Source organism: Gardnerella massiliensis (genome assembly GCF_003408845.1).
Lineage (GTDB): Bacteria > Actinomycetota > Actinomycetes > Actinomycetales > Bifidobacteriaceae > Bifidobacterium > Bifidobacterium vaginale_H.
Map to the genome: position 1 here is coordinate 1 of NZ_LRTV01000001.1, position 57,671 is coordinate 57,671.

Sequence of the window (57,671 nt, forward strand, 5' to 3'; positions counted from 1 at the left end):
GTGAATCAGGCTGCTGAGGATTTGAAGAATGCTCAGAAGGATTTGCATGATTCTGCTACTGTTGATAAGTCTCACTTGCAGTCGGAGGTTAGCGACGATGTTGCTTTCCGTGCTCGTGGATCGTATCTTGTTGCAGATGCTCCTCATAAGGATGCGTATAATGCGGCGCTTTCTGAGGCTCGTCGTGTGCTTGCTGATCCTAATGCAACTCAGGCTCAGGTGAATGCTGCTTTGTCTAAGCTTCGTGAGGCTAAGCGTAATATTCTTCAAGCTAATGGTTTGAGTGGTGACGAGTATGCTGGCGACGGCAACACTGGAACTGGTAACACTGGCGCTGGTAATACTGGTACGGTTCCTGGTTCTAGCGTTGTGCCTGGTACGGTTCCTGGCACGGTTCCTGGTTCTGGTGACTCTGGTTTCGGTTCTACTGGTACGAGTAACGCTGGTACGAGTAATACTGGCACGACTAACTCTGGTGTTGCTGGTAGTGGTCATGAGGGTGATTCTTCGCTTGGGTTTGGTGTGAATGATAATGCGCCTACTACTGTAGATAAGGGTGAGTTGAACCTTCAGATTCAGGGTGCTGAGTCTGATTCGCAGTCTGCAAACGCTGGTAATGCTGGTGTAAATTCCGGTAACGCTGGTGCTAACAACGCTGCGAACGCTGGTAATGCTGGTGCAAACGCTGGTAACGCTGGTGCTAACAACGCTGCAAACGCTGGTAACGCTGGTGCTAACAACGCTGCTGCTAACAATAACGCTGCTGTGACTGCTGCAGTTGAGAATAATCCTGCTGTAAAGCAGGCAGATGCTCAGGTTGCTGCGGCTCAGGCTGCTCTTGACTCTGCTTTGGCTGAGGCTAAGAAGGTTGCTGCTGATCATAATGCAACTCAGGCTCAGGTTGATGCTGCTAAGCGTAAGCTTGCGGATGCCCGTAAGAATCTTGCGGATGCTCAAGCTCATGCGGCTCAGGTTCGTGCTTCTGTGCGCGCTCAGGTGCTGAAGAGTGGTAAAGTTGCTCAGCTTAGTAATACTGGTAGCGCAGTGTCTGCGTTGAGTATGTTTGCTGCAACAATAGCTGCTGCTGGTGCTGCACTCTTCTTAGGTAAGCGTCGTGGCACTTCTCGTCACAACAACGAGTAAAATACTTGCAGCTGATCTGGTTATTGAGGATTAGCTAGATTTAGAGCTACTTAATGTTTGCTTAACCGCACTCAGTGAGTTTGTTCGGTACCTACTTTAATTAAAGTAATTAAAAGCGTGCCTCACTTTGCATCTTTCTTTACTCCGCAAAGTGAGGCATTTTATCATTTTAGTTTGCAATTACATGGAAAATAATCTTTGTTGATCATATCTCAATAGTTATATTGTTTACAATGGTGCCTATCGAAGCATTTAATCATTAAGTTTTTGAGTTGCTAAATCATTAAATTATTGAAACATTGACATCCAACGATTTGTATATATATGCATGTATGTGTATAATCTGTAAAAAATAAAAACAAAATCTTGCGAGTATGAATACAAATAAAAGGGTATAAAATATACTGCACAAACCACAATACAGGAGACTCTCATGCACAAGATTATTCAAAAGTGGAATAGCATTGACCTTATTTTGCGTATTGTTATAGGTCTTTTTCTCGGTGCTGCACTTGGCATTTTTGTGCCAGCCCACGTTTATGTGCTAGACCTTATTGGAAAGCTGTTTGTGAGCGCACTTAAATCCGTTGCGCCTATTTTGGTATTTTGCTTGGTGATTGGCGCGCTTGCAAAAGCGAAAAGTGTTGGCAATATGAAGCTCGTAATCGTGTTGTACGCATTTTCTACATTTACCGCAAGTTTGGTAGCAGTGTGTGCGGCTATGATTTTCCCTGTTGATTTCACATTTGCGCATGTTGAAGCAGCATCTTCGCCGTCGCCTCAAGGAATTGGTGAAGTTCTTAATTCCCTTGTACTAAATATAGTGGTTAATCCTGTAGATGCTCTTGCTAAGGGAAACTTTATTGGTATTCTCTTCTGGGCAATTGCATTCGGTGTGGCTCTTCGCTTGGCTGAACCTTCTACAAAAGCATTCTTTGATAACGTTTCGTCTGCTATTGGAAAAATCGTTCACTGGATTATTAACGCAGCGCCTTTCGGTATTATGGGCCTCGTTTATACAACGGTCGCAAGTAATGGTCTTCGTATTTTTAGCGAGTATGGTTCTGTTATTGCTTTGTTAGTGTGCACTATGGCTGTTGTTGCTTTGGTTATTAATCCAATTTTGGTTTTCGTTCTTACTGGCAAGAATCCATATCCTCTTATTTTTAGGACTTTGCGCGATTCGGGCGTTACGGCGTTCTTTATGCGTTCTTCCGCTGCGAACATTCCTGTAAACATGAATTTGTGCGAAAAACTTGGTTTTAACAAAGATAATTACTCAGTTTCTATATCGCTTGGCTCCACTATTAATATGAGCGGTGCTGCTATAACGATTTCTATTATGGCTTTGTGTGCAGCGCATACGCTCGGTATTTACGTTGATATTCCAACGGCTGTGATTCTTTCCGTGCTTTCTGCAGTTTCTGCTGCAGGTGCATCTGGTGTAGCAGGTGGTTCGCTTTTGCTTATACCTCTTGCGTGCTCGTCGTTTGGTATTTCAAACGATATCGCTATGCAAGTAGTTGCTATTGGTCTTATTATTGGCGTGATTCAGGATTCTTGCGAAACTGCACTTAACTCTTCCACGGATGTTCTCTTTACTGCGGTTGGCGAATATCGCATGTGGCAGCGTGCAGGTATTGCATTCAAAATGGGCAAGGATCACGAAACTGTGCAGCTTAAGAAGTAGCTTTTTCAGCTGTTGTTAAGTATTCTTGTTAGTGCGCGTTCTGACGTTCTTACGTTTACGAGCGCGCACTTTTGTTATATTCGGAGGTGTTGTCGTAAATGAATTTAACAGATGTGCAAATACGAGAGTATAAAAAATATAATGGCGAAGATATTTTAAGGTTGTATGATTCCGTTGGTTGGTCTTCGTACACAGATGATTTAGTTGCTTTGGAAAATGGTTTTAACAATTCGCTCAAGGTTTTAGCTGCGTATAAAGATGACGAACTAGTTGGCATTGTTAGGGCTGTTGGTGACGGGTATACGGTTGTTCTTATTCAGGATATTCTTGTTTTTCCTGAGTATCAACGTCAGGGGATAGGCTCTGCTTTGTTAAAGTCGATTGTGGATTGTTATCCTAATGTTCGTCAAATTCAATTGACTACGGATTGTACTGAAAAAACTATTGCTTTTTATAAATCTGCTGGTTTTATTGAGTTATCAGAAATCGAGTGCTGCGGTTTTATAAAAGACAGAGCATGATACAAGCGCATATATACGTATACGCTTTAATAACTATTAAGTGAGAATTTGCAGCGATTGTAGTTTTGACCGGTGAAGAAAATTGCCGTCAATGGCAATAATTTTCACTTCTATCGTATAACTGCAATAAAATCAAGCTGAAGAAGTTTATGAATAGCATACATCATTATGTGTGAATACATTGTCTCCACAAAGTTATAGCTTGTTGCTAAGCAAATCCAATAATATTGTGCTATGAAAATTATAGAAATTATTCATATATAGGGAGATTACACATGTTTCGATTAAAGAAAAGTATATTCTTTGCACTTTCAATTGCTTCAGCGGTTGCGATGCTTGCATCAGGCGTATCTACTGCAGAAGCAGTAAACGTATACGCTGATTCTACTAAGGAAACAGTAAACACAGACTGGCAGATTAAGGATGCTTCAATTGCTGCTAATGTTTTGCGGCACATTCGTCAAACCCGTTCGAAGCTATATGACGATCGCAGCGTATATTTTGAAGGAATGCCATTGCAGGATTATGTTACTAAAAAAGGATTGACCAAAGAGCAGTACGTTAATAACATTCAGTACGATCGTGCAAATGAGGAGGATGCGTACCGCAGAGCTAAAGAAACCCGTCAGCATGGAAAAATAGCGCATCTTGGTCCAGATGGTGTTAGCGAGCCAAATTACGTCGGTCGCAAAGCGTGGGGTGAGAATCTAGCTTGGGGATCTGATGCCGCTGGTTCAATGGAAGCTTGGACTTATAAGGAACTTTCCGCTTTGAAGAATAGTAAAGGACATTTCAACCTTAATTCTGGTCACTTATATCAGGTCCTTAATCCTGATAATATTTCCTTTGGCTACGGTCAAGTAGATGGTGGACCATACGGTGAAGTATCTGCTTTAACTCTTTCGCACTATCACGGTGACTCTGATTATCCTGGTGGCAAGATTGGCGCCGCTGAGTCTGGTGCTGATGAGTCTGATTCTGATGATTCCTTGCCTGAACTGGATTATTCAGGACTTTCTGATGCTGATGCATCGGATTCTGCTGATTATCTAAATTATGATGATGATTCTTCCTCTGACTTAGATTTTTCGGATTTTGCTGATATAGATTTTGCTGATTTTTCAGATATAGATTTTTCAGATTTTGCTGACTTCTCATCTGACTTGAACGCCGGTGATTCTACTGATTCCACTGATGGTTCCAAGGATTCCAAAGATACCAAAGATACTACTGATTCCAAGGGTTCTACTGGCGATTATTTAGATAACCTGCTAGCTTTGTGAATCTTTCTGTGGGAGATAATTACAAGCTAATCGCGAATCCAAAAGTGTAGCAAGCTTGAGTAAGTAAAAATCTACCCAAACGGAAGATGTGATTTACTAATTGTGCTCTGTGCTGAAGGTAATGATTCAGTGCAGAGCACAATTGTTTTTTATTATTAAGTTCCTTTTACTTGATTGTGTAGGATTGCGCATACTTCTGCATAAGTGCCATTATGCCTTCGGGAAGTGGTAGGTTGTGTTTGCAGGAATGCTGCGGTTTATCCATGCATTCGCTGCGATTATACTTCCGCTGCCGATTGTGGTTTCGCCGCCAAGAATCGTAGCATTTGCGTAAATTACTACGTTGTCGCCAATATTCGGGTGTCGCTTTCCGCCTTTTATAGGATTTCCGTCCTCATCTAGTGCAAAGCTTTTAGCGCCGAGCGTTACTCCTTGGTAAAGCTTAACATGCTCGCCGATTACGGTTGTTTCGCCAATTACAATGCCAGTTCCGTGATCGATGCAAAAATATGCGCCAATTTTTGCGCCTGGGTGAATGTCAATTCCAGTTTTTCTGTGTGCGTATTCGCTCATAAGTCTAGGAACTAGCGGTACGTTAAGTTCGTAGAGAGCGTGCGCTGTTCGGTGAATAAGCATTGCATAAAACCCGGGATATGCGAGCGTGACTTCTACTTTGCTCGTGCAAGCAGGATCACCTTCGTATATTGCTTGAATATCTGTTAAAAGTAGCTTTTTAATTGCAGGAAGCGTATTTATAAATTGATTGCAAGTTTCTCGAATTTTAGCTGCGTCGTTTGTGTAGCATTGAAGTTCGTGGAATATAATGCGTTCTATAGTGTCTAACGCGTTTGAAGTAACAGTATTCAAACTAGCGTTAGTATTCAAACTAGCGTTGAGTTGTGTATTATTGTTGCTTTCATTGCGCACATGCAACTCAGGTAAAAGTAACACCTGAGTCGCATGTATGAGCGTAATAATATTGCGGTAATTAGGTATGAATGTAGCTTGTCTTATATCTGAATCGTAAATTGAGTTGAGTTGATTTATAAGATCAAGGCGATCATTCATACATTTCTCCTATTATTCTCTTGCTTGTTTTATTTGAGTGTTAGAAAGTGCGCTTGTAAATCTACTAAAAACGCACTTTCAAAACATCATTTATTATTATCATTATTGCATAGCATTATTCCGCAAACAAAGGCGTTGACAAGTATCGATCTCCTGAATCTGGCAGTATTGCAACGATGGTTTTGCCAGCGTTTTCTTCTCTTTTTGCTTCCTGGATTGCTGCCCAAACTGCAGCTCCAGAAGAAATACCTACGAGCACACCTTCCTTTTTGCTTATAAGTTTGCCATTTTCGATTGCGTCTTCATTCGTTACGTGAACAATACGATCATAAATATTCTGGTTGAGGACGTCCGGTACGAATCCTGCGCCAATTCCTTGGATCTTGTGCGCTCCTGGCTTGCCACCTGCGAGCACAGGGGAGTCGGCTGGTTCTACTGCAATTACTTCAAGCTGCGGATTTTGTTCCTTTAAATATGTGCCAGTACCGGTGATTGTGCCGCCAGTTCCAACGCCAGCAATGAGCATATCCACATTTCCGTCAGTATCCTGCCAAATTTCTGGGCCGGTTGTGTTGTAGTGCGCGTGCACGTTTGCTTGGTTGGTAAACTGTCCCGGAGTCCACGCGTTTGGCGTGTTTTCAACGATTTCCTTAGCTTTGGCAATTGCGCCTTTCATTCCCTCTGCGGCAGGTGTGAGCACGAGTTCGGCGCCGTAGGCTTTCATAAGTTTTCGGCGTTCAATTGACATGCTTTCTGGCATGACGATAATGCTCTTGTATCCTTTTGTTTGCGCAATCATTGCAAGACCAATGCCAGTGTTTCCGGAAGTTGGTTCAACGATTACAGAGCCTTGCTTGAGTGTGCCTGCGGCTTCTGCTTCTTCAATCATCTGCTTTGCGATGCGGTCTTTTACAGATCCTGCTGGGTTAAAATATTCGAGTTTTACAAGGATTTTTGCTGCTAGATTGTACTCTTTTTCAATGTGTGTAAGCTCCAGAAGTGGAGTGTGGCCTACGAGTTCTTGCACGGACTTGTAGATGTTAGACATAATGTTTCCCCTTACTTATTTGTTTGTTTTGTTTAATTTGTTTTTGTTTAATTTGTTTTGTTTTTAATTTTTAAAAAATAATTTTATTAATAAAGCGACGGCTGTTTTATTAGTTGTTTCTAAAAATGCCATTATTCGTTTTAATATTTAATCCGTATCAAATTCTTTTTTAACGTGTTATATTCGAATTTTGGCATAAAAAAAGAAACAGCGCGCTGTTTCTTGAATCGTAATTTGCTGTGTTCTAACGTGAATGCTTTTAACACAGGCTAGATGTTATGCATACTTAGTGCTTGCAAACATCATTTCGATTAAGAAATGCGCAACAGCATACGTTACAACAACAATTTGTCATCATATTTGTATGATACATGTGCACTCCTTTACTCGTCGAAATGGTGATAAGTGAAGACTATAGCGAATGGATTTGTGTTTGTCAAACCTAGTCTGTGTTTGCTAGCCCTTGATATGTAATCCTTTTCTGTGATATGTATCCCTTTTTCTGGACACTGGTGCAGTATGCGTTCTGCGCGAAGGTCTGATTTTGCTTGTTTTTTGACACTGGTGCAGTATGCGTTCTGCGCGAGTGTTTCTGTTTGGCGTAAGTAGCCATTAAGTGCAAAATTGCAGAGATTGGCTGATTTGTGATTTTTGTGCGATAATGTGTGTGTTGGTACATAGGATTGAATGGCTTGTAGAATTAGTTGATTGTGTGACGGAGCTGATTGTATGACAGAATATGATTTGCCGATTTTAGAGTATGATTCCGATAAAAGCGCAGTTTTAATGCCAAATCACGATAATATTTCTGTTCAGCTTCCGTCTAAAGCGGTTTTTGCTTTCTTAGGAGATGAAATCGATCAGTATGCTTTAAGTAGAAAAGCTACGATTGTAGCAAATTTTGAATCTGCAACTAAAAAATATCCAATATATGTTTTGGAAGAAAAAGTAAAGAAAAAAGTAGGGGATAAGCTAGACGAGAATGCAGACGAAAAGTTAGACGAAAGTTCAGATGAAAAAGTAGAAGAAGAAACGCAAGAAATCTGCTTAGTGCAGGCTCCAGTTGGCGCTCCTGCTGCTGTTCAGATCTTAGATTGGCTGATTTCTTACGGTGTTAGAGAAGTTGTTAGTGCTGGCTCTTGCGGATCGCTAGTTGATTATGCGGAAAATGTTTTCCTGGTTCCGTATAAAGCTTTGAGGGATGAGGGGACTTCTTATCATTATTTGCCTCCAAGTCGTTATGTTGACGTTTCAGAGCGCTCGAGACGTGCTATTTTACAAACTTTGCAAGCGCACAATTTGCCTCATCATGAAGTTAAGACGTGGACTACGGATGGGTTTTTCCGTGAAACTAAGGGGAAAGTTGCTAGTCGTAAGCAAGAGGGATGCGCGGTTGTGGAGATGGAGTGTTCTGCTTTAGCGGCTTGTGCACAAATGCGTGGGATTGTTTGGGGTGAGATTCTTTACACTGCAGATACTTTGCACGATGTTGAAAATTACGATGAGCGCAATTGGGGTGGGGATTCTAAAGCGTATGCTCTTAAGCTTTGTATTGAAGCAGTGTTGCGCATTTGACACGTTTACACTGATATTACATTTTTGATTGCTGCTAAAGGCAAGGATTATCAGTGCGGCGAGAATGGTAATCATCTTTCTGGCGGCGAAAAACAGCGTATTGCTATTGCGCGAAGCTTGCTAAAAAAGTCCGAGATTCTGTTGGTTGATGAGGCAACGAGCGCGCTAGATAATGAGACGAGCGCGAACGTAACGCAATCTATCTTGGATTTGCAAGGAATCCTTCGACTAGTGGTAACTCACCGCTTGGATGCTAATTCACTTAAGCAATATGATGAGATTCTTGTGATGAAAAGCGGCGAGCTTATTGAGCGTGGAAACTTTGAGGAACTTATGGATCAGAAGGCTTACTTCTACTCGCTTTACACTGTGTCTATGTGAGGCTGTGGAGCTGGTTTTCTCTCAATGCGCTGTGCAACTTAGCGCAATAGATCCTGAGCCAGTGTCAGTAGCCAATCGCCCGCGAATTTGCAGCGATTGGCTACTTTTCAGCAATACGATTTGCTTTCGTGCTATATTTTAATGAATTATGCTGTTACTTGCAGTGCTTTCTTTTTTTTTAAAATTTTGCAGAATAAATTTTAGTCAAAATCTGTTTTTATTTAATGATTTTGTGTAGTTTAGATTGTATAGAGTTAGAGAAAAGGTAAAGATGGAACAGTTTAATCAGTATGGCTCGAATGACCAGAGTAACTATGACTCGAGTAATCAGAATCAGTCAACCACAAAGAGCATTAATGTAAATTCGAATGGCTACAACGTTGTGTATAACGATTCGCAAAATATGTCAAAAATGCCGAGTGATTTATAAGAGGGAGATGACATGAATGTAAAATATGGCAGCGTATTTACAAATCCGGAAGTTTTAAACAAACTTGCGCAAATAGAACAATCTCCCCAAATACAAGGAAAATTAAACGAGTTAAAAGAAGGTATAAAAAATAATTCTTTTGATTTCGCGCGCTTAATCCCATTGATACCAGTAGTAATGGTTTTTGGTGCTTTATATAACTACTTTCCAAATATTGATTACTCACGTTACAAATATTATTTGCTAATAGTAGTTGTTTTTGTTGTTTGCTTTGCAGGTAAGTTTTTTGTAAATAATAAGGTTGATGTAGGTACGTTATATTCTGATAATGTTTTAACGCCGATTTTTAATGTGATTCTGCCAGGAACGGTAATAAAAAATTCCGAAGGAATTGACAGCAGCATTTTTGATAATCTTCTGCCAATATCTAGTATTTATTATTCAAGTCGCCACATAATTTTTCGCGATGAATTCAAAACTGAATTTTCAAACATGCAAGCAATGCACACTTCTAGAAGTGAAAGTGGAAAAACTGTCAAAAAAACGGATTTTATTGGGCAAGTCTTATTAATAAACTCAAAAACCAATATAAATGGTCACATTAGAATCGTTCCTGTTACTGGAAAGAACTTTATGGGACAAAAATTAAATGGATACTATGGTAGAAAAACAAAAGAGGAGAGCGAAGTCCAAACAGAATCCATTGAATTTAACAACTCGTATTCAATCTTTTCTACAGACGATTTTTATACAAAACTGGTATTAGATCCAAGTTTTATAGAAGCATTGAATAATTTGCAAAAAAGAATGAGAGTTTGCTTATACCTAGATAGTGATCGTATTGTTGCGGCTTTTGACTCTGGTCGGTATATATTAGGCGCTCCAGGAAAATCTGGAATAGAAAACCTATCTTTAACAAGAGAATATGCAAGATTTAGAGATGTTTTGGCTGAGTATTACGAAATAATTAACGTAATTAGAGAGAAATTACAAAAGTAGAAAAAGACTAGAACTAAAGGTGACATTATGGGAGACATTATGAGTGATATTATGGGAGACCTTATTGACAGGGACACTATGTTAATAGTTGTTGCAATAGTGGTTGTAGCGCTTGTTGCTTGGTTTATAGGCACGTTAAATAGGCTAAGAAAATATAGGGTGATTATAGAAGAGTCGCAGAAAAACGTTGATATTGCGCTCGCTAAAAGATACGATACGATTTGCCAAATGCTTAAAGTTGCGCAGTCGTTTGCAAAATATGAAAAAACGACATTAGTGGATTTGGTGAGTTTAAGAGAAGGATTGGGTTCTGCGGATTCTAGTTCGGTAATCAAAAATCAGAATCATGCAATAGGGAAGATTTATGCTTTGGCGGAATCTTACCCGGAATTAAAATCTTCTGAACAATTTTTAAACTTGCAAGAAGAAATAAACGACGAAAACGAGCAATTGGCTGCGGCAAAAAGAATCGTAAATAGTAATATCAGTACTCTTAATCAGGAAGTTGTTACATTCCCAGTGTCGCTTATTGCAAGCTTAAGCGGGATAAAGCAGATGGATTTTCTTAGTGAGGATGATTTAAACGATAAGAAGAATATTGATAGCATACTGAGCTAGTGAAAATGTTTATCTAGTGAAAATGTTTAGCTAGACGGTATATCTAATGTAGCCAATCGCCCGCGAATTTGCAGCGATTGGCTACTTTGCGGTTTGGTTGATTTGGGCAGGTGAAGAAAATTGCCGTAAATGGCAAAAATCTTCACCGGTGTTTATTGGATGCGTATCTCGATAGTAGGTATATACCAAAATAACAGGCTAGTATTCCAACAACTTTAATTACAATATGTCAACCCAGTTTTGTCTAGCATGAAGTATTCTATGTACCATAACCGTTTTATTCTCTTCGCAAATTTTATAGAAGATTACATATTTTTTAACGAAACATCTTCTGAAGTTTTTGCTACTCAGGTAATCATCGTTCACCAATCGGTATCGATAAGGCATTGTAGATAGGCTTGAAACAGTGGCTTCTACGTTATCGAGGAATTCGGATGCTGTAATTGGGGAGTCTAGATTGTGCGCAATGTAATGGACTATGTCTTGTAAATCTTTGTGGTAACTTTGCGAAACAAGAATTGAGTATTTTGGGTTACTTTGCGCTATTGTTTAGTTCTTCTCTTAAGTTTCGCAGTGATTCTTCAAAAGATAATGTGCGATTGTTGTTAAAATCAGACTCGCTTTGAGAGAGTGAACTATACAGCCCGTATTTGCCTATGAGCTTGTTGAATAAGTCGATGCTCATTACGGCTAAGTCTCCGCGACCGTTTTTTGTAATGAAAACTGGCTCTTTTGTTTCGTGGCAGAATGTTGATATCTCGTTGTAGTTATTGCGTAAATCTGTGCTTGACTTAATAGTTGGCATCGTGCGAGTCCTTTGAGATGATTGTTATTATTTTTTTTGAATTAGCTTATCTGGTTTTGCTTTATGTACATAAATAAAATATTAAATTAGTATAATGCAATCTAAAGATATTATATTATTATTTCTTTAGATTATTGACTTTGATTGTTTGATTTCCATAATTCTAGTAGCCAATCGTTGCAGATTTGCAGTGATTGGCTACTTTGTGGTTTGGCTACTTGTGATTGATTGTTGTTTAAAATAAACGCCAGTGAGTTTATTTCAACTCGACTGGCGTTTATTAATTATTTGCGCTATCCGCTAGTTACATTTGTTACCCACCGTTTTTTCAGAAATAATCTGCTAAATAAACTGTGATATTACAATGCCAGCAACCATAAGCGGAATGTTGAAAATAAGGAATGTCGGAACGCAAGTATCCCAAATATGACTGTGCTGTCCGTCCGCATTTAAGCCAGCAGTAGGCCCGAGTGTGGTGTCGGAAGCAGGGGAGCCTGCGTCGCCAAGAGCTGCAGCAGAAGACATAAGAAGAATCGTTGCAGGAGTGCTAAAACCAATACTCTGGCATAGAGGCACGAACAAAACCGCAAGAATAGGAACCGTACCAAACGAAGTACCAATGCCCATAGTTACCAGCAAGCCAATAATCGTAATCACAAACGCAGCAATAATTTTGTTCTGCCCCATGGCTGCAACGCCAAAGTGTACAAGCTCCTCAACGCCACCTGTCGCTTGAATAACGTTAGCGTAGCCGCCTGCAATAAGCATTACGAAAGCAATAAGACCCATGAGCTTCACGCCACCGGTAAGCTGCTTGTCGATGTCGTTCCATTTTATTGCGCCAAAAATAATCATCGTTGCAAGACCTGCAAGAGAAGAAAGCGAAAGATCCTTACTTATTACCTGCACTATTACAACAATAATAATTGCAAGAATAGTTACGTAATGTGCTTTAGTAAGAGGGCCAACAACAGCGTCCGCGGCACGAGTATCAGCTTCGGTGGTTTCGTATTTGCGAGGTTTGCGATAGAGCACAAATACGGCAAATAGCAAAGCTGCTAGCATTGCAGCGCCCAAGTACCAGTTCACAGCGCTTACGTCCGATACGGTAACTTTCATGCCGTTTTTAGAAAGATTAGTAGCGATAACAGTCTGGAAAATAAGACCGAAGCCAAATGGGATGGCAATATATGGCACTTCAAGGCCGAAAGCAGTACAGCAGGCGGCCGCTCGACGGTCCAACTTGAGCTTATTCATAATCGACAGAATAGGCGGAATAAGAATAGGAATATAAGCAATGTGAACCGGCACAATATTTTGCGACATGCACGCAATTACTGTTAACACTGCAAGCAGAATAAATTTATTGGTACCAATAATCTTGCTTATTTTTTTAGAAATAATCTGGGCTAAGCCAGTAGCGGTAATAGCCTCAGCAAAAGTACCAAGCAAAATGTATGCGAGTGCAGTTTGTGCGTTTGTGGAGAAACCGTCGCAAAGCAACGCCATAATAGTGTGATTTCCGTCTCCAAAAAGAGGAAGATGGCCTGCAATACCGCCCGCAACGCAGGCTACAATCATAGCAAGCAGAACATTAAGTTTTGCGAGACTGAGCGCACATAACACTACGACTGACACGATAACTGGGTTGAATACGATGTGTAGTATTTGCAAACCTAGCATGCTTCTTCACCTCTTTTTAGCTAATTGAGAATCGAATTGTAACTTTTGAACTCAGTATAATCTGATTAAAAGTTGTCAATTACAGCAAATATAACACGAAAAAGCAGATAATATCCATCTCAACGAATAAACAGTCTAAATATGTAGTTTCGTTGCCCGTATCTGTTTTTGCTGTACATACGACAAATGTGACATTTTGTCTGTTTTGGCTTGTTTTTACTGATAAAACATAAACAAATGAACAAAAAGTTCAAAAATAAGTTCATATTTGTTCGTCTTAGTGGGTATACTAGGTATCGTGAGAAAAAGAAATTAAAGACTATGTTAGCCTCATTGATCTGCTCTGTTTAAGTCAAGTGACTCGGCATGTAGATTGCTGCAAAATATAGCGATAGAGCTGTAAAAGTAAAAATTGGGCATAATCAAGAGTCAAAAACAAAAACAAACAACCAAAACTAAAAATTTAATAACTCATAAACAGTAAGGAGGAATGCCTGACGCACGAAATAAACGCGAAAAGCGTAAGTAAATAACGCTACGTTTGCTTTATTTAATCGTAGGCGTCATACAAATAAATTATGCAAGAGGAACAGACACTTATAGAAGCGAAAGAATTAGGGTTACAAAAATTAAGAAAATCACCATTTGGGGACGTGTCGCTTAGCGTTAAACCGCACCAAATCGTCGCAATATCAGGCGAACATGGCTCGGGAAAATCAGCCTTACTGCTCGCATTATCTGGTTATATGAAATTCACGAGCGGAACACTTACTATAGTCGACGCTAGTCTTCCACATGATCTTCGTAAATCAAGGCAGTATGTTGGTTTGGGATTATTTAACGGAATTAACGAATTCTACAAAACGCAAACCATAGAAGAAGTTTTGATGAGCGAGCTAAAACTCGCATCATCTTCGCCACTATTTCGAGAACAGTATAAAAATGATGTAAAAAATCGCGAAGCATTGCGCCAATATGCGTACAATCTTCTTGCGCAATGGAAAGTATCATCGCCGCGCGAAACAGCTATAGGAGATTTAACACCATGCGAGCGCATGCGTTTGGCAATTGCTCTGGCCTTACTAAAGCGACCATGGCTGCTGTTTGTTGACGGAATCGAAGCGGAACTTACTAGTGAACAAAGTGATAGCTTGTTTGCGGATATTCGTGAATATGTTAATAAACACTACTGCTCATGCTTAGTTGGAGTTTTACAAAGCGAACTAGGAAAACGAGCAGATCAAGTAGTGCACATGGTTCCAAATCATCGGTATGACGCTGATAAAAACCAACTTAGTGAGCATAAAGAAAATGGGGATGGTAACAATGCGCGTTAACACTATTGCTCTTGCATTTCGTGAGCTTAATAACGCTATGAAAGGAAAAGCGCGAAAGCTTGTTATTGGAACCGTAGCTTTGATACCGCTCCTATACGGCTCGCTGTATTTATGGGCGTTTACAAATCCGTACAAAACGCTAAACACTGTGCCAGTGGCTGTGGTTGTTGAAGACAATGGCGCTATGATTAACGGCAAAATGCGCAACATTGGAAACGAAATCAAAACTCGTTTAAAGAATCAAAAAGACGGTAGTGAAGGTTTCCAATGGAATTTTGTAAATAGTGCTGAAGCGAATAAGGGTCTTAAAAATGGCAACTATTTTATGGTAGCAACCATTCCAGCTTCCTTCAGTAAGTGCATTGCTTCGGCGCAATACGAAACTCCTACCAAAGCAAAACTGCATGTAAAGTACAATCAAGCAAGCAATATGCTCGCCTCTCAGATCGGGAAAACTGCCTTCCGCACAATGCGAAGTGAAATCAGTGAAGCAATTGCGGAAGAATACTGGGAACACATGTTTGCGAAAGTAAATGCTGCGTCGGATTCGCTTGGTGCAGCTGCAAACGGTGCTGGAGCATTGCATGAAGGTTCAAAGTCTTTGCAAGGCGGAATCGATAAGCTAGCAAACGGATCTAATCAACTTTCGCAGTCACTACGAAAATTGCAAGGTGGATTAGGCGAGTTGCAACAAGGTGCGAATACGCTTACACAAGCCAATGTTCGCAGTAAAGAAGGAGCGAAATACTTAGCGCAAAAAACGCAAGATTTAGCAAATGGAGCTCAGCAATTAAGCGAAGGAACGCAAAGGCTATCGGCGGCAACAAACGAATTCTATGAAGGAGCTCAAAAGCTTGCAGCTTCCAGCAACGAATTAGAAGAACATGTGAAAGCTGGTAATGCGGAAACTAAAACGCAAATTGCCGGTCTTCTTATGCAAGCACAAAACCCAGCAGTAACAAAGGAAGATGTGCTCGCTAATTTGCAAAGCTTGGCAGAAGGATTAGGAGAAAATTCTAATCTTTTGGAAACAAATCTTTCCGCTCTAAGCGCTGGAGCAGACAAGCTTTCTGCAGGAAGTTTGCAAATAAAAGGCGGTGCTGAAGCAATATCCCAAGGTGTTGAAAACATTAATACTGGTTCAAGTAAGCTGTCTGCTGGAGCAAGCAATCTCGCTAACGGACTTGTACAGGTAAGTAATGGTAGTGAAAATCTTAATAACGGAATTACCAGAGCAGCTCAAGGTTCGGCGAAAATAGTAAACGGATCTGATCAGCTTAATTCTGGTGCTAAGAAGCTATCTGATAACACTCCAAAGCTTGTTGAAGGCGCTAAGAAATTGCATGACGGGCTTAAGGATGCTCAAAAGTCTGGAAAAATCGACAATATTGTGCAAAAAAGTAAGATGATGAGTGCGCCGGTTGCTCTGCAAGAGCACGAGTATTCGCACGTTGAAAACTACGGAACAGGTTTCGCACCTTACTTTATTTCCATCGGCCTTTGGGTTGGCGCTCTTATGGCAACGTTTGTTTTGAGAGTTATGGATAGGCGAGCGTTGCTTAACGGCATGAATCCGCTTAAAAGTACGCTTATAAGTCTTACGCCTTTTGTAATCATGGGTGTAGTGCAATCCGTTATTTTGCTAGGCGTAGTTCACGTCGTCCTAGGGTTGCAAATCGACAATATACCTGCGTTCTACGCGTTGGGAATTATTGCAGGAATATCATTCATGGCAATAATGCAGATGATTATGACAGCTTTCCACATACCTGGCAGAATCGTTGCCATTATTCTGCTCATGTTGCAAATAACTAGCTCCGCGGGAACGTTCCCTGTAGAAATGACGCCAACATTCTTCAGAACTGTACACCCGTATCTGCCAATGACATACTCAATTATGGCGTTGCGCCAAGCTATGGCAGGTAAGAATAATGGAGAAATAGTTTCAGGCATTGGAATGCTTGTGCTTTTCGGCGTGATTGCGATTGCGATAACGAGCATAATAGCGTACAAGAAGCGTACTGTTACTATGTTTGATTTGCATCCAGTAATTACATTGGAGGCATGAGAATACGACAATGAGTAGGGAGTAATTACTGTGATTGCTGAAGTTACTGAAGCTACTGAGGTTACTGAGACTACCATAATATAAAAATTGCAACCGAGTGCTGCTCGAATTTGTACCCAAGTTAAGTATGACTACTTATGATATTGTTCATACTAGCGTAGTTGTTCAGCTAGGTGTACGAGCAGTGCTCGGTTGTGCATAACTATACGACTATATGTGAACCGTAACTTATGGCGTAACTGGTATGGCTAACGCAACTATGCGCAATTATATTAAGCTACCTAAGGGCTTATATGAATTACAGAGGGAAAGGACGTGTCAATGGCTGCACGATTTACCGACGAATTAAAAAATGAGAATATCGAAACATGGGATGCTGCTATTCATCATCGTTTTGTTAACGAGTTAGTTGAGGGCACTATTCCTGATGCTGTATTAGCTGGATATTTAATTCAAGACTACCGATTTTTAGATAGTTTCTTGGCTCTGCTTGGTGCTGCAGTTACGACAGCAGACACACTTGATTCTCGTCTCGTGTTTTCGAAATATATTGGTGAGGTAGCGGGAGATGAGAATACGTATTTCGTGGATGCGTTTGACGAATTTAATACTCCTGAATCTTTCCGCAATAAAATTCCAGACACTGAAGCAACTAGCGAATTTAAAAAAATGTTTTTAGACGCGGCTCACAGTGGACATTATGCTGCCGTGCTAGCCGTGTTAAACGTTACGGAATGGATATATCTTACGTGGGCATCAAACGCTGAAGGTAAGCGTCCTGAACGCAAGGTTCATTACCAGTGGATCGACCTGCATGATTATGAAGGATTCCACAAGTTTGTAGGGTTCTTGCGTGATGAGTTGGATCGTATTGGTCCTAAGGATGCTGATATTGCTCGAGAATATTTTGCTCGTGCAGTAAAGCTGGAGCGCATGTTCTTCGATAATTCGTATGAGACTCCTGCGGAAATCTAACGGATTGTAATATAGCGAAGTAAGCAAGCTGTGAGAATAAAAATAGACCCTACAAGATTTGTAGGGTCTATTTTTGAGAAGATGAGAAACTTTCTTAAATAAGAGAAAACTTCACTATTAATTATATGTTAGAACGTAGACATATAGATTTCTTCAACAGCGTCTTCGCTTATTGGCATATAAGAATGTTTCAAAAGACGTTGCTGCTCCTCAACTACGGACGCAGCCCAGCTTTGAATCATATCCTCGCTCATGCCATATTCGTGAAGCCTATGCTTAGGAAGAATCGTGTTAATAACTTCGTCAAGCTTGTTTAGTACGTCTGATTTCTGGCATTCTAGAATATTTGCCATGAAGTCAAAAAGCTTAGAAAGCTTAGTGTTTTCAGCGCTACCATTATTTTCAGCATCGTGCTTAGCATAGTATCGCAAAACGCTTGTAAGAAGCGCAGCATTCGTCTCGCCGTGAGCCACATGGAAAGTGCCACCAAGTGGATAAGCCATTGCGTGTACGCAACCGCAACCAGCGTTACCAAACGCAATACCAGCGTAAAGACTTGCCGAAACCAAGTCGCTCACAACCTGACTTTTCGCACTGCTACCTTCCTTCACAACTCGCATATAACTTTGCAAAATAAGCCCACAAGCTTTGTAACTAAACATTTTTGTAAGCTCAGTTGCAATAGGAGAAAGTGCGGACTCGATTGAGTGCGTAAGAGCGTCAATAGAGCTGGTTGCAAAAACGTAATCCGGCAGGCTCTTCAGCAATTCTGGAATAAGAACAGCATCCGTAGCGTAGCAAGCATCGTTTGCCAAACCCTTCTTAGTGTTGCGCTTAGTGAGCGAGAACACGGCGACGTTTGTAACCTCAGAGCCAGTGCCGCAAGTAGTTGGAACAAGAATAAGATCCGCGCCTTTTTCTGCAGGAATCTTACCGTCAACCAAATCCTCAAGCGGACTTGTTTGCTTCAACGCGCAAACCTTAGAAATATCCAAAACTGTGCCGCCGCCAATGCCAATCACGCGCTTTGGAGTAGTGTGAATGTCGCTAACAATCGCGTCAACCATTGCGTCGCTCGGCTCGCCTTTGCCGTATTTCTCTTGGAAAATCACGTCGCAATCAAGATTCAAATCGCCAAAATAAGGCTCCCAAATGTACTGGTTAGTAATAACCAAATCGCCCTTGCCAAGCTTAAATTCTTGCGCAAAGTCGCGTGCGTGCTCGAACTTATGAATAGTTGGTTTAATAGAAAGCTGCTTCATCCTAGACTCCTTTGTTTTAATCTGCATGTCTTACGCTAATATGCGCGTTGTGTGCGCGCTTTTGTGCGCGGATGATTAAAAAACCAAGCAACTGCTCCATTATAGAACAGATTGCTTGGTTTAATAAATGCGATCTAGCTTAGACGATTTCAGCAATTAACTAATCAGCAGGTACTGATCAGCTGATATGAATCAGCTGAAATTAATCACCCCTTCAACAAAGCTGTGTAAGCAGCCATCGTAATGTAATTGTATGGCTGGTTGAAATGAGGCATGAAGAAGATGTCACACAAAGCAAGCTCCTTAATCGTAACCTTCTTCTGAATAGCCAGCGAGAACAGGTGAATTGCGGCAGACATATCGTAGTTAGAAGCCAACTGGCAACCAACAATAACCTTCGTATCTTTCTTGTAAACAATACGAATCTTCACCTTTGGATTCTCAACTTCCATAAACGCAGGCTTTTGAGTATCCTCAAAATCAACGTAATCAACGTCCATGCCCTCTTTTTGAGCGGCAGACAAGCTCAAGCCGGTGCAAACAAGCTTGTAGTCGTAAATCATCATTGCGCTAGAACCCTGCACGCCCTCAGTTTCTACAGGAGTTCCGCAAACGTTGTGACCTGCAATCAAGCCGCTTCGAACGGCGTTAGTGGCGAGTGCAATGTAGTTTACACGGTCTCGAGCGTTGTCGTAGATTGTAGCGCAGTCGCCGATTGCGTACACGTCTGGGTCGGAAGTTTGCTGCTTCTTGTCAACGAGGAAAGCGCCGTTAGCATACTGCTTTAAATGATCCTTGCCAAGCGCAACGTTTGGGTGGAAGCCAATAGCGCAAATCACCATGTCTGCATCGTAAGTGCCTTTGCTGGTCTTAACAGCCTTAACTTCAGTGTCTCCAACAATCTCCTCAACAGCTTGACCAAGCTCAAACTTAATGCCCTTATCTTCCATAATTTGCTTCAAATTGTTAGAAAACTCTGGGTCGAAGTAGCCGTTAAGAATATGATCTTCCATGTCAATAAGAGTTACGTTCTTGCCAAGACGCTCGAAGGCTTCAGCAAGTTCGACGCCAATGTAGCCTCCACCAAGAACCACGACGTTACGGAAATTGCGCTCTTGCAGTTTAGCAATAACAGTTTGCGCATTCTGGAAAAGCTTTACCATTTGCACGTTTTCCAAGTCAATGCCCTTAATGCGAGGCTTGTTTGGAAGGCTGCCGGTAGCGAGAACCAGCTTGTCGTAAGAATCGTGAATAACGGTGCCGTCTTTAAGCTCTACTGTTACTTCTTTCTTTGCGTAATCAATGTCTAAAACTTTACTTTCAAGATTTACTTTAGCGCCTTTTTTAACGAAATCTTCTGGCTTTTGGTAGAACAGTCCGTCGCTGCTTTGAATCTGCTTACCAATCCACAAAGCCATACCGCAGCCAAGGAAAGAAATATTACTATTCTGATCGTAGATAGTAAGTTCGTTGCCTGGGTAACTCAAAATGGTGTTAGCGCAGGCAGTGCCGGCATGGTTGGCGCCAATCTGAATGATCTTCGTCATCGGTAATCTCTTTTCGTCGTTGAATCTAGTTTAATTTTGTTTATTTCTGTTGAAATTATGGTATGTGCTGTGTTAACTACTTTGTTTAATTTACGCCGCAGCGTGGTGCACATCTAGCGCACAATCTTATTACATGAATGTAAGTCTTACCAATACTGTGTTGAGGTGTGTTGCTTCTGATTGTTGCGCAAGTTGCTATTGTCTAATCTTTGATGTTATTTGATGTTATTTGATGTTATCTACTGTTATTTACTGTTATTTACTGTTCTTTTATTTACTGTGAAAAATGAATTATGTAGTAGAATCGTGAGGGTTGGATACTGGCATATTCTGATACGTACAGTTTTGTGATGAGTTTTGATAAATGCGAGCTACATGAAGGGGTATTGTGATGCGTATTTTGATTACTGGTTTTACGCCGTTTAATAATGAGTCTATAAATCCGTCGTGGGAAATTGCACAATCAGTGCATGCGCCTGAGGGCGTGGAACTTGTTCGTTTGCAGATTCCTACGGAATTTAACAAAGGTGCGAAAAAAGTTATTGAGAAAATAGAGGAAGTTCAGCCTCATGCCGTGCTTTCATTAGGACAATTTGGTGGTTCTGCTTGTTTTAACGTTGAGTATGTTGGCATTAATTGTAGGGCTGCGCGCATACCAGATAATAGCGGGTATAAGCCTTGGTATGAGCCTGTTGTGCAAGATGGTGACGTGGCGTATAAAGCGACTTTGCCAGTTGTGAACATAGTTGAGGCTTTGAATAAGGCAAAATTGCCGGCGTCTGTGTCTTTTTCTGCTGGCGCGTACGTGTGCAATGATGTGCTTTACAGTGTTTGTCATTATTGCCAGACTAAAAAATTGCCGTTTAAGAGCGGTTTCATTCACGTTCCGTATTTGCCTGAGCAAGTTCTTGATAAGCCGAGTATGAGTTCTATGAGTTTAGCTGATATGCTTCGCGGTATTGAAGTTGCGCTGCAAGTAATTGCTAGAGATTGTTAATAACTACAAGTAATGACTAATGAATAGTGTGAAATTTTGGGGAATAGCCCGAAATTTTATTTTCTACGCTCGCTCAAGCACGCGCTCAATAGCGTTATTTTGCGAAAGAAGATATACGCAATACTGGTTCATGCTTATGCCTTCGGCTTGAGATTGCTCAGCCAATTGCCTATGTAATTCCTTTGGAAGACGCAGTTTGAACTGACCAGAATAGTCATTCAGTTCATGGTAAGACGGCTCTTTTATGTTGATTTTGCTTTCAAGAGCTGTTTCAAGCCAAGCCTTTTTAGCATCCTGCGCGCTTGCTGCTGCTTCCTGTTCGGAGTCTCCAGAACTTATGCACCCTGGCAAATCGGGGTAGTAGGACACAAATCCGCCTTCATCTGGATCCTTTACAATCTCCAGCTTATAGGGTAGTGACATGTAGTAGCTGAGTGTTTTATTTGTTAGTGTTTTTACCATATCCAATTTCCTACTTTCCTACTTTTACTGTTTTTCTTCTTCGTCTGCTGCTTCTACTACAGCTTTCACCATTTCTACGTATATCTTTTTTATTGGTTCATGTTTTGGAATTGTTATCGGGTTTGCGTGTTCTTTGCGAAAAGTATAATGGCTACTTCCGCTTCGTGGATTGCACATTTCATATCCGTAGGATTCCAATACTTTTCTCAATTCATCAAATCGCATATCTTTGGATAGGCTAAGTATTCGCTTAAGTAATTTGTCCCATTGTGACATTTAACTCCCCAGTAAAATAGCGTATTTGATGCGTTTATAAAAGTATAAGTGGTGTTACATGTGGTGTCAATGGTTGATTGTACTACAATTTGGCAAATTGTATAAAATGATCAAAACCACCACTTATGTTGAAGGTGTGGTATAAAAGTCTTATGTTTTCTAAACGCGCTGTTACCATTTTTGCGGCTGCTGTCGTAACTGCTTTAGCGCTAGGTACGTTGAGTGCTTGCGAACCGCAGGGTAAAGCTGTGGGAGCTACTGGTCGCGCTGGGGACATAATTCACGATGGTGTGGATATTAACGACATTCATGTGCTTGTAGTTGGTTCTCGTTCTGCAGCGCTTGACACAGAGCTTATGGAACAATGTAAAATGTCAAAATTGAGCGCTTCTTACGTTTCAATATCCAATATTGTTAATCCTAACGAAGCTTCTCAGCAGGCTATTCGCGCGGCAAGTGAACAGCCGGTTTCGATAATACTTATTAACGAACTAGACGTAACAAGTATTGACGAGCCTTATGATTCTAATAATCAACCAAATAAAAAAGAGAATAACAAGCTCAATAAGATTGCGCGCAATAAACAAAACGAAAGCAAAGCATGGATTTCCGCATTACAATACGCGCGCTACGCTGGAGTGCCGGTGGCCTTAATTAATCCTGTAAACGCGCCTAAAAACGCAACTTTATACGCTGCAACATTGCGAATTGGAGATATTTCGAATGGTTTAGCGTCTAACAATCCTGCGTCTAACAATACCGCGCCAAATAATACCGCAATTAAGCGCGCGTCTTTGCTCAGCATTGTTCGCGCAATAATCGACAATACGCCACACAGTAGGGAAGTGATTATAAATGGTAAGTAGCAAGCAAAACGCAATGGTATCTACAGTGGACGGCAAAAATAACGCTGTTGCGGCGCTTCCTGAAGTAGAAATTTCTGGATTGAGCGACGAAGAAGTTGCGGAGGCGGTTTCTCGCGGAGACGTGAATATTACTTCTAAGCAGACTTCTCGCTCTTTAATGGATATTGTGCGCGCGAACGTGTTTACATTGTTTAACGCGATTATTTTCACAGCAATGGTGGTCGTGCTTGCCACGGGTTCATGGAAAGATGCTGTTTTTGGCGTGGTAATTCTAGTAAATACTGGAATTGGCATCGTGACTGAATTAAAAGCAAAGCGCACTTTGGATAGGCTTTCTATATTGATTGCTGCTCGCGCAATGGTGCGTAGAGGTGGAGAAAATATTGAGATTGCGCACAAAGATATTGTGCTTGGTGATGTCTTGTGGCTTAGAGCTGGCGAGCAGGTGCCGGCAGACGTAGAAGTGTTGGAATCGTGGGGATTGGAAATGGACGAGTCCATGCTTACGGGCGAGTCTGCTACAGTTCGAAAAGCCCAAGGTGACGACGTTTATTCTGGATCTACTGCAGTTTCTGGAATGGCTTTAACGCGTGTTACTGCCGTAGGTGAGCACAGTTACGCCGCAAAATTAGCAGCGCAAGCGAAGGTTTATACCAAAACAATTTCCGACTTAAGCCGTGGAATTAATACGATTTTGAAGTATATGACGATGGTTGTGGTGCCTTTATGCGTACTGCTTGTGTGGTCGCAAATGCATAAGGTTGGCGGATTTGTTGAGGCTTGGCAGACTGGTGCTTGGAGAGGAGCTGTTGTTTCTGCTGTTGCAGGCGTTGTTGGTATGATTCCAGAAGGATTGGTTCTTCTTACTTCGCTTAATTTTGCGGTGGCTGCTATGCGACTTGCGCGTAAGCAAACGTTAGTTCAGGAGCTGGAATCTGTAGAAACTTTAGCGCGTGTGGACTGCTTGAATTTGGACAAAACTGGTACTATAACCGACGGTGGTATTGCGTTTGTTGGCGTAGAAAATCTAGATAATAGTAGTACTGAAATATCTTTACAGACCAACTTGCAGACCAACTTGCAGACCAACTTACAAACTAACTTACAAACTAACTTACAAACCAAGCAAGCTTTATTTGATTTATCAAACGAAGAAAATCCAAACGCAACAGGCGTTGCAATTATGCAAGGGCTTGGCGCTCAAGGAGTTGCAGCTAGCGCGCATGTAAATAATCGTCTTCCGTTCTCGTCTGCCAGAAAATGGAGTGCTGTGCAATATGCGCAAAGCAGTGGAGAATATAAAACTTGGTATATGGGTGCTCCGGAAGTATTGCTAAGCGCGATTAATTATGCAAATACTAATGAAATTTTAGAGAAAGTTAATTCTTATGCGGAGCTTGGTGAGCGCGTGCTGCTTCTTGCAAAAGTAAGTAGCGTTTCAGAAATAAATAAAACTTTCGGTGACACACCTACTATTTGCGCCGCTGCTCAGCCTGTTGCTTTAGTCCGCTGCTCTGAGCGTATTCGTGGCGATGCTCGCAAAACACTCGAATGGTTCCGTGAGCAGGGTGTGCGTTGCCGTGTAATTTCGGGAGATAATCCTACAACTGTTGCGGCTGTTGCTGCAAAAGTTGGATTAACAGGAGATCGCAAGCCTGTTGCAATGGATGCTCGGAAATTGCCAGAAGATATTGACGAATTAGCTAAAGTGCTTGAAAACGTGGACGTACTTGGGCGCGTGCTCCCTCATCAAAAGAAGGCAATTGTTCAGGCGCTTCACGCTCAGGGTCATGTGGTTGCTATGACTGGTGACGGTGTGAACGATACTTTAGCTCTTAAAGAGGCTGATTTGGGCGTTGCTATGGGCAATGCTGCTCCTGCTGCAAAAGCTGTAGCTCAAGTGGTTCTTGTTGATTCGCGCTTCTCACATTTGCCAGATGTTGTGGCTCGTGGTAGGCAAGTGATGGCAAATATGGAACGAGTTGCAGGATTGTTCCTTGTAAAAACTGTGTATTCTGCGCTTATTTCTGCAGGAGTCGTGCTTCTAGCGCTTCACTTCCCGTATTTGCCTCGTCACATTACTTATATTGGTTCTTTAACCATTGGTATTCCAGCATTTTTGCTTGCTCTTGCGCCTAATACTCGTCGATACATTCCAGGCTTCTTGCAGCGTGTGGTTCGTTTTGCTGTTCCTAGTGGACTTGCTATAGCAGTTTCCGTGCTTGCGACTGCTGTTATAGCTCCTCGCGTTTTGGGACTTAATCTCGACAAATCTGCAGATGACAGTGTAACGGTATCGCGTTTTATTGTTGCAAACGTGCAAGCTTTAGCAGCCACTCGCAGTATTTGCTCGGTAATAGTATTCGTGCTCGGCATACTTGTGCTTGCAAGCGTTGCCAAGCCGTTGCGCTCGTGGCGAGGAATTATGGTTGCGCTATTTGCTGCAGCTGGCGTTGCTGGAGCTTTTATACCGTTTACTGCAAAGTTCTTCGAACTCCACGTGCCTACTGCTGGAAGTGCGTTTACTGTAATGCTGGTAGCCGCTATTTTAGCTGTAATATTGTGGCTTGTGTGCGTGAGTTTAGCCAAATTATTGTTTCAGCGACGTCAAAAGTGAAGAATTTAACATGATTTCAATATGCTGAGCGTGTTGAAGAGCGTTAACACATGCTTACAATAGATACGTGTTCAGTATTTTAGAAATGTTTTCAGTTGGAGTTGGTCCAAGTTCTTCGCATACTGTAGGCCCTATGCGTGCAGCTTGTGCGTTCGTTACATCGCTTAAAAAAAGTGGGAATCTTAAAAACGTTGCGCATGTAAAAGTGACGCTTTATGGTTCATTGTCGCTAACTGGGCTTGGTCATGGTACAGATCGTGCGTGTGTGGCTGGTCTCGAGGGCAATCTTCCGGACAATGTGGACACTGAGCATATGCTTACTATTCGAGAAGAGTGTAAAAAAGCTGGTACGTTAACGCTTGCAGGGGACCATACTATTGCTTTTGATTACGATACAGACGTAATTTTTGAAAAGTGGAAGCGCATGGTAGTTCATCCAAACGGTATGCGTTTTGTGGCGACGGATGATGCTGGAAATACGGTAGACGAGCAAGTATGGTACTCAATTGGCGGCGGATTTATTCGTCAAGGTCGTGCTGATGACGCTATGGTGGGATTGCACGAGCGGGTGACTGAGCAATCAGAAAACGATAATAACGAAAGTAATAACGAAAGTAATAACGAAAGTAATAACGAAAAATCGGCAGACTTTTCGAATCAAACCAAAGATACTACCGTACCGTATCCTTTCACTTCTTGTGACGAACTTATAAATATTTGTCGAGAAAAGCATATGTCAATCAGCGATATCGTGTGGCAAAACGAGTTGGCGCTGCACGAAGGTGACGCAGATTACGTGCGCAACTATTTACTGCACGTGTGGGATGTGATGAGTAAATGTGTGGAAAATGGCTGCAATTCAAAGCAACCGATTCTTCCAGGCGGACTTGATGTGCCTCGTCGTGCGCCTCGTATGTATGAGCGTTTAGCTGCAAATTCGGATATGCTTCGTAATAATCGTCGTCGCGCTGACACCGCTTTGGAAAGTTCCGACTCTGCGTGGGTAAATCTTTTTGCGCTCGCAGTGAGTGAGGAGAATGCTGGCGGCGGGCGTATTGTTACGGCTCCTACAAATGGTTCTGCTGGTATTATTCCCGCGGTTTTGCAATACTATTGGCGTTTTGTTGATGCTGCTAGTGAGGATGGTATTGTACGATTTTTGCTTGCTGCAGGTGCTGTTGGTTACTTGTTCAAGCGCAATGCTTCGATTTCCGGTGCGGAAGTTGGTTGCCAAGGTGAAGTTGGGTCCGCCTGTTCGATGGCTGCAGCTGGATTGTGCGAAGTATTGGGTGGAACACCGGAACAGGTTGAAAATGCGGCAGAAATTGGTATCGAACATCACTTGGGATTGACTTGCGATCCTGTGGGTGGCTTGGTACAAATCCCGTGCATTGAGCGTAACGCTATGGCTGCAAATACTGCGATTAACGCTGTCCGCATGGCAATGCTTGGGGATGGTTCGCATATGGTAAGTCTTGATCAGGCAATTAAAACTATGAAAGAAACTGGTCATGACATGATGTCAAAGTATCGCGAAACATCAAAGGGTGGCTTGGCTGTGAACGTTGTTGAATGCTAATTTGCTGAGGTTGTGTAGTTAATTTTTGCTAAGTTATACACAATGTGAATATTGCATGTACATACGTAACGATTCAGTGGTAATCTAGGACAGGTTAATCTAAGAAGTGTTAATCTAAGAAGCGTTGTTGCGAGCATGTTGTCTGATGTGTTCTGTGTAATAAACGCTCGTTTAGTAATGCTAGAGGACTGTGCAAGTCAGCTACGCAGATGTTATACTATTTCGGATTATGTTCTGTGAAGTTTGTAAAGGAGGCAGTATGGCACAGGATATGCCAGAGGTGATTGCAGAATTTGGCACTACGCCAACGGTGACGTTCCCAGCGTCTGAGCCGCCGGCTGGGCTTAAGGTTGTCGAATTAGTAGAGGGCAATGGTCCAGTTGTTCGTGCTGGCGATACGGTTACCGTAAACTACCATGGTGTGGTTTGGGGTGCTGAAAAGCCATTTGATTCAAGTTTTGCGCGCCATACGCCAGCTAGCTTTGGTATTGGTGTTGGCCAGGTAATTCAGGGCTGGGATCGCACGGTTCCGGGTCACAATGTCGGTTCGCGCTTACTTATTTCGATTCCGCCTGAGTATGGTTATGGTTCTCGCGGGGTACCACAAGCTGGTATTGGCGGTGGAGATACTTTAGTATTTGTTGTTGATATTATTGCAACTCGCTGAATGAGGTATGCGCGTGGTTTGAAGTTATCCGCGATCCACGTGCAAAGACTTTAATTCATGGAGATTGTTAGATAAGGAGGTAGCAATGGCTGAAGAAAAAACTATTCTGCTTACGCAGGAAGCGTATGACAAGCTGAAGGAAGAGCTAGAGCATCGCGAAGGTGAGTATCGCGAAGAAATTACGGAACGTATTGCTGCGGCTCGTGCTGAAGGTGATTTGTCTGAAAACGGTGGTTATCAGGCAGCCCGTGAGGAGCAAGGTAAGAATGAGGGTCGCATTAACGAACTCATTGTGAAATTGCGTAACGCTAAGATTCTTGAAGCTCCAAAAGCTGGCACTGTCGGTAATGGTTCCTTGGTCACAGTAGAGCTTGCTGGACGTGAAATGACGTATGTACTTGGTTCTCGCGATATTGCGGTAGCTACTGAGTATGATGTTATTAGTCCGGAGTCTCCAATTGGTGCGGCTATTATGGGTGCGCACGCCGGTGATACGGTGAGCTATGCGGCTCCTAATGGTCGTGAGATTTCAGTAACTATCAAGGATTCTCATCCGCTTGCTTAGTTCGATTTGTTGCAGCTGAGTGCGATGTGTAATTGAATTTTGCGTCGTATGCGGTGATAAGATTTTCTCCCCGTTTGTTGATTTGTAAAACGAACGGGGAGAATCTTTTTTTTGGGGGGGGGGGTGGATTGGGGTTGAATGTAAGTTTATTAATGGTGTTTGTTGCAGGTTTTGATTTATAAGGTATTTATATAGTGTGTTGGCTGGGTGGTGTTGGTTGGGTAGTGTTGGTTGTATAACGCCGGTTGGGTTATCTTTTGGTTTGAGTGGTGCTTAAACCGTGCTAAATTAGACGTTTGATTAAATGCTGACTCGAATTATAGCTTGCGTAACACGGTAACAACTTTCCCCATAATAGTTGCATGTGATCCGTCGATAGGAGAGTATGCGGGATTGTGAGGAATGAGCCACACATGGCCGTTATCGTTACGGAATGTTTTTACTGTAGCCTCGTTATCAAGTAATGCTGCAACAATATCTCCGTTTATTGCTTCGTGTTGTTCTCGGACTACAACATAATCGCCATCGCAGATTGCTGCGTCAATCATTGAATCTCCATGAACTTCGAGCATAAACAAGTTACCGGTACCTGTAAGACGCTCTGGCAATCGCATGACATCTTCTATATGTTGTTCTGCTGTAATAGGTGTACCCGCTGCAATTCGACCTACTAAAGGAACATCATGTGAATTTATTACAGCATCAGTTTCATAAAGACTAACGTCCACCGCTTGCGAATAGTGCTGAGAAGTATTGCTTGCGTTTTTGGCAACAGGAACAGTGTCATTAATGATTTCAATAGCGCGTCCCTTGTTTGCACTTATCCGTAGAATCCCTTTTTCTTCAAGCGCTCGTAACTGATGTTTTACTGACGAAGGACTGCGTAAACCAACAGCTTCGCCTATTTCACGGAATGATGGCGGAAAACCATGAATGGCAAGGCTGTTTTGAATAGCGTCAATAATGTTGCGTTGTCGTTCAGTAAGTGACGAGGTGTCATTTCTAACAACATTATTGCTGTCATTGCTGCTATCAGTGTGCTCGTTATTCATGGTGCTCCTTTCCATAATTTTTATTTTAGCGCAATTTTTCAAAAAATCAAACATCTGTTCGACACGCCGTTGCAACTGTCGAACAGATGTGCCATGATTAATACATCTGTTCGATAGAACAAATGTTCACTAGATTTGTTTACTGGATCGAGAATGGAAGGAAGGACAGCAATGAACGTGTTGTTACAAAACAGTTATCGTACGAGGATCAATGTGCATCGTCAGACGTCTCGCGCAACAACGCGTAGTCGACGTGTTGTGTCTAAAAGTAGACGTGCTACTGTGCTATTTTGCATTTTTGTATTATTTACAGCTGCGTTTGTACTGTACACACTTATGATACCGAGAACCGCAGTATCTGCAATTCCTGAAAAGTTCGTAACATATACTGTTCGTCCAGGGGATACTCTGTGGAATTATGCCACATCAATCACGCCTAAAAACGGTAATGTTTCAGATAGCGTTGATAAGTTAGTGGCATTAAACCATCTTTCATCTGAAGATTTGCAAATTGGACAGTCTATTAATGTTCCGGTTATAAATGTTCAATAATTCATTGGGCAGTATAAGGTATGGGGGAAATATGAGAAGGACAAATATTGTTAATACATATTTCATGTCATTGTATGAGCAAAAATCTGTTGAAAAAGAAGTAATACATGAATGTGATAGCATGTATGAAATTTACACCTATCCAGATAGCTTCTACTATATTGCTTGTAATCAGTGTCTTGAGTCTGACAGTCACCATTGTTTGTTGATGATTTACTAGGTCATATACAATGTGATGATATTGAAGACAGTGATATTAATCGCATTTGCATTATCTGTTAGTGAAAATGATGTGGTGAATCATGACGTATTACAGTAGAGTATTTTGTGTAAAGAGCAGAAGTTCGTATAATATTCTGAATTATTAGAATAAAGTAAATTTATTATGTCGTATTTCCGGAATCTTTAGTATGCTGGGTTATATGCATTGTCCTTTTTGTAAAAATCCTGATACTAAGGTTATAGATACGCGCATTAGTGAAGATGGTTATTCTATTCGTCGTAGGCGTGAATGCCAGGTGTGCGGGAATCGCTTTACTACCGTAGAAACAACCCAGTTGCTAGTTATGAAACGTTCGGGATCTGTTGAACCTTTCGATCGTGCAAAGGTAGTAGCTGGTGTAAGTAAAGCCTGTCAAGGACGTCCTATTGATGCTGAAGCACTAAAAACTATAGGCATGAGGGTAGAAGCAGATTTACGCGCACGAGGATTAGCTCAAGTAACATCTGAAGAAGTTGGTAAGGCTATTCTTAAGCCACTTCGCGAACTAGATGAGGTTGCATATCTTCGTTTTGCAAGCGTATATCAGAACTTCGCAGGACTAGAAGATTTTGAGCATGCAATTGAAGATTTAAAGCGAAGCAAATCAGAAGAACAATAAATCAAAATTATTGTGACATTGAACTTTCTGATTTGCGGCGTCCTTTCAATTGTTATTGAAAGGACGCCGCAGCTTTAACGGTTTTGATACTGTTATCAAAAACCTACTGTTCAAAATTCGCGTCGTCGGAAGTGCGGATAATAAACAATTGTTGTGTTGGACGTGTCATAGCAACATAAAGATTAGCTGCTGCAGCAAGTCTCGATGCTGCTTCCTGTTCAATCTGCGAAGGCTGTAATACGATTACTGCGTCGTATTCCAACCCTTTCACATCTTCCGCTGTACAAACACTGCATTGTTTATCGTCCTCGTTTTGCTCATCGAGACGACGTATCATATGTTCCGGTAACGAATTGCGCAACGCATTATTCACCACGTCTTGCGTGTGTTTAATCATTTCACAAGGAGCGATAACCACTATACGACCACTACCATCATCGGAAACAAACTTTTGGAACAAGGTTATGCACGATTGAGCAAGCTCAGTATCAAGATTTTCGTCAGATTCTACAATTTTTGTTACCAAAGATCCAGGCACCGATCGCACCGCATTAACTGTAGAAATATATAATCCTGAATCTGTGGCAACCTTGCTTGCAGCTTCGGAGACTTCTCGAGGATTACGATAATTAATCGTCAGTTCGTAAAGATCCCAATTTGGCTCGCCAAATAGAGTATTCATATTTTTCTGCCAACGGTGAGTACCACCTAAAGCAGAAGTTTGTGCAACGTCACCGACGATAGTAAAAGAACGTGAAGGACAACGACGCATGAGCATACGCCAATCCATAGCGGTAAGTTCCTGAGCCTCATCGACAACTACGTGACCATATGTCCACTCTCGGTCAGATGCAGCTTTGCGAGCGAGCAATCCAGCATCATCACCCTGCAAGTTATCGAGGAGCATATCTGCCGTCACTATGCCATTACCGATACCAGCTTGCGCAAGAGTATCAGAAGCAAACTGTTGTTCCTCAAGTTTCTTAGCTCGTGCCGCTGCTCGTTGCGCGTCGAGTTTTGGATCTGGGCCAAGCAGCTCCATAGCTTCATCGAGTAGAGGTATATCCGAACGTGTAAGAGGACTGCCCTTTGGTCTTACGAGAGCTGCGATGTCGTCTTCGCTGAGCCAAGGAGCATAAGTTCGCAACTGATCCGGCTTAGAGAACAGCTGATCAATAAGCCATTCGCCAGTCATAGGAAGCCAAGCAAGATTAAGCGTAATGCGAAGTTTATCATCTAAACGAAGCTGCGAAGTTATGTCGTTTAATTCAGCTTGGTCAGGATTGTAATCGAGCTGCTGCAAGTAACGATTTTTTAAGATACTCAGTACAGTTTTTACAAAAGTATTGCGAGCTTGATTGTGTGGCTGATGTGTACGTTGAGCATCAGACTGCGCAATCTGAATGTCCTCTTTAAGAAGAGGAATACTGAATCCTCCAATATGTAATGTTGGAAGATTCTTAGGTACTCGAATACGTCCTGAAATCGCATGTGCAATAACAGTGTGCATGCGATACATTCCCTTGAGTTTTGCCACATAAGCGGAATCCTCAGAGGTAGCGTGAACGTCTGGAATTAAATCAGCAATAGTACGACTCACCACTCCCGTTTCGCCCAAGGAAGGAAGCACTTGATCAATATAACGTAAAAATGCCGAACTTGGTCCAACAATAAGCACACCGGAGCGTTCAAGCTTTCGGCGATGCGTATACAACAAGTAGGCAGCACGATGTAAGGCTACAGCAGTTTTTCCTGTTCCAGGTCCACCTTGTACCACAATCGTGTGGTCAAGCGGTGCTCGAATAATGCGATCCTGCTCAGCCTGAATAGTGGCCACAATATCAGTCATTTTTCCAGTACGACGAGATCCCAAAGAAGCAAGTAAAGCACCTTCGCCAGTAAGAGTACCCTGTTGAGATGCTTTTCCTACTTCCTCAGAGTGAATATCAAGAATCTCATCTTCAATGCCGACAACATCGCGGAAACGGAGGGTAATATGACGGCGCATAACAATATCGCCATGATGCGAAGGAGTTGCCTCATAAAAAGGTCGAGCTGCCTCTGCACGCCAATCAGTGAGAATAGGATCGTGGTTTTCACTCAACAAGCCAATACGCCCAATGTAGCGGCGAGTGCCTTCAGTATTATCGAGTCTTCCAAAAACAAGACGGTCTTCGACAGCACGTAATTGCGTAAGACGATCCTCGTACATGGTTGCAAAAGAGTCGCGTTCTGTTCGCTGAGTAGGAGAACCATGTGATCCAGCCGCTCTCACAGCATCTAAACGCGTACGAATAGTGGTACGCAAGTCATCAAGACGACCGTAAGCGCGGTCCACAGCCTGCTGTTCTTCGCTAAGTTGTGAGGAATAGGTAGACATACGCATCCATTCTTCGTAAAGTACCGTTGCCAAAATAAGGCATTTAAGTATATCGCGGGGGTAATACACGCGAGTATTTCGTGTTGCATGGAATGAGTGTTTGCTGGGCATCAGTCAATCATTGATTGTGTAATTATAGTGGCTATTAAAATTTGTGAAAGAGGTTATAAACTTATGTTTATAAGTGTTGATTTTGAATTATAACGAGATACAATTTCTACGATGTATGGCATTAAACGATGAGGTCGTGATCTTCTGCGTTTGCTGCTAAGCAGTAATTATAAATAGCTGTGGTCGTCGCTGTTGACGACGGTAAGCTCACAATACAGAAAGGTAGTTCATGATGAAGAAACTTATTCTTGATTTGGACACAGGTGTTGACGATACATTAGCGATTTCCTACGCATTAGGCAGTCCAGAGGTTGAGCTTATAGGTATCACAGGAACCTATGGCAATGTTCTTATGGAACAGGGCGTCCGTAATGCGCTCGCCATCACTGAGTTGTTTGGACACCCGGAAGTAAAAGTGTACCGTGGCCTTCCTCACGCAAGCACTAAAGATTCGTTTGAAGTATTGCCAATCTCCGCGTTCATTCATGGCGATAATGGTATTGGTGATGTGGTAATTCCAGATTCAAAGCGTGAAGCTGAATCTGAGACTGCTGTCGATTTCATCATTGATGCTGTAAAAACCTACGGCAAGGATCTCATTTATGTTCCAACTGGTCCTATGACCAACATTGCTGCAGCGTTGAAGAAAGCTCCGGAAATTAAGGATGAAATCGGTAAGATTGTGCTTATGGGTGGCGCACTTACAATTCATGGCAACGTGAATGCGTGGACTGAGGCAAATATTTCTCAAGATCCAGATGCTGCTAATGAGCTTTTCCGTTCAGGTGCCCCAGTGACAATGATTGGTTTGGACGTTACATTGCAAACATTGCTCACATACAAAGAAACCCAGCAATGGCGCGATCTTGGCACTAAAGCCGGTAAATTCTTGGCTGATATGACAGACTTCTACATTAAGGCTTATGAGACTACTGCTCCTCACCTTGGCGGTTGTGGTTTGCATGATCCGTTGGCCGTTGCAGTTGCTGTTGATCCAACGTTGGTCACTACGTTGCCTATTAACATGCAAGTGGATGTGGAAGGTCCAACGCGCGGACGTACCATCGGTGATGTCACTCGTTTGAACGATCCAGTTAAGACTATGCAGGTGGCTGTTGGTGTAGATGTGAAGCGTTTCTTGAGTGAATTCATGACTCGTATTTCAGGTTTGGCAAAAATTGCCGGCTAAAAGTCACCAAAATTTTCAAAATAGAAAATAAATTATAAATAAATTAATTCAATTGATTGGATTATTATGACTGAAAATGCAACATCTCTAGCAGTGGACCCATATGAGGATCCCAAAACTCGTGATAAAGTAGCGATTTATTCGCTAATTTTGCTGCTTGTCACATTCATTCTCGGCACATTGTGCTTGCAAGGCTTTAACCTAGTTTTTAATCAGATTGGTGCCGCCGTTGGTGCTCCTGAACAAGCCTCACTTATTACCAGTCTTCCGATTATTGTGCTTGGCATTGTGTGCTTTATTTATGGTTCGCTTGGCGACTTCGTGTCGCTTCGCAGGCTTATAACCATCGGTTTGGTAACGTTATTTGTTGGTTCATTATTTGGATTTATTGCCAACTTCTATTTCACTCCAAACTTGTGGACTGTTATTGTTGCTCGTATTCTGCAAACTGCGGGTGAACAGGTAGCAGGTTCATCTTTCTTAGTTATTGCAACTAAGTATTTGCGCAATGATTTGAAGGTTATCTTCTTCGGTCTCTTTACGGCTGCCTACCAGCTTTCGGCATCTATCGGTGTGTTTGCCGCAGGTATTTTAAGTTCTATCGCTTGGCAGTACCTGTTCTTGATTCCTGCTATCACCATCGTGTTCTTGCCTGTGCTTGTTAAGTGCTTGCCTACAAAGAATGGTATTGGTGGAAAGATAGATAAGCTCGGCTTCACCGTATTCGGTATTGCCGTAACACTTCTTACGCTGTTCTTCTCCTACAAGGCCTGGGGATTGTTGCTTGGTTCCATTGTGCTTTTCGTTTTGTTCGCTTTCTACATTATGAAGGCAAAGAACCCGTTCGTAACTCCTGCATTCTTTAAGAATAAGCGTTGGCTTTCCGGCATCGTATTGATTTTCATCTTCTATTTCACAAACTACTGCATGCCTCCTATCTACAATGTTATTGGTGGAGCTTTGTATCACATGACCACTAATCAGGTTTCGTCCTATCTTGTGTGGGCGTTCGTGTGCGCTGCAGTCTTTGGTGTATTCTCCGGTACGATTATTAGCCATATTGGTCGCAAAGCCGGTATTATTACAGCAGCATTCTTGATGATTGTTGGCTGGGTTGGTGCAGCTTTGCTTATCAACACTGATTTTATGTCGCTTACTATTTGCGCTTGCATCTACTATGCAGGATGCGGTTTGATGTACTCGCCAATCGTTTCAACGGTACTTTCTGCTCTTCCAGTTGAAGAATCTGGTCGTGGCTGTGGTATGAACGATTTGATTATGAACGTTACCGCTTCTATTGGTATTTCTATTTTCAGCGGTTTCTTTGGAGGAGATTTATTCAAAGGATTCTCCTTCAACGGTCTTAGTGGACAGGCGGCAGGTTATTCCAATTTGCTTATGATGGGTGCTGCAGTAGCCATCATTGGTTTAGTTGTTTACTTGGTTCGCAGCTGCTTTATTTCCGAAAAGAAGGAACTTACTGAAGAATAAATTTGCAGAAAATAATGTGTTGTTGTATAAGTAACAACACAAAACAACACAAGTAACAACACAAGTAACGCTATTTGACAAGTAGTCGGTTCGTTACTTTGTGTCAAATAAGAGAAAATAAAGAGGCGGTTACGCAAAAAATTGTGTGGCCGCCTCTTTGTTTAGTTACTTTTTGCATCTAATTTTCGCATGCGCTGTACGCTAATTGGGTAAGCAGTTCCAAGTTCTTGAGCCCATAGTGACACATAAAATTCTTCGCACATCCATCGCAACTTTTCAGCGCGTTCCTGTGCTTCATCATGAGACGGGCCCGCAGGTAGTTTGCTGGCTTTTTCCAGCGCCTTTTCAACAATCTTATGAGCTTCTTCAGCTTCCCAAGCCCAACGAACATCGCGATCTTTATCCGATCTAGCTTTAGTAAGGCGGATTAAATCAGCATGCAAATATTTTTCGATGCGGGGTAGCGAATCAGCTGGCGTTTGCGCAATAAATCCTTCATAAACCAAGCTTGAGGCATGCTCGCGAATTGACTGTAGCACCGACAATAGTGGCAAATCAGCTTTACCAGAAACTACTTTGCTCAACTCCGCTTGACGTTTTACGATAGCAATAACGTCATGCGCAAGGCTATAAACAGTGTCCTCATAAATTTGCGACACATTAGCTACAGCTTCCTGCAGCAAAGAATCATCCGTAATTCTTTCAGGATTTGGTATCAGTCGTTTCACTGCAGCCATTTGTAAATCTTCTGCGAGCGCTGTGGAGGTTGAGTATGGGGCGGCAGTAAGCATAAGAGCTTCTGAACCAAGCCATCGCGAAGTGATACGTTTATCGTCCATATACAGCATCTTGAGTGCACCCTGCCACACCATTTGCGAACGTGAAAGATTAGTAGCTCCGGACTTATGAAGCAAATCAGCTCTTTGCACAACGTTTCCAGCTTGAGCGGCTTTATTTGCTTTACGATTAATTACAGCACGTGCTGAATCTTGCGCTTCTTTAGCAAAACGTTGCTGCAACGCAAGTAACGATTTATCGGTACCAAGTACGGTAGGTTTTACATGATTTAACTTGTTGCGGACGTTGTTCTTATTGTGGTTCACTACGATTTTTCGTTCTTCAACGCTGAACGTTACGCGCAGGTATGGCGAAAGTCTGCTCATCTGTTCGTCGTTAAATACTTCCGGATGAATCTGCGCGCCAATTACTTCAATAGCTGCTTTTGTAAATACTTCGCGGAAGTCTGTCCATGCAGTATTCTCTCCGTCTACTTCAGTATCGGCAACTCCCGGAAGCGTATCGTAGTGTTCGTCAATCCATGAGCGAATTTTTTGAGCAGTATCCGGCGCTGGCACGAACTGTACTCGTAGTGTTTTAGGCAATGACTTAATCATGCCGATAATAAGCTCATCAAGTAAGCCTGGAACATTCCACGTAAATTCTTCAGGCGTTAAGCGAGAAAGCATATACAGAGGTACGTGCACTGTTACACCATCTAACGGGTTATGAGGATCATAAACGTAACTTAAACGCAAATGCAGAGGCTGGCCGTCAGTAGCGACCGTATTCCAATGGTCTGGATAATCCGCTAAATCATTGCTTTGCGTAGTTTGCAAACGTTCGACTTCTTCTGGATTAAAGTCGAGTTTGTGCGGGTCATCTGCGCGATTATCTTTCCACCATTGTGCCAGCGTTGCAACAGTGGTGACTTCTTGCGGTAGTTTCGTATCGTAGAAAGTAAATAAATCTTCATCGTTAACCGTTTCGCTTATTTGACGCGTGCGATTAGCTTGATTATCTGCGTCGTCAAGCACGTTTCGGTTAGCTGCAATAAAATTGTCGTGTGGGAAACGTTGCTGAATTTCGCCTTCAATTAGTCCTTGCCGAATCATCAACATTCTAGCTTCGTATGGATTAATACGAGACCATTGCACGAGACGATCTTTAACAATAGGCAGCCCGTAAAGTAACACTTGAGATTTAGCAACTGCAGCGCCTTTTGAAGCACTCCAATGCGCGTCGCAATAGGTAGTTCTCGTAAGGTTTTTCGCAAGCTGTTCAGCCCAAGCAGGGTCGATCTGAGCACAATAGCGAGCCCACAGTCTAGAAGTTTCAACTAACTGCGTGCAAATCACCCAAGAAGGTGTAGTTTTAGCAACAGAAGAAGCAGGGAAGATGGCAAAGCGAGTGCCACGAGCGCCTTGATAGTTATTATGTGACATTTTTTGAGCGCGTTTCATCGCCCTTATTTTTGCCGTTCCGCTTAATCCTGCAAAATCCGAAGCTTTTGGTTCGCGTACGATTTGCATGCCCATCATCGAAAGTAAGCCTGCAAGCATTGATGTGTGTATTCCTTGGGAATCCCAGGAGCAGCACAAGCTGTGAGCAGCCTGCTGGTTGTTAGGAAGTTGACGAATTTCCAAAGAAGGTCTTTTGCTTGGAACGGAATCGCCAACTTTATAATGCAATTCTTTGCATAAGTCACGTAACTGGTTGACTAAATCTTTCCATTGTTTAATATGCAAAAAGTGAAGAAATTCTGCTTTACAAATCTTGCGAAGTGCATTATTGCTCATATCGCCATCGGCTTGAAAAAGTCGATCCCACATATTCAAAGCGGTAAGAAAATCGCTAGTTTCGTCAGAGTATCTATTGTGGATTCTATCCGCCTCTTCGCGTTGTTCTTCAGGTCGTTCGCGAGGATCTTGCAAACTCAAAAATGCAACTACTACTAGCACTGCAGCTAAAGTATTCGGCGTAGTGCGCTTAGCGGCTTCAATAATCATGCGGCCTAAGCGAATATCGAGAGGCAATTTCGCAAGTTCGCGGCCAATATGGGTGAGCGTAATTGATCCGGATTTCCTACTAATTGCGCCCAGTTCAGTAAGTTCGTTAAAACCGTCGCTTACTGCTTTTATGTCTGGAGGATCAATAAAGCCAAAATTCGTAATATCTTCACCGGTTTTTGCAACTCCTACTGCAAGCATGTGAAGCACTACGGATCCAAGAGAAGTGCGCAAAATTTCCGGATCGGTAAAACGAGGACGCGTTTCGTAATCTTCGCGAGAGTAAAGTCTAATAGCAATGCCGTCTGCGATTCGTCCGCAACGTCCGGATCGTTGATCTGCGCTCGCTTGAGAAATCGGTTCTATTGGGAGCCTCTGCACTTTCGCAGATTTAGAATATCTGGAAATTCTTGCAAAACCAGGATCAACAACATATCGAATACCAGGCACAGTAAGCGAAGTTTCTGCAACGTTTGTGGCAATAACAATGCGCTGGTGAGTATGCGATTCAAAAACGCGATGCTGGTCTTTAGCGGAAAGGCGCGCAAAAAGCGGTACGATTTCAATAGCGTCTGACCGTTTCATATCATTCGCTCGCGCACCAAAATATGAGCGTAAACCTGCTTCAAATTCGCGAATATCGCGTTCGCCGGAAGCAAAAACCATAATATCGCGCGCGCCGTGCTCGTGGCTGGAATGAATTACCAATTGTGCGCATGCGCGAGTGACTGCAGAAGTCATATCTTCGTCAGCAATATCGTCGCGTTCGCGTTCGTTAGACTGGGTTTCTGCAACGGTTTCCTCGTCCATTGTAATGTCTGCAAATCCCGGTACGTGTCGCATTAGAGAGGGCGCGGATCCTAGTGGCTCGTAAAGCACTCGTACGGGGTAAGTGCGTCCAGAAACTTCAATAACAGGGACTGTGATGTGCAATGCCTCTTCAAAATGTTCCTTAAATTTTGCGGAATCAATAGTTGCAGAGGTAATTATGAGCTTCAAATCACGACGTTGCGGAAGTAGCGTAGTTACGTAGCCAAGCAAGAAGTCGATATTGAGACTTCGCTCGTGTGCTTCGTCAATAATAATTGTGTCGTAACGAGTAAGCAGTGGGTCTCTTTGAATTTGTGCAAGTAAAATACCGTCGGTAACAATACGAAGTTTTGTTTTAGGGGAGCTTTCGTCGGTAAATCGTACTTGATAACCGATTTCTTCCCCAAGTGTTACTGCCATTTCGCTAGCGATACGTTCGGCAACAGTGCGTGCAGCCAAGCGTCGAGGCTGCGTGTGTACTATTTGTTTTCCTCGTCCGCCTCTGCCAAGTTCCAACGCCATTTTTGGAATTTGTGTAGTTTTGCCGGAGCCAGTTTGTCCGGAAATAATGACTACTTGCGAAGATTTTATTGCTTCGATTATTTCATCATGAGCGGCACAAATAGGAAGTTCAGCAGGGTAGTCGAATTTCATAGTATATTTTATTCTTTTCTGATTTTTTTTTAATTTCCTGTAACTAGCTTGCTATTTTTTATTTTCTTAATACTTCTATAATTCGATATCCTTTGGAACTAGCGTATTTTTCTACGCTATATGTTTCGTCGAGATTTTCAGCAAGCCAAGTAATAAGTGAGTCTGATCCAAGATTTTTTTGTACTACTAAATACGCTGCGCCACCAACTCGCAATCGTGGCAACCAAGTAAGCAAAATATTGTGCAATACTTCTTTCCCAACGCGAATCGGAGGATTTGACCATATTACGTCAAAGTTGTCAAACTGTGGCGAAGAATCCGCATTAAGTGCATCGTCTGCTAGCGCTGCATGGACATGCTGTAATCCTGCAGCTTGGGCGTTGAGTTTAGTAAGTTCTAAAGCTCTTTCGTTGACGTCTACAGCAAAAATTTCTGCATTGGGCGATTCTAAACCAAGAGCTACAGTAATAGGACCCCATCCGCAGCCGATATCAAGTAGTTTGCCGCTTTCAGGAGGCTGAGGAGCATGTTTAAGAAGAACGGAAGTTCCTAAATCAAGTTGTGATGCGCTAAATACTCCGCGAGAAACTTGCATAGTAACGTCGTGGCCGCGCAATGTTACGTGCAAAGTGTGTCGTTCGTCGTTCGACGATGGCGTAGCCGAAAAATACTGTTCTCCACCAACTTGTGGCTGTTTTGATTGCTGCTTGCTCATAACCTTGCTCAAAATATTGCTTGTGTAAACTTTGTGTGTTTAACTTTGTGGTTAAACCTTGTGTTAAACGATGGCACTTTTGCGCTATCGTTTCGTTATTTTGTATTTCTTCCGTATCGTCTTCCGTATTTCTTCCGTATCGTATCTATATACCGTCTTCCGTATTGTCTTCTCAACTTTCCATAATAAAACAAACGTTGTAAAACGCTAGCTAGTATGACTATAGTTGAGTCACCATTGAGCACAATCGAATAGAGGAGGGTACGTATGGTAGAAAATAAGGGCACTGCTGAAAGCGGCGATATGCCAGTTGCGGATAATTCAAGCCTTCCTGACGATTATTATGCTGCTGGTGATACTGCATTTTCTGGACACGCGGGTGTGCTTTCCGGTCATTCTGATGTGCTTCTTGATGCAACTTCAGTTAGTGAACAGCACGATGAGGCTTGGCAAGAGCGTGAGTCAAGAAACGCTCTAAAGCGTGTTGCAGGTCTTGGTGAGTTGCAAGATGTAACCGAAGTTGAGTATAGAAAGCTTCGTCTTGAACGCGTTGTTTTAGTAGGTGTATGGTCGAGCGCTCGTACGACGCTGGCTCAAGCTGAGGAGTCGCTTAGGGAGCTTGCAGCTTTAGCGCAAACTGCTGGCGCTGTGGTGTGTGATGGCATGCTTCAGCAACGCTATAGGCCGGATGCAGCAACTTACGTAGGTTCAGGTAAAGCGCGTGAGCTTGCGGCAGTAGTTGCGCAAAACGATGCTGATACGATTATTGTTGATGACGATTTGCCGCCTAGCCAGCGTAGAGCTTTAGAAGATGCTACTAAAGTTAAGGTTGTTGATCGTACTGCAGTAATTTTAGATATTTTTGCTCAACATGCGACGAGTCGTGAAGGTAAAGCTCAAGTTGAGTTGGCTCAACTACAATATATGCTTCCACGTTTGCGCGGTTGGGGTGCGGCTCTCTCTAGGCAGGCTGGTGGCCGTGCAGCAGGCGATGCGGGCATTGGTTCTCGCGGTCCTGGTGAAACAAAAATTGAGATGGATCGTCGCGCTATTCGAAATCGCATTGCCAAATTGCGACGTGATATTGCTCACATGGCGCCTGCTCGCGATGTGAAACGAGGTTCACGTCGTCGTCAAGATATCCCAACGGTAGCTGTAGTTGGTTATACGAATGCTGGAAAATCTTCACTTATTAACCGTCTAACTGGTTCTCAAGAATTAGTTGAAAACGCATTATTTGCAACGCTTGACACTGCTGTTCGTCGCGCTCAAACACGAGATGGTAGAAACTATACTTTAGTGGATACTGTTGGTTTTGTTCGTAGATTACCGACGCAGTTGGTGGAAGCTTTTAAATCGACGTTGGAAGAGGTTGGTCAAGCGGATGTGATTTTGCACGTCGTTGATGGTTCTCATCCTGATCCGATTGCGCAAATTGACGCAGTAAATGAGGTGCTTGCCAATATTGATGGTGTGGAAGATATTCCTCAGCTTATGGCATTGAATAAAGCGGATATGATGAGTGAGGCTGTGCGAGAACGTTTTACAGGGCTTTATCCGGATGCAATTGTTGTTTCTGCGGCGAGCGGTGAGCATGTGCAAGAGTTGCGTAATCGTTTGGAATCATTATTGCCATCTCCTAACGTTCGGGTAGAAGTAGTATTGCCTTATAGCGCGGGTGATTTGCTTGCTAGAGTGCGCGAAAACGGGATTGTAGAAAAAGTAGAATACGTTGATGCTGGTGTGGAACTTGTGGCGCGAGTAGGTGCTTCATTGGCTTCGAAACTTATGCGAATTGCGCTGTGAGAATAAATTCCGTAGGTGCGATTAGAGTAAAAGTGTTCATACCAACAGGCTCTTAATGTGAGAGCAGCCCTTGCTTTTGTAATTGGTGCATTTTTGTGCCGGTAAGGGTGTTATAGGTTGTTGAAAAGAGGTTTTTACTCATGGTGAGTTCGCAGGTTAAGCCAACGAAGCTTGCAATTATTGGTGCTGGTGCAGTAGGTTCGACGCTCGCTTTCGCTGCTGCGCAGCGTGGTGTTGCTCGCGAGATTGTGCTTGAAGATATTGCTAAGGAACGTGTTGAGGCTGAAGTTTTGGATATGCAGCATGGTTCTAGCTTCTATCCTGCAGTTTCTATCGCCGGTTCTGATGACGTCGAGATTTGCCGTGACGCGGATATGGTTGTTATTACCGCTGGCGCTCGCCAGAAGCCAGGACAAACTCGTTTGGAGCTTGCAGGCGCAACCATCAATATTATGAAGTCCATCATTCCAAACGTGGTGAAGGTTGCTCCTAACGCTATTTACATGTTGATTACCAACCCTGTCGACGTTGTAACCCACGTTTCTATGAAGCTTTCCGGTCTTCCAGCAAACCAAATGTTTGGTTCTGGTACCAACCTTGATTCTGCGCGTCTTCGCTTCCTTATCGCTCAGCACACTGGCGTCAACGTTAAGAACGTTCACGCTTACATTGCTGGCGAGCACGGCGATTCCGAAGTTCCTCTGTGGGCTTCTGCAACCATCGGTGGCGTCCCAATGTGCGATTGGAACGCTCTTCCAGGCCACGAGCCATTGGATGCCGCTAAGCGCGAAGAGATTCACCAGGAAGTTGTGAACGCTGCTTACAAGATTATTAACGGTAAGGGTGCTACCAACTACGCTATTGCTATGTCTGGTGTGGATATTGTTGAGGCTGTGCTTCGCGATACCAACCGCATTCTTCCAGTATCTTCTTTGCTTGATGACTTCCACGGCATTTCTGACGTGTGCATGTCTGTACCAACTTTGCTCAATCGCAATGGTGTAAACTCTCGCCTCAATACTCCAGTTTCCGATCGCGAATTGGCTGCATTGAAGCGTTCTGCTGAAACTTTGCGCGAAACTGCTGCTAAGTTTGGTTTCTAATTTATAACTAAGTAATTTCTTTTTATAAATTACTAAAGTTGCTAAAGTATTGAGCCGTTTCTTCGCTTAATTGTGAGGAAACGGCTTTTGTATTGCTAAGTTTGATACTCTTAGAATTTCGTATTATTGAGCACAACATACCTCTTAATATTTTCGTTTGTGTTCGATATATGATGTACCTATGGCTGATTTTTCTCACATACTTGCAACTCGTCCCGACTTTAACGATAGTGATCGTGAATGGCTGCATCATTTAGTGGCGGATTGGCAAGTTATTGCGGACCTTAGTTTTGCTGACTTACTTCTTGTTATTCAAAACGGTGACGGCGATTACGTTGTTGCTGAGCAGTGCCGTCCGTCAACCGCTATTACTTTGCGCACGGACGATTTGCTCGGTAAAAAGTTAGATGATTCGCTTGTTCCTGAACTTAATGAAGCTATGAAATCTGAAACAAGTTTCCATTCTTCAACGTTGCGTTCTATTGGTAGGGCTACGGTTTGCTACGTGTATGCGCCGGTTCGCCACCGTGGTAAAACGCTTGGTTTAGTTATGCGAGAAACAAATTTGGCAACTCGCGAATCCAACGGCCGTTACGAAATGGAAAGTATTAACGCTGGTAAAACATTGTTTGATATGATTCCACGCGAGCAGTTCCCATACCGAGATTCTGTTCTTAACCAGCGCCATAACGCTCGTGTTTCGGATGGTTTTATTGTGCTTGAGGCGGATGGTGTTGTTCGTTATGCTTCTCCTAACGCGATTAGTTGTTTTCGTCGCTTAGGTGGGCTAGATACTATGCAAGGCGAGTATTTAAGCGAGTTTGGTACGCGTTTGCTTCACACTAACGATACGGTTCCTGAAAGTTTGCCATTGGTGCTAACTGGTAAGGCTGATGTCGATTGTGAGCTTGAGGCTAATCGTTCGATTGTTTCTATGCGCTCGTTGCCGTTGTGGGGTCCAAATAATCGTATTGGCGCTGTGGTTTTGTGTCGTGACGTAACGGAAGTGTTGCGTCGCGAGCAGGAGTTGCGTACAAAGAACGCTACTATTTCCGAGATTCATCATAGGGTGAAAAATAATTTGCAGGCCGTTTCTGCATTGCTTCGTTTACAAGCTCGCAAAACGAAATCTGTTGAAGTTCGTAAAGAGTTGGAAGAAGCTCAGAGGCGTGTGCAAACCATTGCGTTAGTGCACGAGGGTTTGAGCCAGACTGCTGATGAAATCGTTGATTTTGATAAAGTTATTTCTAGCTTGCTGAAAATGTCTATTGAGTTGGCGTCGCAGAATCAGAATATTGATATTGATTTTATTGGTAAATTTGGTAGGTTAGCTGCCCAGGATGCCACGCCATTGTCGTTGGTATTAACTGAATTAGTTACTAATGCGGTTGAGCATGGTTTTGAGGGTCGAGAAGAAGGCCATATTCGTATTACTGTTGGCCGTGGAGGAGACAATCTCAATATTGTTGTTGAAGACGATGGCGATGGTATTGATAGTGAAGCATCGCATGGGATGGCGAAGTCTTCTGGGTCTGGTCTTGGAACGCAGCTTATTAATACTTTTGTTACTAACGATTTTGGTGGCACTGTGCGTTGGATGCCTCGTCGGGATGGAGGAACTAGGGTAGTGCTTGACATTAAGTTGAGGGTGTCGGGTATCGAATAGTAATGCGTTACTATTGAGTATCGTGGCATGTTGAAAACAAGTAATGCGTTATGATGTAGTGCTGCATCATAACGCATTATGTTTTGTCTGTTTATTGTTTACGTAAGTATTGTTACAGTGTTGCCTACAAAGTTGCGTCTTGACTTCTGCGCGCTCGCATAACCCTTCGTTTAAGCGATCTCCTCTCGTCCTCGCTCAGTCCGCCCCAAACACCATAATCTTGATTTGTTTCCAACGCGCATTTCAGACATTCATCCGAAACATTGCATGAGCGACATACTGCTTTTGCTTCCTCAAGTTGCTGAACTGCAGTACCAGCATTACCCAAAGGAAAGAACAGTTCAGGATCTTTATCTCGGCAAGCGGCCGTTGTTCGCCAATACAGAGAATTGCTCATGAATCACTAACCTCATTTCTTTAACTCATATTGCTGAGTTTGAGAAAGTTCCCTGAATGTAAGGAAAGCATGAAAAAACAGTTTTTTCAAGGTATTTTGCAGCTTTGTTCCAAAATTTTACTATTTTGTGTATTCGCACAGTGATATTTGCGTTACTATCGCCTCTCCAGGAGTAATCATGACACATCTTCCAGGAAGTTGATAATCGTGCGTGTCAAAAGTTTTAGATAATGAATTAGGCACTCCTAGCATGGCGTCAGTACCAATATCGCCGGTGGGGAAAATAATACGAACCGGAGCTTGTTCTGGAAGTCGTAGGTGTCTCGATGTTGCCATACTCATGATTACGGGTGCGCTTGAACGAGTGAGTCTTTCTTGTAATGCAATAGCCTGAGGTTGGGTGCTCAATGGTTCTAATAATTCGTCGACATCGTCAAGAATAAGTGGAGTGTGATCATCCTGAATAATATACGTATCGTTTGCGCTGAGTTCGGTTGCGCAATAGACTGGAAGCTCGAGTTTATGCGCTAGTATGCGTATAACGTTACTCTTTCCTTGTAGGCGGCCACCAATAATAGCTACGTTTCCTAAGTGAAGTGGAAGGGCTGCGGGAAGTAGTCGAATACCCGTATCTTGTAATCCAATAACCACAGGTTTTAGCTGAGTTTGCGTTTTTTGTGAGTTGATAAAGTGTGGATTTTTCTCAATTTCCTTGGGCTGAACGTTACGTTCATAGCTTTCGTAATTTGTATAGCTTTCGTAATTTTCCGTACAATATTGCTGAATTTGGTTGGGGAATATTAGAGAAGGCAGTGGAGCACTAAATAGTAGTGGAGCATGCTGATAATGCAAGAATTTGCTAGCTAATTGTATTGCGGCAACTAGCAGTTGAGGATTGCGACTTCTTGCGCAGCGCAATGCTTCCACGCCTTCTCCAAGATTGTAATAGGCGCTACCAGGAGTGTTTGGACTAATGTTTGCTGCGTGTGAAGTTCCCAATAATTCTTGGGATTGTAGGCTGTCGCGTACGCGTAAACAAATATTGATGGCAATATTAGCTTTCATATCGGCACTTACTTGTCCAAGGGGATTTTGTGTGCCTGCAATAATATGCATTCCTAGAGAACGCCCAACCGACGCGATACGAATAAGACGAGACATGTAGTCGGGAAGCTGATCCTTTAAAGCGTGAAATTCGTCTATTACAATGAGCAGCGATGGTTCTTGAGGCGTAACTTGAGCAATGGTATGGCATCTCTGATTTGCAACTAAGCGCTCGCGCCGGTCTAATTCCAATTCAAGCCCGCGTAAAGCTCTTACTGCATGTCGCAAATTTAAGTCTCCGACGTTCCCCATAGTATGAGGCAAATCAGCAAGCGTATCAAAAGTAGCGCCTCCTTTAAAATCCATGAAAACGAATCGCAACTGTTGTGGAGAGTAGCGAAATGCTAATGCCAGGCACCAGGTTGTTAATAGTACGGATTTACCGGATCCAGTCGTTCCTGCTACTAAGGCATGCGGGCCATTATCCACAAGGTCTATGCAACAGTATCCGTGCGAATTAATGCCAAGTGGTGCGCTAAGATGTTCCTTGGAGGATGGGCGCGTTGTGTTTTCGTTTGCTAGCCACGCGCGTAATACCTCTCTCCAAGGTGGCTTGGATTGAGCAGCGGTAGTTCGTTGCATAAGTAGTGTTTCTAAACTTGCTGGCGTAAGCGTATCTGGCAGGTTTTCTATATGCGAGTTTTTGCTGTTAGTGTTCGTGACAATACGGTTAGATTCATGCTCTTTATGCAGATGGTGAGCATAATTTTCTTGTTGCTGCTGAGTAATATATTGCAGTATCTGAGGAATTAAACTTGCAGCATACATCATGATACTGGGCACAATCATGGCAAGCATCATCCAATTATGTTGCATCCAAGCCATTATGAGTAGTGCAATGTGTGCAAAAATAGGCACAATGCTTGCTGCCATTTGTGCATACAGCAGTACTTTTACTGTGTCCATAGAGTCGTGTGATTTCTTTCGCATACTCTTATAATGGCGAAGTCAATCAGCACTGAGCAAGTTTTGGGGCGCTATGTGGATAAAAGCTAAGTGAGCACGTTATTGCTGCATGTCAGCAAGGGTTCCAACGGCTCCAGGTGCGTGTGAGCCTGTTGCAAGCTCGTTAAAGAGTTCAAGATTTTTAGCGTCGTCGAGCAATACTGACGAGCCAACATCCGGAAGCTGATAATCTGGATTAGTCCAATATACTGTTCCGGAAATTCCTTTAGGACCCGTTGCTTCTTTAAAAGCTTGAGCCATATTCCACAGTGTGCCAGGATTAGATTTCTCGTCGAATTGTACAGAAGAAAGCCCTGTCTCAGCAAGTTTTTTCACTTTGCCAAAATTCGTAAGTGTACTTTTATCCAGAGCTTTTTTCATTATTGCTGCAATAACCATGCGCTGACGTGCCGCGCGGCCAAAATCAGACTGTGGATCGGCGTAGCGCATACGTGAGAAAGCAAGTGCCGTATTGCCATCGACATGATGACATCCTGCTGTCCAATTTAAGCCACTAAATCTATCCGATACTGTGCGGTTATAGCACAAGTCAATTCCATCCAAAGCGTTTACTACGTTAGTAAGTCCAGCAAAGCGAACTTCAGCAACATGATCAATGCGATGACCGGTAATGCGTTCGACTACGGAAGTAAGCGTTTTATTCCCTGCTGTTTGTGCTACGCTATTGATTTTCATGTGTTCGCCATTAATCGTAACCAGAGAATCTCGTGGAATAGATATGAGTGAACTATTCCCATTGCTTGGTCGTGTGAGCACGAGGATGGTGTCAGTTCTAAAACCGGTTATTTCTTTAGCTTCTTCACCTTCGCGTTGATCTGAACCTAAAATAAGCCACGATGTGCCTTGCGTATTAGGAGTGTTGGTGAGCCATGATGTTCGGTTCATGTGTGAATCTACCCAGTGCCACGAGTATGCTCCCAATCCAACGCAACCAATTGCAAACATCGCAACAAGTGCCAGGAAAGCATGGAGTAAACGATGTTTTTTTCGTGGCAAGAGTGCATTGGCTACAGCGGGTGCAGTTGCCGCTGACGAGGTGATGGCGCGGTCGGGGATGTATTGTCGCACTTTTCTCAACGGTGTTGGTTGCGCAGCAGGTTGGTGAGATGGCAGGTATGTTGCAGGCCTTGAGGCGTAGGATGATGTGCTGTTATGTACTCTAGCGTTTTGAGAAGGTCGTTGCTGAGGTGCAAATGATGGTGCAGACTGTTCAGCAGAACGATGTTGTTTGGCAGTGTTGGAGCGTTGAGGTATGAAACTTGGAGGAGTTGAGTTCGAATCAGTATTGCTAGTATGCGAGGGAGTGAAGATTGGTGGCGTTACGTTATCTTCAGATGATTCCCCATACTGTTGCGAATTCATCCATCCTCCCATGTGTTAGTAATTGATAATTCTGTTACTTGCCGCTAGCAACGACCTAATCATACTCTCAATGTATTACGGCAGCTAACATTTACTGACTATCTACAACTACTTACAACCATTTAAGTAGTGCTTTACTGTGAACAAATTAGTTTACTCACAGCGCTACGTACGCCAGTTGTTGTCAGTTGTTTTCAATTTGTTTGCTGCCATTGTGTGCATAGTTACTTTTTGTGAGGAACAGCACATAATACATTGTTCATATACTTATCGGCAATACCAACATATTGTCCAGTTTCCGGATTGTGAATAGTACCATTCTTAGGATTAACAATACCGCCAGTATTAGGGTCGATAAGTTGCCCCTGAGAATCGCGTATTAAACCGGTTTTTGGATTAATGGTTCCGGAGGTAGAAGCACTTGTTGAGACATCATTCAGCCTGTCGTTTTCGCTGATATCGTCGTCAGTGCTGTTGATACTATCGTTTTTCTTGTTATCAGTGTCTTTGGTGCGAGTATGAGCAGATTTCTTAGACTTCTTTTTGTTGTTGCTCTGTACCGCTTGATGATTGAGCGATAACGGCTTATTTTCTCGCATTCGTTCCCAAATATTGTCTGCTTCGTCGGACCAAATAACTCGATTTGGATCGTAAGGATCAGGAATAACTGGGATAGTGCGAGCATAAATATGTGAAGTGTCAATTTTTCGCATACTCAAAGCTAAACCAACAAGCGTGCTAGGATTTGCCATTCCTTCGCTAATATTGAGCGCTCCTAAAGCAGACTTAGCAAGTTGGTAAAGTTCGCCGGTTTGCGTAAACAAATTTTTAGACAATGCTTGATGCACAAGTTGTTTAATTAAGTATTGTTGCCGCGTAGTGCGCATAATATCCGAACCGTCGCTGGCGCTGTCATGACGCATGCGCGCGTACTGGGTAGCCATTCTTCCGTCAAGGTGCTGCATGCCCTGCTTGAAGTTAACTCCTGTATAAAGATCGCGAGTATCGGTAGGAATACACAAGGATACGCCGCCTATAGCGTCAATCATATTGCTCAAACCACTAAAATCGGTAACAATAAAATGTTGAATATTGAGGCCGGTCAGTGCATTTACTGCTTTCATTGAGCAAGATGCTGCTGAGGCTAAATCTCCGCCTTGAGCGTAACCGTTAGCAAAAATCGAATTAAACATAACGTGACGGCGTGCGGGAATATGACCTTTAGAAGTTTCACATGCTGGAGCATTAACCATGGAATCTCGAGGGATGGAAACAATATTTATATAGGTGCGATCAGCACTAATTTGCACAACCATAGTAGTATCGGACTGGTGATCTCCGACTTCGTCGTCATTTGTGAAACTTCGGTTGTTTCCATCTCGCGAATCTTGTCCTAATACTAGGAACGTCACTGGTTTCCCTGCGTTGACATCGATGGTCTGTGCTGCCTGTTTGTCTTGCGCAATAACATTCACCACACGGTTGCTTACTGTAGAAGAAAAGTCTATCCATACGGCTGCCATAATAGTGGTAATGAAGGTGAGTACAGCAATAATAATCATACAAAATGCTGTGCGAGCACGATTAGTTACTCGATAGCCAAGGCTGTGCTGCGGAGTATTGGATTTCCAATCATCATTCGATCGGTACCGCAGGCCTTCAGGATACCGTGAAGTTACCATGGTACCTTCTTTCACAGTAGGAGAAACCCCTAGGTTTGCCGTAATGGTAATTGTGTTCTGTTGAAATAGTGATGAGTATCCAAAAGAACACACATAAGGTATCAGTGTAGCCCATTGCGTTGAAATTTAACGCGTTATTTAAGATTTACTAAAAAATAGGCGTGTTTTCTCAAGTTTTCTACGTTTTTTATAAGACAATATGCGCATTTTGATTAAATATCTGTGGAAGTATGTAAGTATGTGATTGCGTAATGTAGTGTCGCGTTGCGGCGGATACCTACCCCTTGCGTAAACTGGTAGGTATGAATTCAATAACCGCTAGTACTCACGCTTTTGAAGATGAAGTTTTGCAAGTTTTTGCCGAGGCAAAATCAGCGCACCCGCATACGGTTGATTCTTCAATAATGGCAATGATGTGTGTTGAAAGAGATACTCGTTTCTACGCGGATACGTTACGAGCGGTATTGGAACAATCAGTTCTTCCTGGCACCTTAGCTATTGTCGATTGTGCAGGGCGAGTTTCGCAAATCATGCAAACGACTATGGAAATTAGTCTTGCTGCCGATTCTCTTATGGATGTTATGCGCGGCACTATTTCTTCTCATAAGATTCGTGAGAATGCGGGGAAGCAATATGCTCACAGCAGCGAACAAGCTGAGCATAAGTTTTTACGAATAATTATTATTCCAGTATCGTCCGCTCGTTCATTTGGTGACGGTATAGAAAAAGCGTTGCGTCAATTGATGCCATTACAGGGAATTTCAGCATTGTGGCTGTTACACGATGATTCGCGTCCTGCTAATAATTATTGTTTGGAATCGTTAAGAGAAACTTGGCGAAACACGCCTACGGCGTCGGTGTTAGGTGCAAAGCAAGTCGATTGGAATGGGAAGATTTTGCACAATGTCGGCATGTACGCATGGAAACATGATGTTCATACGCTTACTGTTGATGGCGAACCTGATCAGGAACAATACGATGGTCGTGGCGACGTATATGCAGTTTCTTTGGCGGGTGCATTAGTCACTTTGTCTGCTTGGCAAACGTTGCGCGGCACTCAGCCTTGGATGACTACTTTTAGAGAATCTCAGGATTTTTGCCGCAGGGTTTGTCTTTCTGGTGGACGCGTAGTGGTGGTTCCGTCGGCTCGTATTGCTCATAGACGTGCTCGTTTAGAGGGTATTCGTACGCGTTCTGGTGAGGCGAGATCTTCAGAAAAGTCTAGTTTCCGCCATGCAGTAGGCTCATCTCTTATCGCGAAACAACGTTACTGGTATACAGACACGCGCATGCTGTTGTGGCCTCTTATGTGGCTTTGCAGCCTTCCTATGGCACTTATAGGGGCGTTGCGTTCGCTTGTTGCTAAACGTCCTTATGTAGCTTGGGTGCGTCTGATGCTGCCATGGATTGCTATTATGCAGTTCCCACACGCTATGCTTGTTCGTCGTCGTGTTGCGAGAAGTACTCGTATCCCTCTTAAAAAGCTTACGCAATTGGTTGCAGATCGCAGGCAAGTTGCCAGGTGGCGGGATCGTAGTGCAGCGTTTCAAGCACAGCAACATTGCGTATTGTTAAGTCCTTTGGCACGACAGCATTTGCATATTCGAGTTTTACGCAGGTGGAGTGCTGTTATTGCGGCTTCATTAGTGCTTTTTGCTGTCACTTTGTACTTGTATGGTGCTCCTTGGCGTGAAATGTTAGGGGGAGCCTCGTGGTACGCGCAGCAGTGGTTGCCAACGGGTGCTGATTTTCATCAAGTTTGGAATGCTGCTATTGGGGCCTGGGTTCCAGATGACGGTTTTGGTCCGGCACTTCCTCCGTCTGCATGGTTGAGTGTGTGGGCGCTCGCTTCACTTATAGTTGGAGCTAATCCGTTGCTTGCTATTACGCTTATGTTCTTCCTGGCTGCTCCAGCATTGTGTTTGAGCTTCTGGGCTTTAGCGGGTGTATTTACGCGTTCTGATATGGTGCGTGTTTGCGCTGGAGTTTGCTGGACTATGGTTGCTATGGCATTTGGCTTATTCGCACGTGGGGATTTGCCTATGCTGATGACAATGGTATTTCTTCCTGCAGCGTTTGCGTTTGCTTTCCATGCTGTTGGCATGTACGTTACTGAAGATCCTGTTCGACCGGTTTCATCTGTGCAGTGTGCTGCATGTGCAGCGTTGTGCTTTATGATTCCTGTTGCCGCAGAACCTCAGTTATTGTTGCCTCTGATTATTATTTTTATTGCGTCCTTTATTATGGTGCGTTCGCATCGTATCATGTTTTTGCTTATGCCGATTCCATCCATAGTCATTGTGTTGCCGACTATTGGTAGTGCTATTCGTTATGGATCTTCTGGTATGTGGCGTCAGCTTTTCTCCAGTGCTGCTTTACCTCTTCGCAGTGTTCAAGGCGCGCCTCGAGCTCAAGGCTACATTGATGTTTTGTTGCACGCATTTAATATGACGAATGTGCAGAATGTAACGAGTATACCTATTATCGGTTTGCGAACTATTATTATGATAATTTTTGCTGTGCTAGCGGTAGTTATGGCTGTGGTTGCTTTAATGCTTCCGTTCGCTTTGCGAGTTTCTCGCATGATGTGGGTGTTGATTATTAGCGGTATGGCGTTGTCGTTGGTTGCCGCTCGCATTGTAGTAGCCGCTGATATTACTGGTCCAGTTGCGGCAAGTGTGCTTCCAGGAGTTTCATTATCCATAATAGGTGTGCTTTCTTGCATGTGCATGGTTGCAGGGCAAGCAGTGCGCCGTTTTGAACCGCTACGAGCTGCTGCCATTTCTAAATCTGAAAAAATACAGAGCTACAAGACGCGTGCTGACAAGCGTGCTGCAATGCGTCGATCTGCAGCGCGCTTGTTGCAACATATTATTCATGTTGCTCGAGCAATACTTGCGAGTGGCATGCTTACTATGGCAGTTCTTTTGTGTTTGTTTGCTGTTATTAGTGGACCGGTTACTTCTATTGCAGCAAGTAATAACGGCTTGCCTATGGTTGTTGCTGATTATTTGCGTAAAGATGATACTCATCGCGTTCTCGCTTTGCGTGCGAAAAGTAACCATGATTTATCAATTGCTGTTATGAGGACCATTCGTGGAGATGCTGTTGATGTATCGCCTGCGCTTTTTACTCGTCAAGTTATTTTTGGTGATGCTTCGAGTACGAAGGTGCTGTCGCGTGCTGCAGCTCAGTTGCTTTCTCATGCAGATAGCGGAGCTATCGAAGCACTGAAACAGTTGGGTATTGGCGGTATTTACATTGTTAATGATGCTCATCGTCAGGCTGCTGTGCCATCTGCTGCCATGTCTATACAGCAAATGTTGCATCCTTCAGCTCGACTCGTCAGTGACGTAAATAAAGAAGCTACTGAACGTCTTATCGCACATGTTAATGCTGCTGAAGGAACCCAACTGGTTGTATCTATGCCGCAAGGAACTTATTTAAGGTTCGATGGCATGCCTGATGCACGATCTCTTGCTGTAACGTCACCTTACCACCATGCCAGACCGCTAGCTTGGAGAATCCCTTGGATGTTGTTGTCGGCTACTGTGCTATTACTATACTGCTTGGTGGCTGTGCCTCGTTTTGGACGACATACTATGATTGAACGTGGCGATGATCAGTATGAGGAGGAATGTGATGAGTTGGCATAAACGTTCTCATGACGTTTCAAAACATGGTGAATCTCCGGCTAAAGCAGATGTCGTTAAACAGCATCGCGTAGCTAGCCTTTGGGCGCTTGCCACGTTCAGTGCGGTTCTTTTACTAGTATCTGCATGCGTTTTGGTGTTGTGCTGCCCAATGCCGCATTTGTCTGATAATCCGAATGCTCCACACAGGAATTTTGTGAGGAATGTGGGTGCCACTCATATACAGTCTGTGTGTCCGGTGCGCTTGTCTTTGCCTGATTCAGCGCAGTATGGTGACAGTCAGTATAACGAGTCGGAAGGTGATCTACAATCTTTTGCTCGCTACGGTGCGTTTGGAGACGTGTATCGTGCTGGAGTTCATAATCTGAGAGATTCTGAAGATCAGTCAACATTCTTGAACACACAAGCGAGCGACAGTGATATTTCAGCTCTTGTTGCTAAAGGTAATGTCGATCACGATGCTCAAGTGCTCGATGGACGTTTGTCTCGCGTTGCTCCTGGAACTGGTATTGCAGCTTCCATGGTTTCTTGGGCAACTCAAGGCGATGTGCGAGGCCTTGCGGCTACTGCTTGTTCGAATCTCGTAATGAAGCAAGCTTTTTTGGTACCAGAATCTGGTCCTGGTATATCGTTGCGTTTAGAAGCGTTTAATCCTGCTTCAAAACCAACAGTAGTTCGCGTTCGAGCTTGGTCAGCAAAACACGGTAGCACTCCACTGACGCTTTCTACCGGTAGTGCGTTTACCGTTCCTGCGCGCTCGCATGCGTTCTTTGATCTTGCTGCTGCAGCACCTCAATCTGCCGGCTTGTATGTGCAAGTTGACAGTGAACAAACTCCTGTTGCCGCTTTCGTAAAAGTGGTTCATATGAGCGGTTTAACGGTAAAAGGCGTTGACATCATTCGCGCTTTGCGCCCAACTTCGCGTATGAGTGTACTGCCTGGCTTGAGCCAGTCAGATAAAGCTAAAGTGTATGTGTGGTCCGAAAAAAGTGGGAAAGTTACGCTTTCTTGGATGAGTGATACTGGTTATAAAACTATAAAAGAATTGTCGCTTTCCTCCCGAAAGTTGCAGATTGTAGATCTTGGGGAAGTGCCGGAAAACGTTCACGCTTTGAGTGTGAGCGGTTCTGTTGCTACGGCAGCAATGGTGTCCGTTGTGCGCGACGGTAAAGATGGACAATCTGATGTTGCATTTATTAACGCAAATCGTTCTAATGGCATGAGTGCGGTAGTTTCGCCGATGTCTCCTGATGAAACAACATTACATATTGCGTCGACAAGTAATCAGGATGCCTCCGTACAAATGAGAGCTTTTGATGCTTCAGGTGTGCTGGTTGGTGAGAAACATATTACTATCCATGCTAATTCAGCGGTGAGTATTCCAGCTTCTTACTTAGCTCGTCGTGCTGTGATGTTTGAAGTTCAATCTCATAGCAGCATATCGTGGGGCGCGCGCATTCGTAGTAACGAGGTAGATAATGCTGGTGTTGCCGGTGTGGCGTGGATTGCTTCGCAATCGTTGGAACCTCAACAAATGCAAGTGTTTGTAGTGGATAATCATCACATAGTGTATTAGGTGTTTTGAGTAATAGCGATGGCAGAGCGTAAGAAAATTATTATTGATACAGATTGTGGTTCTGACGATGCTATGGCAATAGCGATGGCACTTAGGGATGAACGCTACGAAATACTTATGTTTTCTACAGTTGCTGGAAATGTGAGTATGCGGCAGGCTACGCTTAATACGCTTACTACTATCGAGTATGCTCAATCGTATGAGCCTCCGGTTTATTGCGGATGCAGCAATATGTTGTTAAGGGATCTTGCCTTTGCTCATGAAACTCATGGTCGAGACGGCATGGGAGATATAGGTTTAGTTCCGCACAGACTTACAGCTTCTCAAGGCAACGGTATTATTCGTATGCTTGATTTACTACGCAATAGTGACGATGGTGAGATTGATCTCATTACTTTAGGTCCGCTCACTAATATTGCGCTTGCGTTGCGTATGGATGAAGCAGCTATGCGTAAAATTGGTCGGTTGATTATTATGGGGTCGGCTGGCTTGGGCAGGGGTAATGTGACGCCGCTTGCCGAATTTAATATATGGCAGGATCCTGAGGCGGCAAAAATAGTTATTGAATCAGGTCTCCCTAATATTACGTTAGTTGGTTGGGATGCTTGTTTGGGAGATTGCATGCTCAATCCTCGAGAGATTGCTGAGATCCGGAATAGTGGGCCGTTGGGGAAATTTGTTATTGATTGTAATAGGGAACTTTTGCAGTTGAATATTGAGCGTTTTGGTGACGCTTATTTAGATATGGCAGATCCGTCGGCGGTAGCAGTTGCGTTGTCTCCGTCTTGTATAGAGGAGTGCGGAAGTTATTTTTGTGAAGTTGACGTTTCTCGCGGCCCCGGTTATGGCGCTGTTATTGTGGATGTGAATAATTGCGTTGGCAAGAATCCAAACGTTGCGGTATGTAGCAAATTAAACGCAACGCTTTATAAGCAATATATCTACAGTACGCTAGGTGTTTAAGTAATCTTAAGTAATCTTAAGTAACTTTAAACAATTAAGTACGCTAAACGAGCGTTGTAATACTATTCTCCCCAATCTGGGTCTATTTCTTCTGGCCTACGTCCGTAAAGTTCAGCAAGACGCTGTACCATTTCGTCTCGAATGGCATATTGAAGCTCGGCGCGACTGCTTACATGAGTGCACAGAGGAAGCCTATATAGCACAATACGAGGCGGTATTCCGCGACTTGCCGGAAAAACTTGAGACATAATTCTGCGATTATGTTCCCAAAGAACTGGTTGAGAAGGTGGCACGTCTTCTACCGCAACTT

General features: G+C 43.1%; 42 protein-coding genes and 3 pseudogenes (1 of these 45 running past the window's edge). 27 read left to right on the top strand and 18 right to left on the bottom strand.

The window, feature by feature from the left end; all coding sequences use genetic code 11:
* From AXE77_RS00005 to AXE77_RS00020, 4 genes and pseudogenes are all read left to right on the top strand, one after another.
* Positions 1 to 1,143: pseudogene (locus tag AXE77_RS00005) on the top strand (pentapeptide repeat-containing protein); the annotation flags it as partial.
* Between the two features lie 433 nt (positions 1,144 to 1,576).
* Positions 1,577 to 2,833 (top strand): serine/threonine transporter SstT, encoded by a 1,257-nt coding sequence (sstT, locus tag AXE77_RS00010; protein ID WP_116711551.1) that lies wholly within the window; start codon positions 1,577 to 1,579, stop codon positions 2,831 to 2,833.
* Positions 2,834 to 2,931: 98 nt separating this feature from the next.
* Positions 2,932 to 3,354 (top strand): GNAT family N-acetyltransferase, encoded by a 423-nt coding sequence (locus AXE77_RS00015; RefSeq protein ID WP_116711552.1) that lies wholly within the window; start codon positions 2,932 to 2,934, stop codon positions 3,352 to 3,354.
* Positions 3,355 to 3,629: 275 nt separating this feature from the next.
* Positions 3,630 to 4,637 carry a CAP domain-containing protein gene (locus tag AXE77_RS00020; RefSeq protein ID WP_116711553.1) on the top strand — a complete coding sequence of 336 codons (1,008 nt, stop codon included), beginning with the start codon at positions 3,630 to 3,632 and terminating at the stop codon, positions 4,635 to 4,637.
* Between the two features lie 210 nt (positions 4,638 to 4,847).
* Here AXE77_RS00020 and epsC read toward each other — a convergent pair whose 3' ends face one another.
* Complete coding sequence (gene epsC, locus AXE77_RS00025) at positions 4,848 to 5,705, bottom strand: serine O-acetyltransferase EpsC (protein ID WP_116711554.1); 858 nt, start codon at positions 5,703 to 5,705, stop codon at positions 4,848 to 4,850.
* 115 nt (positions 5,706 to 5,820) lie between these two features.
* On the bottom strand, positions 5,821 to 6,753 hold the full coding sequence (cysK, locus tag AXE77_RS00030) for a cysteine synthase A (RefSeq protein ID WP_116711555.1): 933 nt from the start codon (positions 6,751 to 6,753) through the stop codon (positions 5,821 to 5,823).
* Between the two features lie 729 nt (positions 6,754 to 7,482).
* On the opposite strand from cysK, the gene AXE77_RS00035 reads away from it, so the two are divergent.
* The 4 genes and pseudogenes from AXE77_RS00035 (at position 7,483) to AXE77_RS00050 (ending at position 10,756) form a co-directional block, all read left to right on the top strand.
* The gene (locus AXE77_RS00035) at positions 7,483 to 8,328 is read left to right on the top strand and encodes a nucleoside phosphorylase (protein ID WP_116711556.1); all 846 of its coding nucleotides are present in this window, start codon (positions 7,483 to 7,485) and stop codon (positions 8,326 to 8,328) included.
* Positions 8,329 to 8,352: 24 nt separating this feature from the next.
* Positions 8,353 to 8,709: pseudogene (locus AXE77_RS00040) on the top strand (ATP-binding cassette domain-containing protein); the annotation flags it as partial.
* A 442-nt stretch (positions 8,710 to 9,151) separates the two neighbouring features.
* Positions 9,152 to 10,138: a DUF3137 domain-containing protein gene (locus tag AXE77_RS00045; RefSeq protein WP_116711557.1), complete on the top strand. Its 987-nt coding sequence runs from the start codon at positions 9,152 to 9,154 to the stop codon at positions 10,136 to 10,138.
* 39 nt (positions 10,139 to 10,177) lie between these two features.
* Positions 10,178 to 10,756 (top strand): LemA family protein, encoded by a 579-nt coding sequence (locus AXE77_RS00050; protein ID WP_116712020.1) that lies wholly within the window; start codon positions 10,178 to 10,180, stop codon positions 10,754 to 10,756.
* 219 nt (positions 10,757 to 10,975) lie between these two features.
* On the opposite strand, the gene AXE77_RS00055 is transcribed toward AXE77_RS00050, so the two are convergent.
* The 3 genes from AXE77_RS00055 to AXE77_RS00065 form a co-directional block, all read right to left on the bottom strand.
* Positions 10,976 to 11,302, bottom strand: a complete 327-nt coding sequence (locus AXE77_RS00055) for a type II toxin-antitoxin system mRNA interferase toxin, RelE/StbE family (RefSeq protein ID WP_116711558.1) — start codon at positions 11,300 to 11,302, stop codon at positions 10,976 to 10,978.
* Positions 11,289 to 11,561 (bottom strand): type II toxin-antitoxin system Phd/YefM family antitoxin, encoded by a 273-nt coding sequence (locus tag AXE77_RS00060; RefSeq protein WP_116711559.1) that lies wholly within the window; start codon positions 11,559 to 11,561, stop codon positions 11,289 to 11,291. The genes AXE77_RS00055 and AXE77_RS00060 overlap by 14 nt, the downstream gene beginning before the upstream one ends.
* 342 nt (positions 11,562 to 11,903) lie before the next feature.
* Entirely contained in the window at positions 11,904 to 13,244 is a 1,341-nt protein-coding gene (locus tag AXE77_RS00065; RefSeq protein ID WP_165846004.1) for a Na+/H+ antiporter family protein, read from the bottom strand.
* A gap of 578 nt (positions 13,245 to 13,822) precedes the next feature.
* Here AXE77_RS00065 and AXE77_RS00070 point away from each other — a divergent pair.
* The 3 genes from AXE77_RS00070 to AXE77_RS00080 all read left to right on the top strand — a co-directional run bounded on the left by AXE77_RS00070 (position 13,823) and on the right by AXE77_RS00080 (position 17,624).
* Positions 13,823 to 14,581, top strand: coding sequence for an ATP-binding cassette domain-containing protein (locus AXE77_RS00070; RefSeq protein ID WP_116711560.1), 759 nt, complete (start codon positions 13,823 to 13,825; stop codon positions 14,579 to 14,581).
* Positions 14,571 to 16,649 (top strand): YhgE/Pip domain-containing protein, encoded by a 2,079-nt coding sequence (locus AXE77_RS00075; protein ID WP_165846005.1) that lies wholly within the window; start codon positions 14,571 to 14,573, stop codon positions 16,647 to 16,649. The genes AXE77_RS00070 and AXE77_RS00075 overlap by 11 nt, the downstream gene beginning before the upstream one ends.
* A gap of 321 nt (positions 16,650 to 16,970) precedes the next feature.
* Entirely contained in the window at positions 16,971 to 17,624 is a 654-nt protein-coding gene (locus tag AXE77_RS00080) for a TenA family protein (protein WP_116711562.1), read from the top strand.
* 128 nt (positions 17,625 to 17,752) lie between these two features.
* On the opposite strand, the gene AXE77_RS00085 is transcribed toward AXE77_RS00080, so the two are convergent.
* Both AXE77_RS00085 and nox read right to left on the bottom strand, forming a co-directional pair.
* Positions 17,753 to 18,886 carry a 4-hydroxybutyrate dehydrogenase gene (locus AXE77_RS00085; RefSeq protein WP_116711563.1) on the bottom strand — a complete coding sequence of 378 codons (1,134 nt, stop codon included), beginning with the start codon at positions 18,884 to 18,886 and terminating at the stop codon, positions 17,753 to 17,755.
* A 206-nt stretch (positions 18,887 to 19,092) separates the two neighbouring features.
* Positions 19,093 to 20,433: a H2O-forming NADH oxidase gene (gene nox, locus AXE77_RS00090; protein WP_116711564.1), complete on the bottom strand. Its 1,341-nt coding sequence runs from the start codon at positions 20,431 to 20,433 to the stop codon at positions 19,093 to 19,095.
* 391 nt (positions 20,434 to 20,824) lie between these two features.
* Here nox and AXE77_RS00095 point away from each other — a divergent pair, with 391 nt between their 5' ends.
* Complete coding sequence (locus AXE77_RS00095; RefSeq protein ID WP_116711565.1) at positions 20,825 to 21,430, top strand: pyroglutamyl-peptidase I; 606 nt, start codon at positions 20,825 to 20,827, stop codon at positions 21,428 to 21,430.
* A 63-nt stretch (positions 21,431 to 21,493) separates the two neighbouring features.
* Here AXE77_RS00095 and AXE77_RS00100 read toward each other — a convergent pair whose 3' ends face one another.
* On the bottom strand, positions 21,494 to 21,892 hold the full coding sequence (locus tag AXE77_RS00100; RefSeq protein ID WP_116711566.1) for a toxin-antitoxin system HicB family antitoxin: 399 nt from the start codon (positions 21,890 to 21,892) through the stop codon (positions 21,494 to 21,496).
* Positions 21,893 to 21,916: 24 nt separating this feature from the next.
* Positions 21,917 to 22,168 (bottom strand): type II toxin-antitoxin system HicA family toxin, encoded by a 252-nt coding sequence (locus AXE77_RS00105; protein WP_116711567.1) that lies wholly within the window; start codon positions 22,166 to 22,168, stop codon positions 21,917 to 21,919.
* A gap of 152 nt (positions 22,169 to 22,320) precedes the next feature.
* Here AXE77_RS00105 and AXE77_RS00110 point away from each other — a divergent pair, with 152 nt between their 5' ends.
* The 5 genes from AXE77_RS00110 to AXE77_RS00130 all read left to right on the top strand — a co-directional run bounded on the left by AXE77_RS00110 (position 22,321) and on the right by AXE77_RS00130 (position 28,462).
* Positions 22,321 to 23,034: a hypothetical protein gene (locus AXE77_RS00110; RefSeq protein WP_205727501.1), complete on the top strand. Its 714-nt coding sequence runs from the start codon at positions 22,321 to 22,323 to the stop codon at positions 23,032 to 23,034.
* Entirely contained in the window at positions 23,024 to 25,651 is a 2,628-nt protein-coding gene (locus tag AXE77_RS00115) for an HAD-IC family P-type ATPase (protein ID WP_116711569.1), read from the top strand. Before AXE77_RS00110 ends, AXE77_RS00115 begins: the two co-directional genes overlap by 11 nt.
* An 85-nt stretch (positions 25,652 to 25,736) precedes the next feature.
* Positions 25,737 to 27,230, top strand: a complete 1,494-nt coding sequence (locus AXE77_RS00120; RefSeq protein ID WP_116711570.1) for an L-serine ammonia-lyase — start codon at positions 25,737 to 25,739, stop codon at positions 27,228 to 27,230.
* Between the two features lie 259 nt (positions 27,231 to 27,489).
* Positions 27,490 to 27,897: an FKBP-type peptidyl-prolyl cis-trans isomerase gene (locus AXE77_RS00125; RefSeq protein WP_116711571.1), complete on the top strand. Its 408-nt coding sequence runs from the start codon at positions 27,490 to 27,492 to the stop codon at positions 27,895 to 27,897.
* Positions 27,898 to 27,982: 85 nt separating this feature from the next.
* Positions 27,983 to 28,462: a GreA/GreB family elongation factor gene (locus AXE77_RS00130; RefSeq protein WP_116711572.1), complete on the top strand. Its 480-nt coding sequence runs from the start codon at positions 27,983 to 27,985 to the stop codon at positions 28,460 to 28,462.
* Positions 28,463 to 28,779: 317 nt separating this feature from the next.
* Here AXE77_RS00130 and lexA read toward each other — a convergent pair whose 3' ends face one another.
* Positions 28,780 to 29,514: a transcriptional repressor LexA gene (gene lexA, locus AXE77_RS00135; RefSeq protein ID WP_116711573.1), complete on the bottom strand. Its 735-nt coding sequence runs from the start codon at positions 29,512 to 29,514 to the stop codon at positions 28,780 to 28,782.
* Positions 29,515 to 29,850: 336 nt separating this feature from the next.
* On the opposite strand from lexA, the gene AXE77_RS06765 reads away from it, so the two are divergent.
* Both AXE77_RS06765 and nrdR read left to right on the top strand, forming a co-directional pair.
* A complete protein-coding gene (locus AXE77_RS06765) occupies positions 29,851 to 30,066 on the top strand; it encodes a LysM peptidoglycan-binding domain-containing protein (RefSeq protein WP_240612600.1) in 216 nt (71 codons plus the stop codon).
* A gap of 422 nt (positions 30,067 to 30,488) precedes the next feature.
* Positions 30,489 to 30,947 carry a transcriptional regulator NrdR gene (gene nrdR, locus AXE77_RS00145; protein ID WP_116712022.1) on the top strand — a complete coding sequence of 153 codons (459 nt, stop codon included), beginning with the start codon at positions 30,489 to 30,491 and terminating at the stop codon, positions 30,945 to 30,947.
* A gap of 103 nt (positions 30,948 to 31,050) precedes the next feature.
* Here the strand turns inward: nrdR and AXE77_RS00150 are convergent, their stop codons facing one another.
* Positions 31,051 to 33,327, bottom strand: a complete 2,277-nt coding sequence (locus AXE77_RS00150; RefSeq protein WP_116712023.1) for a HelD family protein — start codon at positions 33,325 to 33,327, stop codon at positions 31,051 to 31,053.
* Positions 33,328 to 33,670: 343 nt separating this feature from the next.
* Here AXE77_RS00150 and AXE77_RS00155 point away from each other — a divergent pair, with 343 nt between their 5' ends.
* Together AXE77_RS00155 and AXE77_RS00160 are read left to right on the top strand one after the other, a co-directional pair.
* Positions 33,671 to 34,627, top strand: a complete 957-nt coding sequence (locus tag AXE77_RS00155) for a nucleoside hydrolase (RefSeq protein ID WP_116712024.1) — start codon at positions 33,671 to 33,673, stop codon at positions 34,625 to 34,627.
* A gap of 66 nt (positions 34,628 to 34,693) precedes the next feature.
* On the top strand, positions 34,694 to 36,118 hold the full coding sequence (locus AXE77_RS00160) for an MFS transporter (protein WP_116711575.1): 1,425 nt from the start codon (positions 34,694 to 34,696) through the stop codon (positions 36,116 to 36,118).
* A gap of 161 nt (positions 36,119 to 36,279) precedes the next feature.
* On the opposite strand, the pseudogene hrpA reads toward AXE77_RS00160, so the two are convergent.
* Together hrpA and AXE77_RS00170 are read right to left on the bottom strand one after the other, a co-directional pair.
* A pseudogene (hrpA, locus tag AXE77_RS00165) lies at positions 36,280 to 40,386 on the bottom strand (ATP-dependent RNA helicase HrpA); the annotation flags it as partial.
* A gap of 40 nt (positions 40,387 to 40,426) precedes the next feature.
* Positions 40,427 to 41,083, bottom strand: coding sequence for a class I SAM-dependent methyltransferase (locus AXE77_RS00170; RefSeq protein ID WP_116711577.1), 657 nt, complete (start codon positions 41,081 to 41,083; stop codon positions 40,427 to 40,429).
* A gap of 267 nt (positions 41,084 to 41,350) precedes the next feature.
* On the opposite strand from AXE77_RS00170, the gene hflX reads away from it, so the two are divergent.
* The 3 genes from hflX (at position 41,351) to AXE77_RS00185 (ending at position 45,658) form a co-directional block, all read left to right on the top strand.
* Positions 41,351 to 42,889 (top strand): GTPase HflX, encoded by a 1,539-nt coding sequence (hflX, locus tag AXE77_RS00175; RefSeq protein ID WP_240612601.1) that lies wholly within the window; start codon positions 41,351 to 41,353, stop codon positions 42,887 to 42,889.
* A gap of 140 nt (positions 42,890 to 43,029) precedes the next feature.
* Positions 43,030 to 43,992 (top strand): L-lactate dehydrogenase, encoded by a 963-nt coding sequence (locus AXE77_RS00180; protein ID WP_004107125.1) that lies wholly within the window; start codon positions 43,030 to 43,032, stop codon positions 43,990 to 43,992.
* 181 nt (positions 43,993 to 44,173) lie between these two features.
* Positions 44,174 to 45,658 carry a sensor histidine kinase gene (locus AXE77_RS00185; RefSeq protein ID WP_116711578.1) on the top strand — a complete coding sequence of 495 codons (1,485 nt, stop codon included), beginning with the start codon at positions 44,174 to 44,176 and terminating at the stop codon, positions 45,656 to 45,658.
* Positions 45,659 to 45,782: 124 nt separating this feature from the next.
* On the opposite strand, the gene AXE77_RS00190 is transcribed toward AXE77_RS00185, so the two are convergent.
* The 4 genes from AXE77_RS00190 to AXE77_RS00205 all read right to left on the bottom strand — a co-directional run bounded on the left by AXE77_RS00190 (position 45,783) and on the right by AXE77_RS00205 (position 51,169).
* Positions 45,783 to 46,055 (bottom strand): WhiB family transcriptional regulator, encoded by a 273-nt coding sequence (locus tag AXE77_RS00190; RefSeq protein ID WP_116711579.1) that lies wholly within the window; start codon positions 46,053 to 46,055, stop codon positions 45,783 to 45,785.
* 120 nt (positions 46,056 to 46,175) lie between these two features.
* Entirely contained in the window at positions 46,176 to 48,089 is a 1,914-nt protein-coding gene (locus AXE77_RS00195) for an FtsK/SpoIIIE domain-containing protein (protein ID WP_116711580.1), read from the bottom strand.
* A 75-nt stretch (positions 48,090 to 48,164) separates the two neighbouring features.
* Positions 48,165 to 49,487, bottom strand: a complete 1,323-nt coding sequence (locus tag AXE77_RS00200) for an LCP family protein (protein WP_116711581.1) — start codon at positions 49,485 to 49,487, stop codon at positions 48,165 to 48,167.
* Between the two features lie 224 nt (positions 49,488 to 49,711).
* Positions 49,712 to 51,169 carry an LCP family protein gene (locus AXE77_RS00205; RefSeq protein WP_116711582.1) on the bottom strand — a complete coding sequence of 486 codons (1,458 nt, stop codon included), beginning with the start codon at positions 51,167 to 51,169 and terminating at the stop codon, positions 49,712 to 49,714.
* Between the two features lie 302 nt (positions 51,170 to 51,471).
* Between AXE77_RS00205 and AXE77_RS00210 the strand changes: the two genes are divergently transcribed.
* Genes AXE77_RS00210 through AXE77_RS00220 form a run of 3 tightly spaced genes read left to right on the top strand, consistent with a single transcriptional unit; the run spans position 51,472 to position 57,361 of the window.
* The gene (locus AXE77_RS00210) at positions 51,472 to 54,825 is read left to right on the top strand and encodes a glycosyltransferase family 2 protein (protein ID WP_116711583.1); all 3,354 of its coding nucleotides are present in this window, start codon (positions 51,472 to 51,474) and stop codon (positions 54,823 to 54,825) included.
* Entirely contained in the window at positions 54,812 to 56,398 is a 1,587-nt protein-coding gene (locus AXE77_RS00215) for a DUF5719 family protein (RefSeq protein ID WP_116711584.1), read from the top strand. Before AXE77_RS00210 ends, AXE77_RS00215 begins: the two co-directional genes overlap by 14 nt.
* 18 nt (positions 56,399 to 56,416) lie before the next feature.
* Complete coding sequence (locus tag AXE77_RS00220) at positions 56,417 to 57,361, top strand: nucleoside hydrolase (RefSeq protein ID WP_116711585.1); 945 nt, start codon at positions 56,417 to 56,419, stop codon at positions 57,359 to 57,361.
* 62 nt (positions 57,362 to 57,423) lie between these two features.
* Here AXE77_RS00220 and AXE77_RS00225 read toward each other — a convergent pair whose 3' ends face one another.
* Positions 57,424 to 57,671 carry the 3' portion of a metallopeptidase family protein gene (locus tag AXE77_RS00225; protein ID WP_116711586.1) on the bottom strand. It continues 181 nt past the right edge of the window, so 248 of the gene's 429 nt are visible here — the last part of the coding sequence; the start codon falls outside the window, past its right edge — the gene reads right to left on this strand; it ends in the stop codon at positions 57,424 to 57,426.

What these genes read in the sequence shown, in the direction of transcription:
- AXE77_RS00015 (WP_116711552.1), top strand. Translation starts at nt 2,932, where the DNA reads ATGAATTTAACAGATGTGCAAATACGAGAGTATAAAAAATATAATGGC.
- AXE77_RS00070 (WP_116711560.1), top strand. Translation starts at nt 13,823, where the DNA reads ATGCAAGAGGAACAGACACTTATAGAAGCGAAAGAATTAGGGTTACAA.
- AXE77_RS00150 (WP_116712023.1), bottom strand. Translation starts at nt 33,327, where the DNA reads ATGTCTACCTATTCCTCACAACTTAGCGAAGAACAGCAGGCTGTGGAC.
- lexA (WP_116711573.1), bottom strand. Translation starts at nt 29,514, where the DNA reads ATGAATAACGAGCACACTGATAGCAGCAATGACAGCAATAATGTTGTT.
- AXE77_RS00185 (WP_116711578.1), top strand. Translation starts at nt 44,174, where the DNA reads ATGGCTGATTTTTCTCACATACTTGCAACTCGTCCCGACTTTAACGAT.
- AXE77_RS00020 (WP_116711553.1), top strand. Translation starts at nt 3,630, where the DNA reads ATGTTTCGATTAAAGAAAAGTATATTCTTTGCACTTTCAATTGCTTCA.
- AXE77_RS00205 (WP_116711582.1), bottom strand. Translation starts at nt 51,169, where the DNA reads ATGGTAACTTCACGGTATCCTGAAGGCCTGCGGTACCGATCGAATGAT.
- sstT (WP_116711551.1), top strand. Translation starts at nt 1,577, where the DNA reads ATGCACAAGATTATTCAAAAGTGGAATAGCATTGACCTTATTTTGCGT.
- AXE77_RS06765 (WP_240612600.1), top strand. Translation starts at nt 29,851, where the DNA reads ATGATACCGAGAACCGCAGTATCTGCAATTCCTGAAAAGTTCGTAACA.
- cysK (WP_116711555.1), bottom strand. Translation starts at nt 6,753, where the DNA reads ATGTCTAACATCTACAAGTCCGTGCAAGAACTCGTAGGCCACACTCCA.
- AXE77_RS00120 (WP_116711570.1), top strand. Translation starts at nt 25,737, where the DNA reads ATGTTTTCAGTTGGAGTTGGTCCAAGTTCTTCGCATACTGTAGGCCCT.
- AXE77_RS00085 (WP_116711563.1), bottom strand. Translation starts at nt 18,886, where the DNA reads ATGAAGCAGCTTTCTATTAAACCAACTATTCATAAGTTCGAGCACGCA.
- AXE77_RS00080 (WP_116711562.1), top strand. Translation starts at nt 16,971, where the DNA reads ATGGCTGCACGATTTACCGACGAATTAAAAAATGAGAATATCGAAACA.
- AXE77_RS00155 (WP_116712024.1), top strand. Translation starts at nt 33,671, where the DNA reads ATGAAGAAACTTATTCTTGATTTGGACACAGGTGTTGACGATACATTA.
- AXE77_RS00210 (WP_116711583.1), top strand. Translation starts at nt 51,472, where the DNA reads ATGAATTCAATAACCGCTAGTACTCACGCTTTTGAAGATGAAGTTTTG.
- nrdR (WP_116712022.1), top strand. Translation starts at nt 30,489, where the DNA reads ATGCATTGTCCTTTTTGTAAAAATCCTGATACTAAGGTTATAGATACG.
- AXE77_RS00110 (WP_205727501.1), top strand. Translation starts at nt 22,321, where the DNA reads ATGTTTTCTAAACGCGCTGTTACCATTTTTGCGGCTGCTGTCGTAACT.
- AXE77_RS00095 (WP_116711565.1), top strand. Translation starts at nt 20,825, where the DNA reads ATGCGTATTTTGATTACTGGTTTTACGCCGTTTAATAATGAGTCTATA.
- AXE77_RS00190 (WP_116711579.1), bottom strand. Translation starts at nt 46,055, where the DNA reads ATGAGCAATTCTCTGTATTGGCGAACAACGGCCGCTTGCCGAGATAAA.
- AXE77_RS00075 (WP_165846005.1), top strand. Translation starts at nt 14,571, where the DNA reads ATGCGCGTTAACACTATTGCTCTTGCATTTCGTGAGCTTAATAACGCT.
- AXE77_RS00050 (WP_116712020.1), top strand. Translation starts at nt 10,178, where the DNA reads ATGAGTGATATTATGGGAGACCTTATTGACAGGGACACTATGTTAATA.
- AXE77_RS00065 (WP_165846004.1), bottom strand. Translation starts at nt 13,244, where the DNA reads ATGCTAGGTTTGCAAATACTACACATCGTATTCAACCCAGTTATCGTG.
- nox (WP_116711564.1), bottom strand. Translation starts at nt 20,433, where the DNA reads ATGACGAAGATCATTCAGATTGGCGCCAACCATGCCGGCACTGCCTGC.
- hflX (WP_240612601.1), top strand. Translation starts at nt 41,351, where the DNA reads ATGGTAGAAAATAAGGGCACTGCTGAAAGCGGCGATATGCCAGTTGCG.
- AXE77_RS00200 (WP_116711581.1), bottom strand. Translation starts at nt 49,487, where the DNA reads ATGAATTCGCAACAGTATGGGGAATCATCTGAAGATAACGTAACGCCA.
- AXE77_RS00125 (WP_116711571.1), top strand. Translation starts at nt 27,490, where the DNA reads ATGGCACAGGATATGCCAGAGGTGATTGCAGAATTTGGCACTACGCCA.
- AXE77_RS00045 (WP_116711557.1), top strand. Translation starts at nt 9,152, where the DNA reads ATGAATGTAAAATATGGCAGCGTATTTACAAATCCGGAAGTTTTAAAC.
- AXE77_RS00130 (WP_116711572.1), top strand. Translation starts at nt 27,983, where the DNA reads ATGGCTGAAGAAAAAACTATTCTGCTTACGCAGGAAGCGTATGACAAG.
- AXE77_RS00035 (WP_116711556.1), top strand. Translation starts at nt 7,483, where the DNA reads ATGACAGAATATGATTTGCCGATTTTAGAGTATGATTCCGATAAAAGC.
- AXE77_RS00195 (WP_116711580.1), bottom strand. Translation starts at nt 48,089, where the DNA reads ATGCGAAAGAAATCACACGACTCTATGGACACAGTAAAAGTACTGCTG.
- AXE77_RS00170 (WP_116711577.1), bottom strand. Translation starts at nt 41,083, where the DNA reads ATGAGCAAGCAGCAATCAAAACAGCCACAAGTTGGTGGAGAACAGTAT.
- AXE77_RS00215 (WP_116711584.1), top strand. Translation starts at nt 54,812, where the DNA reads ATGAGTTGGCATAAACGTTCTCATGACGTTTCAAAACATGGTGAATCT.
- AXE77_RS00160 (WP_116711575.1), top strand. Translation starts at nt 34,694, where the DNA reads ATGACTGAAAATGCAACATCTCTAGCAGTGGACCCATATGAGGATCCC.
- AXE77_RS00060 (WP_116711559.1), bottom strand. Translation starts at nt 11,561, where the DNA reads ATGCCAACTATTAAGTCAAGCACAGATTTACGCAATAACTACAACGAG.
- AXE77_RS00220 (WP_116711585.1), top strand. Translation starts at nt 56,417, where the DNA reads ATGGCAGAGCGTAAGAAAATTATTATTGATACAGATTGTGGTTCTGAC.
- AXE77_RS00105 (WP_116711567.1), bottom strand. Translation starts at nt 22,168, where the DNA reads ATGTCACAATGGGACAAATTACTTAAGCGAATACTTAGCCTATCCAAA.
- AXE77_RS00180 (WP_004107125.1), top strand. Translation starts at nt 43,030, where the DNA reads ATGGTGAGTTCGCAGGTTAAGCCAACGAAGCTTGCAATTATTGGTGCT.
- AXE77_RS00100 (WP_116711566.1), bottom strand. Translation starts at nt 21,892, where the DNA reads ATGGTAAAAACACTAACAAATAAAACACTCAGCTACTACATGTCACTA.
- AXE77_RS00115 (WP_116711569.1), top strand. Translation starts at nt 23,024, where the DNA reads ATGGTAAGTAGCAAGCAAAACGCAATGGTATCTACAGTGGACGGCAAA.
- epsC (WP_116711554.1), bottom strand. Translation starts at nt 5,705, where the DNA reads ATGAATGATCGCCTTGATCTTATAAATCAACTCAACTCAATTTACGAT.